Annotated in this window: 56 protein-coding genes (1 of these 56 running past the window's edge); 44 read left to right on the top strand and 12 right to left on the bottom strand. The window is 46.0% G+C overall.

Annotated elements, in window-relative coordinates; all coding sequences use genetic code 11:
- The 6 genes from OSQ85_RS10740 to OSQ85_RS10715 form a co-directional block, all read left to right on the top strand.
- On the top strand, positions 1 to 380 hold the end of the coding sequence (locus OSQ85_RS10740; protein WP_265823008.1) for an ABC transporter substrate-binding protein. The gene continues 766 nt to the left of window position 1, outside the view; the window shows 380 of its 1146 coding nt (coding positions 767-1146); the start codon falls outside the window, past its left edge; its stop codon occupies positions 378 to 380.
- Positions 380 to 1162, top strand: coding sequence for an ABC transporter ATP-binding protein (locus tag OSQ85_RS10735; RefSeq protein ID WP_265823006.1), 783 nt, complete (start codon positions 380 to 382; stop codon positions 1160 to 1162). The genes OSQ85_RS10740 and OSQ85_RS10735 overlap by 1 nt, the downstream gene beginning before the upstream one ends.
- Positions 1150 to 2286: a phenylacetate--CoA ligase family protein gene (locus OSQ85_RS10730; protein WP_265823005.1), complete on the top strand. Its 1137-nt coding sequence runs from the start codon at positions 1150 to 1152 to the stop codon at positions 2284 to 2286. The genes OSQ85_RS10735 and OSQ85_RS10730 overlap by 13 nt, the downstream gene beginning before the upstream one ends.
- 9 nt (positions 2287 to 2295) lie before the next feature.
- The gene (locus OSQ85_RS10725; protein WP_265823004.1) at positions 2296 to 2973 is read left to right on the top strand and encodes a CBS domain-containing protein; all 678 of its coding nucleotides are present in this window, start codon (positions 2296 to 2298) and stop codon (positions 2971 to 2973) included.
- 253 nt (positions 2974 to 3226) lie between these two features.
- The gene (locus tag OSQ85_RS14085; RefSeq protein ID WP_322874102.1) at positions 3227 to 3805 is read left to right on the top strand and encodes a response regulator transcription factor; all 579 of its coding nucleotides are present in this window, start codon (positions 3227 to 3229) and stop codon (positions 3803 to 3805) included.
- A gap of 274 nt (positions 3806 to 4079) precedes the next feature.
- On the top strand, positions 4080 to 4709 hold the full coding sequence (locus OSQ85_RS10715) for a TetR/AcrR family transcriptional regulator (RefSeq protein WP_265823003.1): 630 nt from the start codon (positions 4080 to 4082) through the stop codon (positions 4707 to 4709).
- Positions 4710 to 4730: 21 nt separating this feature from the next.
- Here the strand turns inward: OSQ85_RS10715 and OSQ85_RS10710 are convergent, their stop codons facing one another.
- Positions 4731 to 6425 carry a thioredoxin domain-containing protein gene (locus tag OSQ85_RS10710; RefSeq protein ID WP_265823002.1) on the bottom strand — a complete coding sequence of 565 codons (1695 nt, stop codon included), beginning with the start codon at positions 6423 to 6425 and terminating at the stop codon, positions 4731 to 4733.
- Between the two features lie 156 nt (positions 6426 to 6581).
- Positions 6582 to 8855, bottom strand: coding sequence for an NADP-dependent malic enzyme (locus OSQ85_RS14080; RefSeq protein WP_322874101.1), 2274 nt, complete (start codon positions 8853 to 8855; stop codon positions 6582 to 6584).
- 492 nt (positions 8856 to 9347) lie between these two features.
- Here OSQ85_RS14080 and xerA point away from each other — a divergent pair, with 492 nt between their 5' ends.
- The 14 genes from xerA to proC all read left to right on the top strand — a co-directional run bounded on the left by xerA (position 9348) and on the right by proC (position 25219).
- Entirely contained in the window at positions 9348 to 10265 is a 918-nt protein-coding gene (xerA, locus tag OSQ85_RS10695; RefSeq protein ID WP_322874100.1) for a site-specific tyrosine recombinase/integron integrase, read from the top strand.
- A gap of 241 nt (positions 10266 to 10506) precedes the next feature.
- Positions 10507 to 13158 (top strand): CBS domain-containing protein, encoded by a 2652-nt coding sequence (locus OSQ85_RS10690; protein ID WP_265823001.1) that lies wholly within the window; start codon positions 10507 to 10509, stop codon positions 13156 to 13158.
- On the top strand, positions 13155 to 14114 hold the full coding sequence (locus OSQ85_RS10685) for a PhoH family protein (RefSeq protein WP_265823000.1): 960 nt from the start codon (positions 13155 to 13157) through the stop codon (positions 14112 to 14114). Before OSQ85_RS10690 ends, OSQ85_RS10685 begins: the two co-directional genes overlap by 4 nt.
- A 4-nt stretch (positions 14115 to 14118) precedes the next feature.
- Positions 14119 to 14571: an rRNA maturation RNase YbeY gene (gene ybeY, locus OSQ85_RS10680; RefSeq protein ID WP_265822999.1), complete on the top strand. Its 453-nt coding sequence runs from the start codon at positions 14119 to 14121 to the stop codon at positions 14569 to 14571.
- A 223-nt stretch (positions 14572 to 14794) separates the two neighbouring features.
- Positions 14795 to 16090, top strand: a complete 1296-nt coding sequence (locus OSQ85_RS10675; RefSeq protein WP_265822998.1) for a hemolysin family protein — start codon at positions 14795 to 14797, stop codon at positions 16088 to 16090.
- Complete coding sequence (gene era / locus OSQ85_RS10670) at positions 16090 to 16980, top strand: GTPase Era (protein ID WP_265822997.1); 891 nt, start codon at positions 16090 to 16092, stop codon at positions 16978 to 16980. The genes OSQ85_RS10675 and era overlap by 1 nt, the downstream gene beginning before the upstream one ends.
- The gene (mgtE, locus tag OSQ85_RS10665; RefSeq protein ID WP_265822996.1) at positions 16981 to 18342 is read left to right on the top strand and encodes a magnesium transporter; all 1362 of its coding nucleotides are present in this window, start codon (positions 16981 to 16983) and stop codon (positions 18340 to 18342) included.
- Positions 18339 to 19037 (top strand): DNA repair protein RecO, encoded by a 699-nt coding sequence (gene recO, locus OSQ85_RS10660; protein WP_265822995.1) that lies wholly within the window; start codon positions 18339 to 18341, stop codon positions 19035 to 19037. Before mgtE ends, recO begins: the two co-directional genes overlap by 4 nt.
- A gap of 123 nt (positions 19038 to 19160) precedes the next feature.
- On the top strand, positions 19161 to 20156 hold the full coding sequence (gene fbp / locus OSQ85_RS10655) for a class 1 fructose-bisphosphatase (RefSeq protein WP_265822994.1): 996 nt from the start codon (positions 19161 to 19163) through the stop codon (positions 20154 to 20156).
- Positions 20156 to 20986 carry a deoxyribonuclease IV gene (locus OSQ85_RS10650; protein ID WP_265822993.1) on the top strand — a complete coding sequence of 277 codons (831 nt, stop codon included), beginning with the start codon at positions 20156 to 20158 and terminating at the stop codon, positions 20984 to 20986. The genes fbp and OSQ85_RS10650 overlap by 1 nt, the downstream gene beginning before the upstream one ends.
- A gap of 14 nt (positions 20987 to 21000) precedes the next feature.
- A complete protein-coding gene (locus OSQ85_RS10645; RefSeq protein WP_265822992.1) occupies positions 21001 to 22533 on the top strand; it encodes a bifunctional aminoglycoside phosphotransferase/ATP-binding protein in 1533 nt (510 codons plus the stop codon).
- Complete coding sequence (locus tag OSQ85_RS10640) at positions 22523 to 23527, top strand: MBL fold metallo-hydrolase (RefSeq protein WP_265822991.1); 1005 nt, start codon at positions 22523 to 22525, stop codon at positions 23525 to 23527. Before OSQ85_RS10645 ends, OSQ85_RS10640 begins: the two co-directional genes overlap by 11 nt.
- Positions 23524 to 24420: an alpha/beta hydrolase gene (locus tag OSQ85_RS10635; protein ID WP_265822990.1), complete on the top strand. Its 897-nt coding sequence runs from the start codon at positions 23524 to 23526 to the stop codon at positions 24418 to 24420. The genes OSQ85_RS10640 and OSQ85_RS10635 overlap by 4 nt, the downstream gene beginning before the upstream one ends.
- Complete coding sequence (proC, locus tag OSQ85_RS10630; RefSeq protein WP_265822989.1) at positions 24407 to 25219, top strand: pyrroline-5-carboxylate reductase; 813 nt, start codon at positions 24407 to 24409, stop codon at positions 25217 to 25219. Before OSQ85_RS10635 ends, proC begins: the two co-directional genes overlap by 14 nt.
- A gap of 474 nt (positions 25220 to 25693) precedes the next feature.
- Here the strand turns inward: proC and OSQ85_RS10625 are convergent, their stop codons facing one another.
- Complete coding sequence (locus OSQ85_RS10625) at positions 25694 to 25918, bottom strand: DUF2917 domain-containing protein (protein ID WP_265822988.1); 225 nt, start codon at positions 25916 to 25918, stop codon at positions 25694 to 25696.
- 156 nt (positions 25919 to 26074) lie between these two features.
- Here OSQ85_RS10625 and OSQ85_RS10620 point away from each other — a divergent pair, with 156 nt between their 5' ends.
- Positions 26075 to 26995 (top strand): LysR family transcriptional regulator, encoded by a 921-nt coding sequence (locus OSQ85_RS10620; protein WP_265822987.1) that lies wholly within the window; start codon positions 26075 to 26077, stop codon positions 26993 to 26995.
- Between the two features lie 408 nt (positions 26996 to 27403).
- Here the strand turns inward: OSQ85_RS10620 and leuB are convergent, their stop codons facing one another.
- The 6 genes from leuB to OSQ85_RS10590 form a co-directional block, all read right to left on the bottom strand.
- A complete protein-coding gene (gene leuB, locus OSQ85_RS10615; RefSeq protein ID WP_265822986.1) occupies positions 27404 to 28480 on the bottom strand; it encodes a 3-isopropylmalate dehydrogenase in 1077 nt (358 codons plus the stop codon).
- 88 nt (positions 28481 to 28568) lie between these two features.
- On the bottom strand, positions 28569 to 29654 hold the full coding sequence (locus OSQ85_RS10610) for an LptF/LptG family permease (RefSeq protein WP_265822985.1): 1086 nt from the start codon (positions 29652 to 29654) through the stop codon (positions 28569 to 28571).
- Positions 29651 to 30700: an LptF/LptG family permease gene (locus OSQ85_RS10605; RefSeq protein WP_265822984.1), complete on the bottom strand. Its 1050-nt coding sequence runs from the start codon at positions 30698 to 30700 to the stop codon at positions 29651 to 29653. Before OSQ85_RS10605 ends, OSQ85_RS10610 begins: the two co-directional genes overlap by 4 nt.
- An 8-nt stretch (positions 30701 to 30708) precedes the next feature.
- Positions 30709 to 30996 (bottom strand): DUF1820 family protein, encoded by a 288-nt coding sequence (locus OSQ85_RS10600; RefSeq protein WP_265822982.1) that lies wholly within the window; start codon positions 30994 to 30996, stop codon positions 30709 to 30711.
- The gene (locus tag OSQ85_RS10595) at positions 30971 to 31480 is read right to left on the bottom strand and encodes a hypothetical protein (RefSeq protein WP_265822980.1); all 510 of its coding nucleotides are present in this window, start codon (positions 31478 to 31480) and stop codon (positions 30971 to 30973) included. Before OSQ85_RS10595 ends, OSQ85_RS10600 begins: the two co-directional genes overlap by 26 nt.
- On the bottom strand, positions 31449 to 31844 hold the full coding sequence (locus OSQ85_RS10590; RefSeq protein ID WP_265822979.1) for a phage holin family protein: 396 nt from the start codon (positions 31842 to 31844) through the stop codon (positions 31449 to 31451). The genes OSQ85_RS10595 and OSQ85_RS10590 overlap by 32 nt, the downstream gene beginning before the upstream one ends.
- A gap of 67 nt (positions 31845 to 31911) precedes the next feature.
- Here OSQ85_RS10590 and OSQ85_RS10585 point away from each other — a divergent pair, with 67 nt between their 5' ends.
- Together OSQ85_RS10585 and OSQ85_RS10580 are read left to right on the top strand one after the other, a co-directional pair.
- A complete protein-coding gene (locus tag OSQ85_RS10585; protein ID WP_265822978.1) occupies positions 31912 to 32751 on the top strand; it encodes a PHP domain-containing protein in 840 nt (279 codons plus the stop codon).
- A 388-nt stretch (positions 32752 to 33139) separates the two neighbouring features.
- Positions 33140 to 35293: an Lcl C-terminal domain-containing protein gene (locus tag OSQ85_RS10580; protein WP_265822976.1), complete on the top strand. Its 2154-nt coding sequence runs from the start codon at positions 33140 to 33142 to the stop codon at positions 35291 to 35293.
- Positions 35294 to 35358: 65 nt separating this feature from the next.
- On the opposite strand, the gene OSQ85_RS10575 is transcribed toward OSQ85_RS10580, so the two are convergent.
- Positions 35359 to 35976, bottom strand: a complete 618-nt coding sequence (locus OSQ85_RS10575) for an HAD family hydrolase (RefSeq protein WP_265822974.1) — start codon at positions 35974 to 35976, stop codon at positions 35359 to 35361.
- 232 nt (positions 35977 to 36208) lie between these two features.
- Here OSQ85_RS10575 and fliD point away from each other — a divergent pair, with 232 nt between their 5' ends.
- The 4 genes from fliD to OSQ85_RS10555 all read left to right on the top strand — a co-directional run bounded on the left by fliD (position 36209) and on the right by OSQ85_RS10555 (position 40099).
- The gene (fliD, locus tag OSQ85_RS10570) at positions 36209 to 38875 is read left to right on the top strand and encodes a flagellar filament capping protein FliD (RefSeq protein ID WP_265822972.1); all 2667 of its coding nucleotides are present in this window, start codon (positions 36209 to 36211) and stop codon (positions 38873 to 38875) included.
- A gap of 26 nt (positions 38876 to 38901) precedes the next feature.
- Positions 38902 to 39321 (top strand): flagellar export chaperone FliS, encoded by a 420-nt coding sequence (gene fliS / locus OSQ85_RS10565; protein ID WP_265822971.1) that lies wholly within the window; start codon positions 38902 to 38904, stop codon positions 39319 to 39321.
- A gap of 3 nt (positions 39322 to 39324) precedes the next feature.
- The gene (locus OSQ85_RS10560; protein WP_265822970.1) at positions 39325 to 39651 is read left to right on the top strand and encodes a hypothetical protein; all 327 of its coding nucleotides are present in this window, start codon (positions 39325 to 39327) and stop codon (positions 39649 to 39651) included.
- A gap of 109 nt (positions 39652 to 39760) precedes the next feature.
- Positions 39761 to 40099 carry a hypothetical protein gene (locus tag OSQ85_RS10555; protein WP_265822969.1) on the top strand — a complete coding sequence of 113 codons (339 nt, stop codon included), beginning with the start codon at positions 39761 to 39763 and terminating at the stop codon, positions 40097 to 40099.
- Positions 40100 to 40234: 135 nt separating this feature from the next.
- Here OSQ85_RS10555 and OSQ85_RS10550 read toward each other — a convergent pair whose 3' ends face one another.
- The gene (locus OSQ85_RS10550) at positions 40235 to 40519 is read right to left on the bottom strand and encodes an integration host factor subunit beta (RefSeq protein ID WP_128466539.1); all 285 of its coding nucleotides are present in this window, start codon (positions 40517 to 40519) and stop codon (positions 40235 to 40237) included.
- 141 nt (positions 40520 to 40660) lie between these two features.
- Between OSQ85_RS10550 and murJ the strand changes: the two genes are divergently transcribed.
- From murJ to OSQ85_RS10475, 15 genes are all read left to right on the top strand, one after another.
- A complete protein-coding gene (murJ, locus tag OSQ85_RS10545) occupies positions 40661 to 42136 on the top strand; it encodes a murein biosynthesis integral membrane protein MurJ (protein WP_265822966.1) in 1476 nt (491 codons plus the stop codon).
- On the top strand, positions 42133 to 42582 hold the full coding sequence (gene dtd / locus OSQ85_RS10540) for a D-aminoacyl-tRNA deacylase (protein WP_265822965.1): 450 nt from the start codon (positions 42133 to 42135) through the stop codon (positions 42580 to 42582). The genes murJ and dtd overlap by 4 nt, the downstream gene beginning before the upstream one ends.
- A gap of 11 nt (positions 42583 to 42593) precedes the next feature.
- On the top strand, positions 42594 to 43223 hold the full coding sequence (locus tag OSQ85_RS10535) for an MBL fold metallo-hydrolase (RefSeq protein ID WP_265822963.1): 630 nt from the start codon (positions 42594 to 42596) through the stop codon (positions 43221 to 43223).
- A 91-nt stretch (positions 43224 to 43314) separates the two neighbouring features.
- Positions 43315 to 43908, top strand: a complete 594-nt coding sequence (gene tsaB / locus OSQ85_RS10530) for a tRNA (adenosine(37)-N6)-threonylcarbamoyltransferase complex dimerization subunit type 1 TsaB (RefSeq protein WP_265822962.1) — start codon at positions 43315 to 43317, stop codon at positions 43906 to 43908.
- On the top strand, positions 43883 to 44338 hold the full coding sequence (gene rimI, locus OSQ85_RS10525; RefSeq protein ID WP_265822960.1) for a ribosomal protein S18-alanine N-acetyltransferase: 456 nt from the start codon (positions 43883 to 43885) through the stop codon (positions 44336 to 44338). Before tsaB ends, rimI begins: the two co-directional genes overlap by 26 nt.
- Positions 44319 to 44555: a YdcH family protein gene (locus tag OSQ85_RS10520; protein WP_265822959.1), complete on the top strand. Its 237-nt coding sequence runs from the start codon at positions 44319 to 44321 to the stop codon at positions 44553 to 44555. Before rimI ends, OSQ85_RS10520 begins: the two co-directional genes overlap by 20 nt.
- Before the next feature lie 16 nt (positions 44556 to 44571).
- Entirely contained in the window at positions 44572 to 45714 is a 1143-nt protein-coding gene (gene metK, locus OSQ85_RS10515; protein ID WP_265822957.1) for a methionine adenosyltransferase, read from the top strand.
- Positions 45715 to 45803: 89 nt separating this feature from the next.
- Positions 45804 to 47213 carry an adenosylhomocysteinase gene (gene ahcY, locus OSQ85_RS10510; RefSeq protein ID WP_265822955.1) on the top strand — a complete coding sequence of 470 codons (1410 nt, stop codon included), beginning with the start codon at positions 45804 to 45806 and terminating at the stop codon, positions 47211 to 47213.
- A 7-nt stretch (positions 47214 to 47220) separates the two neighbouring features.
- Positions 47221 to 48588, top strand: a complete 1368-nt coding sequence (locus tag OSQ85_RS10505; protein WP_265822954.1) for a dihydrolipoyl dehydrogenase family protein — start codon at positions 47221 to 47223, stop codon at positions 48586 to 48588.
- Positions 48585 to 49307: a lysophospholipid acyltransferase family protein gene (locus OSQ85_RS10500; RefSeq protein WP_265822952.1), complete on the top strand. Its 723-nt coding sequence runs from the start codon at positions 48585 to 48587 to the stop codon at positions 49305 to 49307. Before OSQ85_RS10505 ends, OSQ85_RS10500 begins: the two co-directional genes overlap by 4 nt.
- Positions 49267 to 49770: a 2-amino-4-hydroxy-6-hydroxymethyldihydropteridine diphosphokinase gene (gene folK, locus OSQ85_RS10495; protein WP_265822951.1), complete on the top strand. Its 504-nt coding sequence runs from the start codon at positions 49267 to 49269 to the stop codon at positions 49768 to 49770. The genes OSQ85_RS10500 and folK overlap by 41 nt, the downstream gene beginning before the upstream one ends.
- Complete coding sequence (locus OSQ85_RS10490; protein WP_265822949.1) at positions 49761 to 50456, top strand: cytidylate kinase-like family protein; 696 nt, start codon at positions 49761 to 49763, stop codon at positions 50454 to 50456. Before folK ends, OSQ85_RS10490 begins: the two co-directional genes overlap by 10 nt.
- 113 nt (positions 50457 to 50569) lie before the next feature.
- Positions 50570 to 51823, top strand: a complete 1254-nt coding sequence (gene hisS / locus OSQ85_RS10485) for a histidine--tRNA ligase (protein WP_265822947.1) — start codon at positions 50570 to 50572, stop codon at positions 51821 to 51823.
- Positions 51824 to 51836: 13 nt separating this feature from the next.
- The gene (aspS, locus tag OSQ85_RS10480; protein WP_265822945.1) at positions 51837 to 53630 is read left to right on the top strand and encodes an aspartate--tRNA ligase; all 1794 of its coding nucleotides are present in this window, start codon (positions 51837 to 51839) and stop codon (positions 53628 to 53630) included.
- Between the two features lie 97 nt (positions 53631 to 53727).
- The gene (locus OSQ85_RS10475) at positions 53728 to 54564 is read left to right on the top strand and encodes a LysM peptidoglycan-binding domain-containing protein (RefSeq protein WP_265822944.1); all 837 of its coding nucleotides are present in this window, start codon (positions 53728 to 53730) and stop codon (positions 54562 to 54564) included.
- 63 nt (positions 54565 to 54627) lie between these two features.
- Here OSQ85_RS10475 and OSQ85_RS10470 read toward each other — a convergent pair whose 3' ends face one another.
- Positions 54628 to 55146, bottom strand: a complete 519-nt coding sequence (locus OSQ85_RS10470) for a gamma carbonic anhydrase family protein (RefSeq protein WP_265823058.1) — start codon at positions 55144 to 55146, stop codon at positions 54628 to 54630.
- Between the two features lie 234 nt (positions 55147 to 55380).
- On the opposite strand from OSQ85_RS10470, the gene OSQ85_RS10465 reads away from it, so the two are divergent.
- Both OSQ85_RS10465 and OSQ85_RS10460 read left to right on the top strand, forming a co-directional pair.
- Positions 55381 to 55917: a cupin domain-containing protein gene (locus OSQ85_RS10465; RefSeq protein WP_128466555.1), complete on the top strand. Its 537-nt coding sequence runs from the start codon at positions 55381 to 55383 to the stop codon at positions 55915 to 55917.
- Between the two features lie 766 nt (positions 55918 to 56683).
- On the top strand, positions 56684 to 57535 hold the full coding sequence (locus OSQ85_RS10460; protein ID WP_265822942.1) for a toxin-antitoxin system YwqK family antitoxin: 852 nt from the start codon (positions 56684 to 56686) through the stop codon (positions 57533 to 57535).
- Positions 57536 to 57671 lie beyond the last annotated feature (136 nt).

Genomic DNA, 57671 nt, shown 5'->3' with positions numbered 1-57671 from the left:
AGATGACAGGGGCTGATTCAGAAGGGTTTATCGGCACAAACGCCTTCACTCTCTGGACAGATACAAATGTGGAAGGGATCAAATTCCTTCGCGATCTCAACAAAAAGTATCATCCCAATGTTACATACAGGGATGTTAACTATATCCAGGGATTCTCCTCAATGTATGTGCTGCTCAACGGACTTAAAATGGCAAACGGCAACTACAGCGGCGAAAACATCAAGAAGACTCTGGAAACAATGAAAAATTTCAGCACAATGGGACTTACCGCACCCGTTACGTTTACTCCGCAGAGCCATAAAGGCGTGCGGGCGCTTAAGCTGTATCAGGTTAAAGGCGGGGAGCTTGTGCCGTTTACTGACTATATTTCGGCGGACTGATGCTTAAAATCAACAACATAGAAGTTGTTTACAATGACGTTATCCTTGTATTGAAAGGACTTTCCCTTGAAGTGGAGCAGGGCAGAATAGCCGCCCTGCTCGGCTCTAACGGGGCGGGCAAGACCACCACCCTTAAGGCGGTGAGCGGTCTTCTGCGCCCTGATGACGGCGAAATAACCGATGGGGAAATCTGGTTTGACGGGCAGAGGATCGATAAAAAAGACGCGGCGGATATTGTGAAGTCGGGCATTTTTCAGGTGATGGAGGGCAGGCGGGTTTTCAAAGACCTCACGGTGGAGGAAAACCTCATCGCCGGAGCCTACACCCGGCCGGGAAACACTGTCTCCACTGGGATTGAGCGTGTCTACAACTACTTTCCCCGCCTTAAGGACAGACGGAGCCAGCTTGCGGGCTACATGAGCGGAGGAGAGCAGCAGATGCTCGCCATAGGCAGGGCAATAATGGCAGCGCCTAAGCTTATCCTGATGGATGAGCCTTCTCTCGGTCTTGCCCCGCTTCTGGTTAAGGAGATTTTCAATATCATAACCACCCTGAACAGGGAGGAGGGCACTACCATTCTCCTTGTTGAGCAGAACGCAAACATGGCTCTTTCCGCTGCGCATTACGGCTACATAATGGAAAACGGGCGTGTGGTTCTGGACGGAACAACGGAAGAACTCAAGGCGAATGATGATGTTAAGGAGTTTTACCTCGGTCTTTCGGAAAAGAAAAGCTTCCGTGAGGTAAAACACTACAGGAGAAGAAAGAGATGGCTTTCTTAGGCGATTTTCAGCGTGTTCTGGCATTTATAAGGGAAAACTCCGCCCATCCGCTGGTGCAGGATGCTTTTGTGCGCTCTGAAATATCACCCTCCATTGTTAAAGATTACGAAACCTTTCAGTTTATAAACCCGCTCACAAAACAGAAGCTTTCTGAAATGCACAGCGGAGGTTCACTTCTGCCGCTCATTCTTTCCGGCGGTTATGTCTCCAAAATTTTTACTTCTCCCGGACCCGTGTATAACGTTAAGGGTGAGAGGTTTGAGCATTACAGGTTTTATAAGGCGCTGGAAGCCGCCGGGTTCATGGACGGGGATGTAGCGGTCAATACCTTCTCATACCATGGCAGCCCCGCGGGTGACATGGTGGACGAGGCATGCGAGAAGTGCGGCTGCGCGGTTTATCCTCTCGGCCCCGCGGACAGCGACAAGGGCGCGGAGACGATTCTTGCCGTGGATGCCAACGCGTTTGTGGGAACCAGAACCTATCTTTTCAAATGCCTTGAAAAACTGGCAGGCAGGGGGAGGCTTGAGAAGGCTTTTCTTATGGCGGAGAAGCTTACCGAGGATGACAAGGCAGTGCTCTTTGCAGCATACGGCATAAAGGCTTTTCAGGCTTACGGAACCGCAGAGGCAGGGCTTATTGCCTATGAAACAGCCGGAGCAAGGGGCATGAAGGCGGATACCGAGGCATTGTTCATAGAGATACTGGACGCGGACGGAAAACCGGCGGCAGATGGTGAAACGGGCGAGGTCACGGTTACTTTTATGAGCGGAACCACGCCTTTCATACGCCTTGCCACAGGGGATCTTTCTTTTATCGAAAACGGCCATCTGGCGGGAATTTTCGGCAGAGCGGACTCATCAGTGAAATTCAAAGGCGTTTTCATACATTTCTGGGTGTTCGAAAAACTTTGCTCGGAACAGGGCATTTCAGGCGTACTTGATATTTATAATACCCCGGACGGAGCTGACAGTATGCGGCTGAGCGTTTCCGGAGGCGTTCCGGAGCTGATACACGCTTCTTTTTACAGGTCTTTCGGATTGCGTTTGCCTGAAATCGAAGTTGATGATACTATTTCAGAAACCCTTGTGCGGGATACCAGAAAACAGCTTAAACTCAGGTAGGTGTTCTTTATGTTCGTTAAAAACTGGATGAGAAGAGAAGTTATTACTATTTCCCAGGACGAGACAATCCTCGATGCCAAACATGTTATGAAAGAGAACGGCATCAGGCGCCTTCCCGTAGTGGAGAACAATAAGCTTGTCGGTATCATAACCGAAAAGGATATAAAAGAGTACTCGCCGTCCAGAGCAAGCTCTCTTGATGTTTACGAACTTAAGCGGCTTCTTGCCAAAACGTTGGTAAAGGATGCGATGAACGTGAACGTTATTACGGTACATCCCGAAACTCCCATCGAAAAAGCTGCACTTATTCTCCGTGACAAACGTTTCGGCGGTCTGCCTGTTATAAACGATGCAGGTGAGCTCGCAGGTATCATCACTGCCATTGATCTCTTTGATATATTTGTTGAATCCATGGGCTTCTCCCACCAGAGCACAAGGATTGCAATAGTTCTGGAAGACAGAAAAGGAGCACTGGCTGAAATGACAAAGATTATCGACAGTCACGGGCTGAATATTGTCAGTCTGGCTACTTTCTTCCTCAAGAACACGGAAGGGGGAACTCGTGATGTTGTGATCAGGGTTAACGGTGAACAGAGTAAAATTGATGCTGCAGTCAGAGACCTTCGCTCAGCGGACTTTAATCTGGCAAGCGTGATCGAAATGAACGATATAATGAATGATGTTTAAATTTTAAGTTAACTCCTTTTTCTCCGGACAGCGAATCCATTTGCCGGATGAAAAGCATTTTATTTCACATAGCGAGAATCTTTGTCTTTTCTTTTCAGGCTCTTACGCCTGCTGCCATCCCCATGCGCTAAAACTGACGCTGTTTTGCCTGTTTTTTAACAAATTATGTTAAAATACAGTTTTTTGAGGATTTACACATATCTTGAATACATCTATCTTTTAAGCAGAAAAGCATTTTATGTTTTGGTGGGGTATGAAAAATTTTATAATATTCAGTGCCAATACCGTCTATAGGGAAACTATTGCGGCTATGGCAGTTGATTTAGGCTTAAATTGCCTTGCATCTGAGTCGATTAGCACAAAGGTGCAGATTTCAATTAAGGAAATAACCCCTGAAATTGTGATTATTGATATTTTTTCCAGAGGAACGACAGATGATTTTGTCGCAATGGTCAAAGAAACATTTTTAACTGCCAGATTTATTTTCATAGTCTCAGAGGATAACCCGCTTCTGAGCTATTTTGTTCAGAAATACAATGTCAGCGACCTTCTTTTTATTGAGGATGATACCGAAAGAACACGCAATAATCTGGAAAGAATACTGAGAACAAAAAATAACGGAGGTGCTTCCTGTAACACCGGAAACCTGACACTGAGAGAATGCGAGGTATTAAAGCTGATAGCCGCAGGAAAAACCAGCAGGGAAATTGCAGAGGAACTGTTCATCAGCAAAAACACAGTGGACACCCACAGAAATAAAATGCTTCAGAAATTAAATTTATCCAACTCCGCCTCTCTTGTGACGTATGCCTGCAAGTCAGGACTTTTATAATATTTATTAAATAGATACATATAACTGAACTGTTTTCATGTGCGCCGGAGTTCGCAGAAGACTGCAGTTTTATTTTGAACCTTACAGTTGCGCCCAATGTTAAGAAATGTAAAAAGAAATCTATTGAGATCAATTTCACCTTGCCTGAGTTTTGGTTTTTTGCCATATTAAAAATACATAAAACTTGGTATAAAATTGCTTGCTTCCCGCCATTTTACTTGTTTTTCACGTAAGTCCGAAAAGTTATTATGCATTTGAGGGGGAACTCTATATTATGGCTAGAAAAAAGAAGGACACTAAACTAAAAATTCTTGAGCTCAGCGCGGCTCTGTTTGCAGACAAAGGGAAAGATGCAGTGGGGATACGCGAAATAGCCGAGAAATCAGGCGTTTCGCTGAATACCGTTATGTATCACTTCTCATCAAAGGAAAATCTCCACCACGAAACAATCAAACATCTTCTTTCAAACGGAATAAACTTCGGTGAAATTTTCAGAAAGCATTGTGAAAATATGACGGAAGGCAGCTACGGGCAGGTTTTCAGCGATATTATTTCCGAAATATTTTCCGAAGGAGTTAAGCCGAAACACGCAACATATATAAACATGATCTCGAAGGTTATTTTCAGCAGAGATAAAACACAGCTTTCTTTTTTGCTGGAGAGCTTCCGCGAAGCTGAGCTTCATTTCACTGAGTTTTTTGAAAAAGCGGGAGTGGATGTCGAAGAAAAAGAGTTATCTTTTCTTATGAGTGTCTTCTGGACGCAGCTTTTGTATTGTGCCGGTGCGAAGAAACTCTCAGAGCTTGATTCGGTTAATGAAAACACTCCCGGATATGCAGCGGAAGCTACAGCGGATATTTTTATGCAGAGGCTGGGGGTAAGACAGACTTCCGGCGTGCGCTGAAAACACACGCCGGATATATGTTTATTCGGTAAACGCTCCAAGCACTGTTGAATGTGCTGTGGGATATTTCACTGCCCTGTCAGCAAGGAAGTTTTCCATTTCACTGAGCAGGTTAAGCCCCAGCTTTTCTTTATTATGAAGCACAAGCTCCGCAATGAGACCCACGGCGGAAGGCATTGAATCATCAAAAGTTTCGAGTACCTTTCCCGCTCTGTCCAGATGAAGAAGCCCGTCATAGGTAAACTCATCCAAAGCCTGTTCCAGAATAGACTTGGCTTTCAGCAGAAATCCTTTTTCAGAAGTGATGTCAAAAAATTTCAGATACATGTCTGCTGTGAAGGCATAGTCCTCAAGGGTTGCATAATTGAAAATATCCCCAGAGTAATTGATTCTGTTAAGATGTGTTCCGTCAATGAGGAAATGCTCAAGCTTGCCGAGGAGCATTTTAGCCTGCTCAAAGTAATATTCATCTCCGGCTGTTTCGCTGTATTCCAGCAGTGCCTTGCAGAATAGGGCGTTCTGGGAGAGGATGACCTTGTTGTCCTTCGCCGGTTTTTCTTTATAGGCAGCGCCTGTTTTCAGCTTATCGACAAACGGCTGCACGGCGATTCTGCTTTCATAGTCCGCCTTGGCGAAAGCCGCAACACCCTCATAGGGGAAGATGTGCTCAAACATCTTCTTTTTGTCCTCATCGCTCAGAAGCACCATGTCGCGGTTGAATATTTTATGGTAAAACCCTTCTGAAAGCTTGCCTTTTGCATCAAGACTGTCAGCATCCATGGAGGAGATAAGTCCGTACTCCGTATTAAACTCATCCAGTATGAAGTCTATGGCTTTTCCGGCTGTATGCAGGTACAGCATGTTATCTGTCCTGTCAAACATGCGGATGAGAAAAATCGTATTAAGTGCATTATCATACAGCATTTTTTCAAAGTGCGGCGTGCGCCACTCCTTATCCACAGTGTATCTGAAAAAGCCGCCGTGTATATGGTCGCATATTCCGCCGGAGCAAAGCATATCCGCCGTTTTTGTGAGAAATTTGCCGACTCTTTCTTTTTCGAAACGCTTCATCAGATAAAGAAGGGAGGGGATCTGCGGAAACCGGGCTCCCGCGCCGAAGCCTCCGTTTTCCATGTCCATAATACGGTAGAATTCGTTGTCAAATGCGCTTAAGGGCGTTGATTCAAAATGCTCGAAATCAAACTTAACTTCCCTGAACTCATCCAGAAAACTGAGGAAGTTTTTTGCAGTCTGCCTCACATGGGCGCGGTCTGTGCGGTAAAGATCACCTATTTTCTCAAGTATCTCCTTAAATGCGGGCAGTCCGTGACCGGGCTCCTTCGGGTAGTAGGTTCCGCCGTAGAATGGGGTTCCGTCAGGGAGAAGGAAGCAGTTAAGCGGCCAGCCGCCGTTAACCCCGGTGGACTGGAGATAAAACTGGTAACGCTTGTCAACGTCGGGGTATTCTTCTCTGTCGACCTTAACGGGGATGAAATATTTATTTATGACTTCTGCGGTCGCCGTGTCCTCAAATGATTCCTTCTCCATAACATGACACCAGTGACAGGCGGAGTAGCCGATGCTGACCATTATGGGTTTATCCTGCTCCTGAGCCAGCTTGAGAGTCGCATCGCTCCAAGGCTGCCATGCAACCGGGTTGTCTTTATGTTGAAGGAGGTAGAGGCTTCGTTCGTTTTTGAGAATATTTTCAAGCAATGTAATCACCTTTTGATATGATATTCAGTAATAAAACATAAGAATATGCGAAATTCAAGATAATTAAGCGAAGCGGCTGATAATGCTGTTTTGTTGCTGCGGAATTAAAAAAGGGAGCCGGCGGGCTCCCTTTTTTACTAATGGGTGAGGCAGGAATTATTTTGATTTTTCAATGCAGTCAACAACTGCAATAGCGGCCAGATTTACTATGTCTGTAACGTCCACTCCTCTCTGGAGAACGTGTACAGAGTGTTTGAAGCCCTGAAGGATCGGGCCTATGGCTATACCGCTTCCGAGTCTCCACAGAAGCTTGTATGCGCTGTTGCCGGCTTCAAGGTTGGGGAAAACAAGCACGTTCGCATCCCCTTTGATTTTAGAGAAGGGGAAGGCCTCTCTGGCGATGGGCGGATAAACCGCTGTATCTGCCTGCATGTCCCCGTCTATTATGAGTTTCGGGTCGATTTCGTTAACAAGCTTGATCGCTTTTTCCACTTTTATGGTTCTTTCCATACGGACAGAGCCGAAGTTGGAGAAGGAAAGCATAGCCACTCTGGGTTCAATCTGGAACTTTCTCAGTGTGTCTGCTGACTGAAGAGCGATCTGCGCGAGCTGCTCCGCCGTGGGGTCAATATTCACGGTGGTGTCAGCGCAGAGAACCATTCTGTCTTTAAACAGCATGAAGTAAGAACCGGATGGGGATGTATATCCCTTTTCCAGAGGCATAATTTCAAGCAGAGGCTTCACTGCGTCAGGATAGTTTCTGGAATATCCGTTAACAAGGCAGTCTGCATCGCCGTTTTTAACCATCATAGCCGCAAAGTAGTCAGTGATTTTGTGCATGCGTCTGGTGGCTTCCGCGAGGGTAGTGCCTTTTCTGCCGCGCAGTTCAAAAAGCTGTGCCGCGTATGAATCAATCTTGTCAGAGCATCTGGGGTCAATAATTTCGATGCCATGAAGATCAACATTAAGTTCCGCGGCAAGCTTTTTAATCCTCTCAACATCTCCGAGCAGGATAGGCTGGGCGATTCCTTCCAGTACGATTCTGTTAGCGGCTCTTATTATTTTTTCATATTCGCCTTCGGGGAATACAAGCTTTTTCGGGCTCTGTCTGGCAACTGAGATAGCCTGACGTGTGAACTCCTTAGCGAATGAAAGTCTTGACTCAAGCTGGTCTTTGTATACTTCAAAGTCTTTTATGGGCAGTTTTGCAACGCCTGTTTCCATAGCTGCTTTGGCAACTGCAGGGGCAACCCATGTCAGAACTCTGGGGTCGAAGGGTTTGGGGATGATGTAATCCTTGCCGAATTCTATTTTTTCAACGCCGTATGCCTTGCATACGCTTTCGGGCACATCTTCCCTTGTGAGTTTTTTCAGTGCGTAAACGGCTGCCAGCTTCATTTCCTCATTTATGGCGGAAGCTCTCACATCGAGGGCACCTCTGAAAATGAAGGGGAAGCCGAGAACGTTGTTAACCTGATTGGGGTAGTCTGAGCGGCCTGTGGCGACAACAGCGTCACCTCTGACCTCTTCAACCTCTTCGGGTGTGATTTCGGGATCAGGGTTTGCCATGGCCATGATGATGGGCTTTCTCGCCATGGTTTTAACCATAGATTTGGAAAGGGCTCCCTTAGCGGAAAGTCCAAGGAAAACATCAGAGCCGTCAACAGCTTCATCAAGGGTGCGTTTATCGGTAACAAGGGCGAATTCTTCTTTATATTTGTTCATGCCCTCTTTTCTGCCGCTATAGACAACACCTTTGGTATCGCACATGAAGATGTTCTCTTTTTTCGCGCCGACAAGAAGCATAAGCTTGCCGATTGCTATGCCTGCTGCTCCCGCGCCGTTGATTACCGTGACAACTTCATCTATCTTTTTGTCCACGAGCTCAAGAGCGTTCAGAAGAGCGGCTATGCAGATGATCGCTGTTCCGTGCTGATCGTCGTGGAAAACGGGTATGCCGAGTTTCTTTTTAACTTCTTCTTCTATATAGAAGCAGTCGGGCGCTTTGATGTCCTCAAGGTTGATCCCGCCGAAAGTGGGCTCAAGGAGTTCACAAGCTTTTATTACATCATCGGGGTTTTCGGAGTTGATTTCAATATCGAAAACATCAACATCTGCAAATCTTTTGAAAAGAACGCCTTTTCCTTCCATAACAGGTTTGCCTGCTGCTGCACCGATGTTTCCGAGGCCGAGCACCGCAGTACCGTTTGAAAGAACCGCCACTAGGTTCCCTTTGGATGTATAGTCGTAAACGGCTTCGGGATTTTTTTCAATTACACGGCAGGGTTCAGCGACGCCGGGCGTGTACGCGAGGGAAAGGTCTCTCTGCGTGAAGCAGGGTTTAGTGGGAACAACCTCGATTTTACCGGGGCGGCTGCCCTTATGGTATTCGAGAGCTTCCTCCAATGTGACTTTTTCGTTTTTGCTCATTTAGCTCCTCCTGACTTATCTGGGATAATATTAATTTTGTGTTTATGCATAGTCAACAATAATTTTATAATTACAATCATATGCTCATTTGGTTTCTTTAATGCGGAGCAGATGATTAATTTTAAGTTTAATAGATAAAAACTATACTTATGATTTTAATATTAAGAACGCAGTTTGACAACAAATATTTCACCACATGAAATATATATAGGGTAATTGATATGCTATAGATAATTTCGATTAATAAAATCTTTAATTATAAATATATTAATCTCTATAATGTTTGTTTTGCCCATAATGATATTATGTTAAATTTTTATCCGTCAGGTCATATGAATGATGATTTGGTATTTTTTGATAATTGCGCATATGTCCGTTTTATGGTGAACGGATCGGTGCGGCGGGTTAAACCATGGGGAGTAAGTTAACAATGAAATTTTTTTTATTTTGATCCCTGCCGCCGGAAAGCCTCATTGCTCCTTTGGGTTTGATGTGGTAAAAGTATTTATGGAGAAAGATAAGCATATCAAGGCTTTTGAGTCATTTCTGAAATACGAGTACTCCGCAAGCGCAAACACTGTGGAAGCATATGTCCATGATGTAAAAGATTTTCATCAGTTTGCAGCAGGGAGGGATGACCCTTATTCCCTGAAAGAGGTCATAGGTTTTATGACTGAACTGAGGATAAGGGGTAACTCTGTGGAAACGCTTTTGAGGCGGCTTTCGGGGCTCAGTGCTTTTTTTGACTTTCTCATTAAGGAGCGCGAGCTTCAGGTTAATCCGGTGACTTTGGTCACAAAACCTAAGAAGTGGGAAAAGCTGCCGGCTTTTCTGGATTTTGACGAGGTTGATGAGCTTTTGAAAGCTCCCGATGCTTCGACTCATTTGGGCTTCCGGGATCAGGTGATGCTTGAGACCATGTATTCATCCGGGATACGGGTGAGCGAGCTTGTGAGTATAAAACTGAACGATATAGATATGAAAAGGGGCATTTTCAAGGTAACTGGAAAGGGGAGCAAACAGCGCCTTGTTCCGTTTTATGAAAGCCTCAGGGAAAAGATGGAAAGCTATCTGGCTGTTCGTAAGGAATATTTTGTGAAGGAGTCCGACAACGGCTTTCTGTTCCTCAGCCGCACGGGAAATAAGCTGGACAGGGAATATTTCTGGATGATCGTGAAAAAATACTGCGAAAAAGCGGGCATCACCAAGCATGTTTCACCCCACACCCTGCGCCATTCCTTTGCCACGCATATGCTTACCAACGGTGCAGACCTCCGCACCATACAGCTTTTCCTCGGCCACTCCGACCTAAGCACCACCGAAATATACACTCATGTAACAACAGACAAGGCCAGGAATATCATGAATGAATGCCATCCGAGATTTTCCCGAAACAGAGGCAAACAATGACACCGTCTGTTGTTGCATACGCTCCCATGGAAGGGAAATTTCGGATAATAAGACCAGAGATTCTTCGCTCTGCTCAGAATGACGTTTCAGAGCGTCATCCTGAATCCCGAAGGGATGAAGGATCTCAAAGTCGATCAGGTGCTTTCACGATACCGTCTGTTGTTGCATACGCTCCCATGGATGGTACATTTCGGATAATAAAGACAGATGAAGGATCTCAAAGTCGAACAGGTGCTGCTGCATGAAACCCCTTAAAGATATAAAAAAAGCGGTGATAACCCACAAAACACCTGATTTTGACGCTCTGGCCAGTGCCTGCGCTGCATGCGCTCTGCACGGGTGCGATGCCGTTTTCACTGTGACCTCCTTTGAGGGGAACGTTGAGGACTATTTCAACGAAGAGGATGTGACGCTCCCTGTCATACGCCTGAAAGAGAAGGATTTTGATGAGATCGGCCGCTTTGATCTCCTTGTGATTACAGACTGTAAGCTTAAAGAAAGAACTGCGCCTTTGCAGTGGATGCTGGACAGGGCGGATAATATAATCCTCTATGATCATCACCCTTCCCACGGGCGTGATATAGAAGCCCGCGAGACCCATATAGACGAAACAGGCTCAACCGTGACCATAATCATCCGCAGAATGAAACAGACAGGTTTCAGGCCGGATAAGACACTGGCAACACTCATGATCCTCGGCCTGTATGAAGATACGGGACTCCTCTCATTCTCCAGCACCACACAGGAGGATATGACGGCGGCGGCTTTTCTTCTGGATTGCGGTGCTGAACTGGAGATGGTGAGCGAGTACGTGAAGCGTGATATGAGCAAGGAGCAGATATTCGTGATGAACGAACTGCTTGTGAATATGAATGTTTTTCATATTCAGGGCGCATCTGTCGGGCTTTCCTACGCAACAACCGACCGCTACATAGGGGAAATAGCCGTGATTGCCCACCGCATTATGGATATGGAGAGTATGGACGCTCTGTTCATTGCTGTCCGTGCGGGAGAGCGGATAGTGCTTGTTGGGCGGAGCAGGGCGGACGAGATAGACTGCTCGGTTGTGATGGAGCGTTTCGGCGGCGGCGGACACCCCAGTGCGGCAAGCGCAATAGTGAAGAAAATGACCCTCACCGAATGCGTTGATTTGCTCAAAATAGTTATAAGCGAAAACATACATCCTGTCCGTCTGGCGAAGGATATTATGACATATCCCGTAAAAACCGTTCCCATAACGGGGACGTTTGAGATGGCGATGGATCTCTTCATGAAATACAACCTGAACATGATGCCTGTTGTGGATAACGGCGGCATACCAGTGGGGCTTATTTCCAGACGGGACATTCTTCAGGGTATAAAGCACGGGCTTAAAAGCGAGCCTGTGCGCTCGCTCATGCAGATTGAGTTCCGGTCTGTTGAGCCTGATGTGCCTTACTATCTGGCGGAGGAGATGATGCTCTCCATGAACCAGAAGATGCTGCCCGTTGTGAGGGACGGCAGACTGGAGGGGGTAATAACCCGCACGGATCTGCTGCGCCTTATGCATGAGGAGATAACAAAACTGCCCAGACACTACCAGACCAAGCAGCCGCAGAAGCTGAAAAATATAAGCTCTCTTGTGAAAAACTGTCTGCCGGACAGAGTTAACAGAATACTGGCGGACATCGGCCGTCTGGCGGAGCAGATGGGGCTGAACGCCTATCTTGTGGGCGGTGTGGTGCGTGATATTCTCATGCAGAACACGAATATGGATATAGATATTGTTGTGGAGGGGGATGCCCCGGCTCTTGCCAAGCGTTTTGCCGCCATGAAAAAGGCTAAGGTCTCGGAACATTTCAAGTTCAAAACTGCGGTGGTGATATTCAAAGACGGTTTCCGTGTTGATTTCGCCACATCCAGAACGGAATACTACACAAATCCCGCCTCTGCTCCTGAGGTTGAGAATGCGTCAATACGAAACGACCTCTACAGGCGTGATTTCAGCATAAATGCCATGGCCATGAAGCTCACGGGGGACGATTTCGGCCTTTTGCTGGATTTCTTTGGCGGTCAGAAAGATATAGTTGATAAAAAGATAAGGGTTCTGCACAGTCTGAGCTTTGTGGATGATCCTTCCAGATGTCTGCGGGGGGTGCGCTTTGCCGTGCGCTACGGCTTTGCCATAGGCCCGCACACCGAAAAACTGCTCAAGCACGCCGTATCCCTCAAACTGCTGGAAAGAGTTGTCGGGCAGAGGATGTACCTTGAACTGAAGTATATTTTATCAGAAGACAGTTTTGTGGAAGCTCTGCTGATGATGAAAAAATACGATATGCTGAAATTTTTTCATGATAATATGGCGATTGATGATTTCAAGCTGGACAGATTCGCTGTTCTGAAGAAAATTAACGGATGGTACTCGTTTCAGTTTGAGGATAAGCTTGAACTCTGGATAAGCCGTTTCTGCATTCTGTTTGCCGACTTAAGCAGGCCGGAGATGAAACGCCTTGCCTCAAGGTTTGAGATCACCGGCAGGCTTTATGATGAGCTTGCGGAAGCTTTCTATAAGTTTAAGCATGCTGTCTGGCAGGTGAAGCGCCTGAAAGACGTGAAGGCATCAGCCATAACAGATATTTTCGACGGCATGAAAACCGAGGCTGTAACGGCTGCTGTGGCTGTTCTGGGGCAGGAGTATGAATGGCTGCTCAAGGAATATCTCACTGTTTACAGGTTTGTTGCGCCCTCTGTGGACGGAAACGACCTTAAGGCGATGGGCATACCCCCTTCGGGAGTTTACGGAGAAATTTTGAAAGAGATAAAGCGGGCAAAGCTCGATCATGAAATATCCTCAAAAGAGGAAGAACTTACCCTTGCGAAAAAAATTGCCGGGGAAAGGGGTATAAAATTTTGAGCAGAGAATATTCAGAAATAATAAGCATTCACCATCCGCTGATCCCTGTGATACTGGGCAGCGGCGATCAGCACCTCCGTGCTCTTAAGTCCGCATTTAATGTGAATATAGCGGTGATGGGGGACGAATTTACCATCAAAGGGGACAAGGCGGATGTTTTAAAGGCTGTGCGCCTGATAGACCACCTGCGTGAAATGGCCATGAAAGGGGAACTGACCGAAGCAGGGGTCAATGATGCCCTGCGGATGATGGATGACGATCAGGAGATTGATGTAAGCGGCGTATTGCTTGATTCCGTGAAGGTTGCGGGCAGAACAAGGAATGTTTCGCCTAAATCACCCCGTCAGAAGGAATATCTGCAGGCGATAAAGGACAAGGATCTCGTTTTCGGCATAGGCCCCGCGGGAACCGGAAAAACTTATCTTGCCATGGCTATGGGTGTGCACCTGTTTCTGAAAAAGAAGGTTGCGCGCATAATCCTCACCCGTCCTGCGGTTGAGGCGGGGGAGAACCTCGGCTTTCTTCCCGGTGATATAGCTGATAAAATCAATCCCTATCTCCGTCCGCTGTATGATGCGCTTTACAGTATGATGAACATTGAACAGGTGGCGGCGCTGGTGGAGAAGAATATCATAGAGGTAGCACCGCTGGCTTTCATGCGCGGGCGAACGCTGAATGATTCCTTCATAATTCTGGATGAGGCGCAGAACACCACCAGCGAGCAGATGAAGATGTTCCTCACCCGTCTGGGGTTCCGCTCAAAGGCAGTGGTTACGGGAGATATAACGCAGATTGACCTGCCTTCCTCCAAGAAATCAGGCCTTATTCTGGTGCGGGAGATTCTGAAAGGGATAAATGATATAGGCTTTGTGGAATTCAGCCAGAAGGATGTGGTCAGACATTCCTTGGTACAGAAAATTATTCAGGCTTATGAAGTGTTTGAGGAGAAAAAATAAAGTGATGGCGGATGTTCTTCTTACTGATAAAACAGACAGCGGCTTTGACGTTGAGTTTCTGAAAAAAATCTCCCTTGAGGTATTTGCTTTCGCTGAGGCGGCTTTTGAGGATGCGGAAATTTCCGTTCTCATTACGGATGATGCGGAGATCCGCTCACTGAACGCCGCCTACAGGCAGAAGGATTATGCCACTGATGTGCTTTCTTTCCCGATGGCTGAGTATCCGCTGGATGACGGCGGAATGCTGGGGGATATTGTCATCTCCATTGATACCGCAAAGAGGCAGGCGCAGGAAAATGAAATAGAGCTTGCAAGGGAGTTTGCTTTTCTGTATATTCACGGCCTTCTTCATCTTCTGGGGTTTGACCATGAAACATCCGAAGAGGACGAGAAAGAAATGTTTGATATGCAAGAGGAAATTCTGCGTAAGCTTATTGGGGACGGTCTTGTTCCCTAAAACCTGTCAAATTATGGAAAAGTCGCTGTTTCCGCACGTTTTAGTGTGGAAGAGCAGTTTTTTTTGTGCTAATATCCGCTCATGAAAAAGAAACCTCCTTCCGAACCTTACCCGATTTCTGCGTCTTCCTTGAAGGGAAACGCCAGTTCTGCTTACTTTTACGGACATACTGCGCCCTTTTCTGCGGCGTATTTACTCATATTCTCATCAGAGGTGAATTGTTTTGGAAACTGACAGTATACTGTTTCAGTCGGTCTCAATATTCGTTTGTCTTTTGTTTTCAGGTTTTTTCTCAGGCAGCGAAACTGCCCTGACCTCGCTCAGCGAGATGAAGGTCAGGCACATGATAGAAGAAAATCCTAAAGCTAAAATCCTTGAACTTTGGCTTTATCACCCAAACAAGGTTCTCAACACCATCCTCATCGGCAATAATGTTGTTAACATTCTGGGTTCTGTTCTGGCGGCTGATATGGCCAGACGGATATTCGGTGATGCGCAGATTGCCGCAGTAACCGGAATTATGACCTTGATGGTTCTCATATTCGGTGAAATTACTCCTAAAACCTTTGCCAAGCACAATGCGGAAGCGATGGCTATTGCCCTTATGCGCATTCTGAAACTGTTTTATACAGTTCTATTTCCTGCTACATATGTAATGAACAAGTTTGTTGTGGCGATGATTAAACTTTCCGGCGGCAAGCTGGATAAAAAGCCGCAGATCACGGAAGAGGAGCTTGAGTTCATCATCAACGTGGGCGAAAAGGAAGGAGTGCTGGAGAACGGACAGAAGGAGATGCTCCAGAACATATTCGAACTGGGTGACATGAGCATTAAAGAGATTATGGTTCCCAGAAGAGATATAATAGCAGTGAATGTTAATGAAGGCTTTGACAGTATAATGGATAAGGTTGTGGAAAACGAATTTTCACGTCTTCCTGTTTATGAGGAAACCATAGATAAAATCATAGGCATACTGAACGCTAAGGATCTGCTTGTGTTCACCAGAGAGGACATATCGAAGTTTGACCTCCGCAGCATGCTCCGTGCGCCTTACTTTATCCCCGGTACGAAAAAGATAGATACCATGCTCACCGAGTTCCAGAAAACACGTAACCACATGGCAATAGTGCTTGATGAATACGGCGGCGTGGCGGGGCTTCTCACCCTTGAAAACGTACTTGAGGAGATAGTGGGCGATATATACGATGAATATGATGAGGACGAGCAGGCGGATATTGAGGTTGAGCAGACGGATACGGATACTTACGTTCTGGATGCGATGATGGATATTGACGATTTCTGCGAAGAGTTCGATATTGAAAAGACGGAAGAGATGGAAAAATATGAAACTCTCGCCGGGCTTGTGTACGACCTTGCGGGCAAAGTGCCTGAACAGGGTGATTCATACATCTTCGGCGGCCGGACTCTCACTGTGCTTGAGATAGAAGACCGTAAAATATGCAAAATAGAAATGAAAAAGATACAGGATAATCCTGTGGCAGATGACGTGGAGGTCTGATGTCCGAAACATATAAATCAGGGTTTGTTTCCATTCTGGGCAGACCCAATGTGGGTAAATCCACACTGATTAACAGCCTAATAGGCGAGAAGATAGCAATAGTTTCAAACAAACCCCAGACAACCAGAACAAACATTCAGGGGATAAAAACAGGTGACGACTACCAGATAGTTTTCATAGACACGCCCGGCTATCACAAGGCGAAGGACACCCTTAACAGGCTTATGGTGCAGCAGGCGGCTGATTCCATTGATATGGCGGATATTCTCTTCCTCATGGTTCAGGCGGATGAGCATATGGGGCCTGAGTTTAAAAACCTTGTGAAAATCCTTGAGGCTTCAAAGGCGAAGAAGTTTCTTGTTATCAATAAGCTTGATATATTCAAAAAGGAAAAGGCCTTTCTGCTGGCTGAAAAACTGTTCCCCCTGCTTGACTTTGCGGAGGTTGTACCCATAAGCGCACGCACAGGGAAAAATGTTGATCTGCTTCTTGAGCTTGCTGTGAAGCATCTGCCGGAAGGCATGCCGATGTTCGACAGTGAGGAGATAACGACAGTCCCCGAAAAAATGCTTATTGCAGAGTATGTAAGGGAGCAGGTGTTCGAGCAGCTTCAGGATGAGCTCCCCTACCGCATAGTGGTGGAAACAGAATCCGTGGAGGACACGGAGGACGGACGCATGGAGATAAGCGCGTCCATCATTGTTGACCGCGAAAGCCACAAGGGGATGGTGATCGGAAAGCAGGGCGCACGCCTTAAAGAGATTGGAACGAAAGCAAGAATAAATCTGGAGAAGTTTTTCGGAGTCAAAATTCATCTTGCATTATGGGTTAAGATTCGTAATGATTGGGCAGACAAGAATGAATTTTTGAGAATACAAGGACTCCGGTAGATGCTCACTCCAAGATTAAAGGTTTCACTAGAAAGCGTCAAAAAACTTATCAGAAGAAACGCAAGGGTCGCACTTGAGAAAACGCTCTCCAAGCTGCACCCTGCGGATATTGCCGTAATATACAATAACCTCAATGATATAGACAGTAAAAAACTTCTCAGCCACATTAAGGATGAGAAGCTCATGGCGGAAATCATCGTTGAAATGAACGAAGCCGATGTCATAACCGTTATCTCCGATCAGAAACCCGAAAAAATCGCCCGGATAGTTGAACACATGGAAAGTGATGACGCGGCTGATGTGGTGCGTCTTCTTCCTGACGAGATCTCAAACTCGGTTCTCAGTCTCATTGGTGACAGCGATCAGATAAGCGAAGTGGAACAGCTCCTTAATTACGAAGAATATACGGCTGGTTCAATCATGAACACCAGCTACTTCTCCCTTAACGAGGAGACAACGGTCAAAGAGGCTACCAAGTCACTCCACGGGGCAAAAAATGTGGACATGGTTTTCTATCTCTATGTTACGGATGATGAAAACAGGCTTGTGGGTGTTATCTCCCTCCGTCAGCTCATTCTGAATGCTCCGGAAAAAAAGCTGTATGAGATAATGACCACGGACGTGATACACGTAACCACGCATGAGGATCAGGAGGATGTGGCCAAAGTTGTTGAAAAATATGACCTTCTCGCTGTTCCTGTTGTGGATGAGTTTAATGTCCTTGTGGGTATCATCACTGTTGACGACGTAATCGACATCATTCGTGAGGAAGCTACGGAAGACTTTTATATGATGGTCGGTTCATCCGATGATGAGCTTCTTTTTGCCAACAACTCAGTAAAAATCGCCAAGGTCAGGCTGCCGTGGCTTATCGTAACCTTTGTGGGTTCCATAGTCGCCAGTATAGTCCTGACCTTTTTCCAAGGGCACGCAAAGGATTTTGCTCTGCTTGTTCCGTTTGTACCTATCATCATGGCCATGGCAGGCAATGCAGGCAGCCAGTCAGCCACAATCCTCATACGCGGCGTTGCGCTGGGCAAAATATCCCCTACGGATATTATCCCTATAATGCTGAAAGAGATGCGCGTGGGCATGATAATGGGTATAACGATCGGCATTCTTCTCGCCTTCATCGCTCCTTTATGGTCGGGTTCCCCCGCCATTGGGCTTGTGGTGGGCACAGCCATGTTTTTTGCCATGACACTGGCAACCTTTTCAGGCACGTTTGTTCCGGCAACGCTTATACGCTTTAATTTTGACCCAGCTGTTGCCTCAAGCCCGTTCATAAGCATGCTGAATGACATACTTGGGCTTTCAATTTACTTTTCGGTATCAGCGGTTCTTCTTAACTATTTCGGATGAGCAGGCATTTAACAGACGCCATAATTTATAAACTTCACAGGTATTCAGACTCCTCCGCCGTTGCGCGGGCTTTCACTGCGGACTTCGGCAAAATCAAACTGTTTGTTCCCAAGGCATTCAGCAAAAAGGGCGGGCTGCTCACCTGTTTTCCCGGTGTGCTGGACTTTCAGATGAAGGAAAGTTCCGATCTCTTCCGATTTTACTCATTCACCCAGAAGCCTGAGTTCCACAGATTCATAAACAGCCACGAGATAATGATCCGCCTGCACTTCATATTCGAGGTGATGGACGCTCTCTATGAGGAGCGGGAGAAAGACGGATACCTTATGCGCCTTATTATGAAAATTGATGACACTAACTTCCGGAAGGCAACCGCATTCACCGTGAGGCATATGTTTGAGAAAAACGGCGTACTGCCGGATTTTAGTGTATGCACCAACTGCGGGGCAGAGGAATGTACGGACGGCTTTGTTCCGGGCGGTGAGTTTTTCTGCTCAAACTGCCGTGGGGCAGGGGTCAGAGCGGGCGGAACTGTTATGCTTTTTATGAAGAGCGCTCTCAGCAGCGAAATGATGAAAAACCTGATAGTAAACAGGGAAAATGAAACTGAGATTATTTCATTTTTTGCTGATTTCTATAAATCTCTTTACGGAAAAGAACTTAAGAGTATCGCAACCTTGAAAATGCTTATTTAAGCTGCCTAAAGGCTTTACAAATCTTTGTGAATTTTTTACTATCGCAAAAAGCTATACGACTTAGACAGAGTCGGACTGATATACGCGGATTACTTCGGTAAATTAAGGTCAGGAGATGTTAACATGCAGAAGGGGTTGACCAATCTCAACAGATACCTGCTTGAGGAGCAGAGAAAATATCCTCACGCCACGGGTGATTTTACAACTATCATAGAACAGATTGCCTTTGCTTCCAAAATAATTTCAAGGGAAGTAAATAAAGCAGGGATTGTGAACATCCTCGGAAAAGCCCAGTCCGTCAATGTTCACGGTGAAGACCAGCAGAAGCTTGATGTTTATTCCAATGAGAAAATGATCAGCGCTATGGAACACTTAGGCAAGCTCTGTGCCATGGGTTCGGAGGAATGCGAGGACATAGTCCCCATCCCTGACAGATACCCCAAAGGCAAGTATGTTGTTGTTTTCGACCCGCTGGACGGTTCCAGCAATATTGATGTAAATATAAGCATAGGAACCATCTTCGGTGTTTACAGAGCAGTTACGGAAGGGAACAAAGGCACTGTGGAGGACTTTCTCCAGCCGGGAAGAAACCTTGTTGCAGCGGGTTATGTTATCTACGGTTCAAGTACCATGCTTGTTTATTCCGCAGGAAACGGTGTAAGCGGCTTCACACTTGACCCCAGCGTCGGTGAGTTCCTGCTCAGCCACGAAAACATCCGTATACCTGAAAAGGGGAAAATATACAGCTTCAACGAAGCCAACTTTGAGAAATGGACACCTGAAATCCAGAGATATGTCAGAGATCTGCGCACCAAAAGCGACAGAACGTACACCGGACGCTACATAGGCTCACTCGTGGCTGATTTCCACCGCAACCTGCTGAAAGGCGGCGTTTTTGCCTACCCCGGCGATACCAGCAACCCCAAGGGCAAGCTCAGGCTGCTTTACGAAGCCGCACCCCTTGCATACATAGTTGAGAAAGCAGGCGGAGCGGCCATTGACGGAATAAACGACATTCTCGACATCAAGCCCGAAGGGATCCACCAGAGAACACCGCTCATCATCGGTTCCAAACATGAGGTTGAGCTCTACCGCAAATACATGAAAGGTGAGGCTTAATGCGCGTTGGCGCGCACCAGTCCATATCAGGCGGAATATATAAAAGCATTGAAAGAGCCTTGCATGACGAATGCGAGGCTCTTCAGGTTTTTGTGAGAAACGCCAGCAGATGGGAATCAAAACCTCTCTGCGAAAAAGAAGCAGAAAAATTCAGGGAAAAGGCGGAGGTTTTCGGCTTTTCCAATATTTGCGCCCACGCCTCATACCTTATCAATCTCGCCGCCTCCGGTGAGGAAGTTTACCTTAAATCACTGAAAGCCTGCGCAGATGAGCTGTCCAGATGCGAAACTCTCGGTATTCCGTATTATGTCATCCACCCCGGCTCCTTCACAGGCTCAACCCTTGAGGAGGGGATAGGGCGCATAGCCGCTTCCTTAGACATGATTTATGAAAAGCATGGTTTCAGCGTGATGACGCTCCTTGAAACGACAGCCGGGCAGGGCTCTTCCATCGGCTGTGCTTTTGAGCATATGGAGGGGATAATAAATCTTGCATCCTGCGGTGAAAAAATAGGTTTATGCCTTGACTCATGCCATATGTTCAGCGCAGGATATGATATAGCGGGTGATTATGATTCGGTTTTCGGCTCTCTTTTTGAGAAATTCGGCGATAAAATAAAAGTGTTTCACCTCAACGATGCCAAAAAGCCTCTGGGAAGCAGAGTTGACAGACATGCAATGATAGGCAGTGGCGAAATAGGCGAAGAATTTTTCAGAAAGGCAGTCAATGACCGCAGGTTACGGGATGCACTGGGCATTCTGGAAACACCTGTCGGCAAAGCAGACACATACGCGGGCGAGGTCAGCCTGCTTAAGTCATTCAGAACATAAAGGAGCAGCAAAATATGGAAGCGCCTATAGTCATGATAATGAAGGATCTCCTCAAGCCGGAAAAGGTTGTGGAGACACATATATCCTATGTTTTTCTTACAGGTGACAAGGTTTACAAGGTCAAAAAGAATGTAAATTTCGGGTTTCTTGATTTCTCAAGGCTTAAGCTGCGCAAGCAGTACTGCCTTCTGGAAAAGGAGCTGAACGGCCGCTTCTGCGAAGGGATTTACGGCGATGTGCTCAAGGTTGCCCGCAAGGATAAATCATTCGAAATAACAGCATACGAAAACACTCAGAACACTCTGGAGTATGTTGTGACAATGAAGCGCATACCGGAGGAGAACTTCCTTTCCCACAGGGTTAAGGAAGGGCTGATAACAGAAGATGATATGCGCGTAACGGGCAGGCACATTGCTGAACTTTTCTCATCCATCAAAACTGACGAAGCTTCCGCAGAGGAGAACGGCGGAGCATCCGTTGTGCGCTTTAACTGCATGGAGAACTTCTCCCAGACTGAAGGCTTTGCAGGAAGATTCATTGATAAAGTGTTCTACGATTTCATAAAAAACAAAACTCTCGCATTTCTTGATAATCATCAGGAAATCTTCGCCTCAAGGGTGAAGGGCGGCTTTGTCGTGAACGGTCACGGGGATCTCCGTGCAGAGCATGTATTCTTTGACGGCGATAAGGTCGGCCTCATTGACTGCATAGAGTTCAATAAACGCTTCCGCTACAATGACGCTGTGTCTGAGGCGGCTTTCATATGCATGGAACTGGACGAACTCGGCAGAACCGATCTTTCTGACGCTCTGGCAGAGGGTTTCTTTGAAAAGTACAGTGATGAAAACAGCGTGAAACTATTTAACTTTTATAAATGCTACAGGGCGTTTGTGCGTGCTAAAGTAACCTGCTTTCTTCTCGCCCAGAAGGGTGAGGAGTGGGAAGGCTTTGCCGGAGTGAAAAAGAGTGTGGACAGGCTTATTGACCTCGCCGCCTCATACGCACTTAACATGGATAAGGCTAAGACACTGATGTTTTACGGATATATGGGCTGCGGCAAATCAAAAAACGCCAAGGTGTTTGCGGATAAATTTGCCGCCGCAAGCTTCAATACGGATGTGGAGCGCAAGCTTCTCAGCGGACTTGAACCTACGGAAAGCCGGAAAGTTGCCATGGGAACAGGTATTTACTCCCATGAAAAATCAGTAGAGGTTTATGCCCACTTAGGCAGAAAGGCCGCCGAAAAAGCGAAGACAGGGCGCATGACCGTTCTGGACGGGACTTTTTCCGATTCCGCCTTTGTTCAGGCTGCGGAAGAGGGAGCCCCGTTCCATAAAAAAATCCGTTTCACAGCGGAAGATTCCGTTATTCTTGAACGCTTTAAAGAACGTGCCAAAAAAACAGCCGTGACAGACGGCAGAGAGGAAATATATTTTCAGCACAAGGATAAATTTGTTGACGCAGGGGCGGATCTCTCTGTTGAAACAACCGGAAGCGTTGAGGACAACGCAAGACGTATTATGGAGTTTCTGATTGATGAAAAATAACTTTTCCGTGGTGCAGGTTAATTCGCCTTTTGAAGACACGGCGTTTTTTGTCCGCAGCATATATAAAAAGAATGCGTTTCTTCTGGACTGCGGAAAGCTGGGCTCACTGACAAATCAGGAAGTGCTCAGTATTTACGATATATTCATAAGCCACACACATATAGACCATTTTTACGGGTTCGACCGGATACTCCGCGGTTCGCTCATGGCGGAGAAAACAATCCGCATATTCGGCCCTCCGGGGATAATAAAAAATGTGCGCGGCAAGCTGGATTCATATACATGGAACCTGATTAAGAGCTACGCCATCAACTTCGAGGTTATAGAACTCAGTGAAACAAGGCTCCACAAACGGGCTATGTTTATGGCAGAAAACGGCTTCGAGGGTATTTATTCCGAGATACTTCATGATGACATAGACTTAGGCGAAGGCTTCACCTTCGATTTTGCCTTCTTTAAGCACAGGGTGACCTCTGTGGGCTACCGTATAAAGGAGAAGCCGCTCATTTCGGCGGACGGCGGACTCATGGAGCAGTCGGGCTTCCGCCCCGGAAAGTGGGTCGGCCAGCTTAAAAAAATGATTGAGGACGGATGCAGTCCCGCTGAAACCCTTGAGGTTCAGACTCAGGACGGAACAGCGGTTTTTTCCCTTGCAGAGCTTGAGGCAAGATTTATAACGAAGCATTATCCGCAGGATATAACCTTCATCACGGATATTGCGCCCAGCTACTCCAACTACCTGAAAGCCATTGAATTTGCAAAAGGTACAAAATCTCTTCTGATAGAAGGGGTTTTTATGAAGGAAGATGTCCTCCATGCCATAGACAAGCAGCACCTGACACTGGATCTGGCAAAGACCATTTACTCCCGTTCCGGCGCTGAAAAGGTGCGCTTTTTCCATTTCGCACCCAGATATGACAGGGACAGAGGTCCTTTCCTGAAAAGACTTTACGATGGTTTTGACGGAGAGATACTGGAGGTTGAAACAAGATGAAACTCCTCATTGTTATTGCTGTCTGTCTTGCTGCTGTCGGGCTTTTTTTCATGGGCAGGTCAAAGCTTATAACCCTCAGGCCGTTTGTGAATCTCAAAGGGGTTCAGGATTATGAGCTTGAGGTGATGGACTATAAACGCGCCGAATCTGAAATAGTGAAGGAAAATGAGAACTACCCTAAGCTGTATAAAGGCGGCAGGACGGGTGTTCTGCTTATACACGGCTTTACCGGAGCGCCTTATGAGCTTCTGCCTCTGGCGGAATACCTGCATAAGGAAGGTTTCACGGTTTATCTTGCAAGGGTCGCCGGGCATGGGTCAGACCCGGCCAATCTCAATCAGCTCACCTATGAGGACTGGTATGAATCCGTTAAATACGGCTACTTCCTGCTTAAGAATAACTGTGATAAGGTGATTGTCGCAGGTCAGAGCATGGGCGGACTCATTGCTGTGAACACTGTGGTTAACTGCGGGGCGGACGGGCTTGTGCTCCTTGCGCCCTGTATAAGGATAAAGAATCCGCTTTCGGCCTTTGTGCCTTATGTGAAATATTTTAAGAAGTACGATAAAAAGAATATTGAGGCGGACGAGCAGAAATTCTTCTATAATAAATATCCTATGGAAGGGGTGCACCAGCTTATAATGTTCACCGAATACACAGCACCCCTTGCAGAGAAGATAAAAGTGCCTGTTTTGATGTTTCAGCATCTGGGCGACAAGGTAGTCCGAGCCGAGGCATCGGAAGAGTTTTTCGGGCGGATTAGCAGTCAGGATAAGAAGGCTGTGTATTTTGAGAATGATGACAGCGGCTACCATGCCCTGTGCGGTGAAAAAAATCCGCACAGAGATGTAATGTTCGCTGAGATTAAGGAGTGGATAGATGTCATTAAGTAACAGAAAGATCGGGTTTATCGGGGCAGGAAACATGGCGTTTGCATTGATGAAAGGGCTTGTGAACTCCGGTCTTGTACCACCTGAAAACATTATGGCATCTGACCCGGAACCATCGAGATTTGAAGATTTAAGCAAATCGCTGAATATCACCATCACCACCGATAATATAGCGGTCGCGAAAAAGAGCGATATTATAATGATCTGCGTAAAACCGCAGGTAGCTAAGTACGTTATGGATGAGATAAGCCAGTTCCTCAAGGAAAAGCTGCTTATTTCCATTGCGGCCGGTGTGAAAACCGAGTTTTTCGAGCATTACCTCAGCGGGCTTCGGGTCATAAGGGTTATGTCCAATACCCCCGCACTTGTGGGAGAAGGTTCCTCAGCTATCTGCGCCGGGAAATATGCCGGAAAGCCGGAACTTGAGATCGCGGACAAGCTTTTCTGCTCTGTGGGCAAGGTGGCTGTGATAGAGGAAAAATATATGGACGCTGTGACGGGTCTCTCCGGTAGCGGCCCTGCTTATGTTTTCAAGTTTATAGAGGCTCTTTCCGATGCGGGCGTGAAGCTAGGGTTAAGCCGCGAAACTTCCCGTATGCTTGCTGCGCAGACTGTTTACGGTTCCGCTAAGCTTGTACTGGAAACAGGGGAACATCCCATGGCACTTAAGGATATGGTTACATCCCCCGGCGGAACAACCATTGTGGGCGTCCACATGCTTGAAAAAGGCGGCTTCTCCGCCGCTGTCATTGACGCTGTTGAGGAAGCGACTAAGCGTTCGGAAGAGCTTGGGAAGAAATAGACCTGCGATTCCATGACGGAATCGCGCCGTGCGTAGCGAAGCCGTGTTTACCACGGCGCGAGCGTGTATCCAAAATTTCCATGGATGGTAAATTTTGGATTATCAAAACAGAAGAAGCGACTAAGCGTTCAGAGGAACTGGGAAAGAAATAGAAAAAAATCATAGAACTTTCACAACGTATTCAATGTCACTCTGAACCGTAGGTGAAGAGTCTCAACAGCTTGATGGAAGGGATTTGGCCGTGAAATAATATTGAGAGATTCTTCGGCTAAAGCCTCAGAATGACGCACTGCTGTGTCACTGCGAGGAGTTCAAGCGACGAAGCAGTCTCCGAATATACCTAGAGATTGCTTCACCCGTGTTTACCGCATAAAAAAAGCGGGGAGTCTTCAGCATCTCCCCGCTTCTATTGTTATTTCAGGGGTAAACCTGAAACAGGAGCCGTAATTAAGGAACAGGTCTGAATCTGTTCCGTCAGTTTATTTCCATAGAGAACATAGATTCCGCGCCGCCCTGAATAACCAGGCTGTGCAGGGGGAGCAGGCTTACTTTTTCGCCGCTTTTCACAACAATATCACCTTCCCTGGTTCCGGTTATCCACAGCTTTCCCTGCTCACAGATAAGGCTGGCCTTTTTAATGCCGTTAAGTGATACAAGCTTGTCCTTTCCCAAAGACATTCTAAGGCTTTTTCCTTTCATGGCGCACTACTCCCTAAAGCGTTCATTATAACAGAATATACGTTATCCAAACTTATTGACCGGTAACTTCTGATGTGCTTAAATATCACTGAAAAACAGATAAAACAAATATTGCTTTTCAATCACAGCGTTCGAAAAAACAGAACGGAGACTGATATGGAGCTTTACCAGCTGAAATCCTTTGCCGTTATCGCGGAAATGAAAAACCTCACTAAAGCCGCCGGAAGCCTTAATATAAGCCAGTCTGCGCTCAGTACTCAGATTAAAAGTCTTGAGGACGAGCTGGGGCTTGAACTCTTTACGCGCAACTCCAGAGGGATGGAACTGAACGATAAGGGGAGAGTGCTTCTCACCCATGCTCAGGAAATTCTTAAAGCGGCTGATGAAATGAAACGCAAAGCGAACATGCTGGGCGATACGGTTATTGGCGATGTTACTGTCGGCATAAACACTGAACCCGCCTTCCTGCGGGTGAGTGAGATCTCAAGGCTTATCGCTCTGGAATATCCTGAACTGAATGTGATCCTAATGGCCTGTCAGAGTGTAGACACGGAGGATATGCTGAAACGCAGAATGCTGGATGCAAGTTTCTTCTATCATCACCCCATAAGCAGCGAAATAGAATATGAGGTTCTGGAGGATGCGGAAATCTGCATAGCCGGAACGGCTGATTTTCTCGAAGGGAAGAGTTCATGGCAGGAAATAGCCGGAACACCATGGGTTTGGGCTGGTTACGGATGCCCGTTTTATATAGCTGTCCTCTCCAAGTTTGAGGCTCTGGGGCTTAAAATCAAACAGGCGATCAACTGCGAGGATGAATACGTGATAAGGGAGCTTGTGCTTGACGGTCACGGACTGGGGATGCTTCGTCTGGAAAGAGCCAGACAGCTTGAAAAAGAGGGCAGGCTTGTTATCTGGAAGGACGGCATAGTCCCTGTAAAACTGTGCCTCGGCTGGCTGAAAGGGCGCAGTGACGACCCGGAGGTTAATGTGGTGAGAAACGCAGTGAGAAAGATTTTTCAGCATAACATGGAGCCTTCCGTGGGTGCTCACGGTGCAATGTGGAGCCTGACCTGAGAAGATGTTAATAGATTATACTTTTATTAAATAAAATATGAATCTGTCCTACCCGTTCGGGTAGTTGTGCGTCATATGTTTCAAAGTGTATATTGACTTTGCCCGTAATAGCTTGGAAAGTTTCTGTTTTCTTCGGTACGAAGTGCCCCGCAGAGGGGTTATTGCAATAATGACGCTTCGAAAAGAAGAATTACGAAAACTGTGCCGGCTGCCGCTCCCTGCTTGTCCGGTAAGGGAGCGGTAATCGTCATTCTTAATATCGCCGGACGCACATCCTGTCGTCCGGCTGAACCGCTCGCGCCGCAATGAATGCGGCTTTCCAGCAAGCCTTGGTACAGAAACCGCCGAAATCAAAGCGGCGGTTTTGCTCTGCACGGCGCACTCCCATCCGTGGGAGTGTTTACGCTGTTATATCCTGCTTACTATCAAGTCACCAATTTCATCGGTGTTGACGAGTTTTTGTCCCTGACCGTCGATGTAGATGTCGCGGGTTCTTATGCCTTCTGAGAGGAGGGTTTCGATAGCTTTTTCTATGTTGCTTGCAGCATCGTCCATTTTGAAGCTGTAGCGGAGCATCAGCGCCGCTGACATAATCTGTGCTATGGGGTTTGCTATGTTCTGTCCGGCTATGTCCGGGGCTGTGCCGCCGATGGGTTCATAAAGTCCGAATCCGTCCTCATTAAGTGAGGCGGAAGGAAGCATACCAAGAGATCCTGTGAGCATTGCCGCTTCATCGCTGAGAATATCGCCGAACATGTTTTCTGTAACGATAACGTCAAACTGTGAGGGGTAGCGCACGAGCTGCATTGCGGCATTGTCCACATACATATGAGCAAGCTCCACATCGGAATACTCCTCTTTGTGAAGCCTTGTGACTGTTTCTCTCCAGAGCACGCTTGTCATGAGAACATTCGCCTTATCCACACTTGTCACCTTCTTCCCGCGCATTCTGGCGGCTTCAAAAGCCTGTCTTGCTATGCGCTCTACCTCAGGCACTGTATAAAGCATGGTGTCTCTGGCGCTCTGTCTGTCTTCGCTTATTTCCTTCGGCTGACCGAAATAGATTCCGCCGGTGAGCTCACGGAAGAAAACAATGTCCAGACCGTCGGGGATGAGTGAGTTTTTAAGTGAGCTTGAATCTATAAGCGCTTTGAAAATTTTCACCGGGCGAAGGTTGGCAAAGAGACCGAAGTGCTTTCTCAGAGGGAGAAGAGCGCCTCTCTCCGGCTGCTGAGCAGGGGGAAGGTTCTCCCATTTAGGGCCGCCCACTGAACCGAAGAGGATAGCCTCCGATGCTTCGCAGAGCTTCAGTGTTGATTCGGGCAGGGGGGTTCCGTGGTTATCTATGGCTATTCCGCCTACATCGGCGAAGCTGAACTCAAATTTTGTATTATATTTTTCTGAAATTTTTCCGAGAACTTTGATGGCCTGTTTCATTACCTCCGGACCTATGCCGTCGCCGGGCAATACCGCAATTTTATGCATGCCTGTTCCTCCTCAATGATTATTGAATGTTCAAAATACATGATTGGTCAGGTAAAGTCAAAATAAATATACTTTGGCGAGGTTTAACTTAAGAGGCGGTTTCCCTGCGGTAAACAAGGAATATCGCAACAGCAAGAAACAGCACATTCGGAATTATGCTGACCGTCAGGGGCGACATAACGCCTGTTTTGCCCAGTGACTGGAAGGAGCTTACTGACAGCCAGTATGCCACAGCCAGAGCCAGTGCGTTCACAGCGCTGAGGATGTATGAGGAGTGTCTGCTGAAATTCACGCAGACGGGAAAAACGAGAAACATGATGATCACAGCGCTTACCGCGTGACCATAGCTTTTGAACACCATAAGTTCGTAAGCAGCGGCATTAAGCTTCTGCTTTTTCAGCACCTTTATAATCTTGGAAAGCTCTCCCAGAGAGAGAAACTTAGGCTTGTTTACAGGGAGATCTGCAAGATCTGAGAACAGGCGGGATTCGACTGTATTGTTGTCAAAAACATGGATGAGCTCAGGTCTCGGTTTTATATCGTAAACTTTAATATCCGTGAGTTCCCATTTGTCGCCCCTTGGCCTTGCATCCTTTATGCTTGTCACTCTGTCTATCTCAAAGGAGTCATCCATCCTGTAGAATGTCACATCAAAAAACTCACGGTTGATGGGGTCAACAAGCTCCATATGCACGAAGCCTTCTTCACCGTCCTTCATCCAGACATCGGTGAGCTTGCCCTTGGTTACGTATGGCTGTCTGTCAAACTGCTCGGTTTCGTATTTCTTTCTGGTGTTTTCCACCCACGGGTTAATCCTGTCCGCCATGAACATGAGTATGCCGAAAACAACAACACCTATCCCCAGCATAGGGAACAGCAGGTCGCGCAGTCTTCCGCCGAGGCTTACATAGGCCAGAAGTTCGTTGCTGCGTATCATCATGATTATCGTGGCCATTGTGGTTATGGCAAGCGCCATAGGCATTGATTCGTATATGGCGCTGGGAAGCTCTATTGATTCAAAAATAAGAAGCGAGATGAACGATATATTATGCTTTGCCATCAGTTTTGTATGCATGGAAGTATTGGCCACGATGTTCAGGATCACCACAAAGAACAGGATAAAAAATGCCAGTTTCAGAAACTGTTTTATGAAATATACATGGAATTTTTTCATTTCAGCACCCTGTAGGCCATGAACATTGTAACGAAAGTGAAGAATATATTAGCTATCCACGGAGCAAAAAAACCGTCAATTACCCCTGCGCGGGCAAGGTTCAGCGATGTGAAGAATATCATATAGTAAAAAAGAGTAAGCCCCAGAGAAAGCGGTATGCCTATGGAGCGTCCTGAACGGTGGAAGAATATGCCCAGCGACATGCCGAGAATACCCATAAGGAGCCCGGCAACAGGAAGCGCAAGGCGTTTTGAAAACTCAAACCTGTAGTTGACGTGCTCACCGAAGCTCTCCGCCAGTTCTGTCATGGTCATGAAATATTCATCCCTTTTGCTGAACTTATCCTTAAGCTCAAAAGGGAGGTTCATAGCCATGCTTCCGAAGCGTACCACAGTTCTTTCCTCACCCGCGGTTTCCGCCACAACGCGCCCGTTTGAGAAGTTCATAACAAGGGCGGATTCCTCTGACGGCACAATGGCTCCTGTCTCTGCGGTTATGATTGTGCCTGTGTTTTTATCTATCACCACGATTTTTCCGAACTCGTTGTCATCCGGTCTTTTATCGGCGTAAAACAGGAGTCCGGGTATTTCATCGTACATTTCGTTTTCTTTCATATCCTTCACGGATATGCTCTTTGCTATTTTAGTAAGGTTGTTTATGGCAAGACTGCTCCCCAAAGGCATAAGATAAACGCTCATAACAAGGGCAAAAAGAAAGGCGCCCACGCCGACAGCCGCAGCCGGTTTGAGGAAGAATCTGCCGCCTGCTCCTGCGGCTTTCATTACAGTTATTTCCGAATCGGAGGACATTCTGCCGAATCCGACCATGCTCGCCATGAGTGCGGATGTGGGGATGGTTATCATGAGAAATGAGGGGAGGTAGTATATGACAGTCTGCGTTATCAGCAGGCCGGGTACATTTTTGGTAAAAAACAGATCTGCAAGGTTGATGAGTTTTTCAAGTAAAAGAAAAACAACAAAGAGAGCGTTGCCGAATATGAAAAGCGGCACTATCTCTCTGATTATGTATCTTTGCAGAGTGTTCATATATGCTTTCAGTCCTGCTTTTCGTACAGGCGTATGACAGGGGTCTCTTTTTCCAGAATCACTTCGTCTATCCTGATTATGGAGTTTAGCGGCAGAAAGGTGCGCTCAACATTCTTAAATTCTTTTTTTATTTTGTCATCCTGCGGGTTGAGAATAATGTCGGAGGAGTCCATAAAGACTATATCCGTCACCTCTATGAGCCCCAGAAAGGAGGAAGGGTTCACTTTTGATGCGTGGATGGTGAGGTTTTCCTTGGCGGCGTTTATGAAGTCAATCCTGAAAAGTTTTTTTTTCATCTTTGGTTATTATCCTCAAGCGGGGTTTTCCGTTTTCAATTTCCAGAGAAACATCAATATCAGCATATCCCTGTGATTTCAACTCATTTATTTTCGCATTCAGAGCGGAAAGAACCTTTTGTTTATCATAGTTTGCAGGCAGTTCCTCAAGCTTTTTGATAAACTTTTCGCTGTAGTTTTTCACTTCCCTCTCATCGTCATGAAAGGCGGGAGCTTTTATAAAGCCGTCCCTTATGCCTAAATCCCGCTGGATTTTCTGACGGAGCGAAAGGAAGCGGGCTGTAAGATTGTTGAACCTGAAACGCATAGTTGTATTGGTGATTGGCTTACGGTTGTAGCTCTGGACTATATTGTTTATTTCCCGCTCAACAGCGGCAGGCGGAAGCTTGATAGTTCCCCGTATAAACTGCTCATACTCAAACTTCATCTTGGTGATGAGCTTTTCAAGCCTTTCAATATCTTCCCTGACCGTTTTCGGATCCATTCCTGCTTATCCTCTGTCTGCGTGCCAGTCCGTCCAGCACCATATTAACCAAGCTTATCATAACCGCAGCACCGAGAGCAGGCAAAAATCCTTCGGCCACTATATCCTTAACAATTACTGAGGTGATTTTGACATACACGGCATTGAAAATAATATATGCCAGCCCCAGACTGAAAACCTGAAGGGGCAGGGTGAGGATAACCATGAGCGGACGTATGAAAATATGCAGAAATGTAAGCACGATGGAAGCGCTTATGAGGCTGAGCATATCCCCTGTCGCAAATCCGGGAATTGTTTTGCCAGCCACCCAGAAAGCTACCAGATTTGCAAAAATTCGGTATATAATGAAACTGTTTATATTCATGCTAAAACTATATTGCTTAAACCGGAACAAAACAAGATAATTATTATAGGAATAAAGGTGAAAATATATGATAGATCTCCACTGCCATTCAGTTTTTTCTGACGGAACCAAAATGCCCGCCGAGCTGGTGCGTATGGCAGATTCAAAACGGATAAGGCATCTGGCGCTCACCGATCATGACACAGTTGCCGGACTGCCGGATTTTTTTGCTGCAAAAGGCAATACCGAAAGGATAGCAGGAACAGAGATCAGCATTGAGTTCTCACCCGGAACCATGCATGTGGTGGGGCTTTTCATAGATTACAAAAATCCCGGACTCACATCAAAACTTAATGAGCTTCTCATTGCCAGAAAGGAGCGGAATGACAGCATGCTCAAAGAGGTGGGCAGACTTGTGGGCAGAGATGTTACTGAGGAAGAGGTGAGCACTTCAAACCTGGGCGAACTCGGCAGGCCGCACATTGCCAAGTTTCTGATAAGAGAGGGTATTGTTGCGGATATGGAAGAGGCATTCGACAAATATCTGGGCAAAGGCAAACCTGTTTACCGGGAGAGAAAAAGGTTCAGCTTTGAGGAAAGCGCGGGGATGATACACTCTGCGGGCGGAATAACTATTCTGGCTCACCCCTTCAGCATGAGGTTGGAGAAGGATGCTTATCTGCCTTACATCAAAGGGATGATGGATAAGGGGCTTGATGCTGTCGAAACTTACTGCTCATACCACTCGGAAGAAGACACTTTATTTTTTAATGATTTAGCCAAAAAACTCAGCCTGCCTGTCTCCGCAGGAAGCGATTACCACGGCGAAAACAAAACAAACGTCAAGCTGGGCAAATGGAACTGCCGTCTGCCTAATCCTGAAAATGTTCTCTATGCTTTAAAAAAGAAGGCAGAACAGTATAGGTGACAACTCCATGGATGGAGTTGCGCCGTGCGGAGCGAAGCCGCTTTTTAAGCGGCGCGAGCGTGTATCCAAAATCCGGCAGGATGCGCGGATTTTGGATTGTTATGACAGAACTGCCGTCTGCCTAATCCTGAAAATGTTCTCTATGCTTTAAAAAAGAAAGCAGAGCAGTATAGGTGACTTTTCTGGCAGTTTGGTAAGCTGCTCCTTATTCGTCCTGAAATTTCCTGAATGTAAATATTAAATATTAGAAAAAAAGCAAACATTACTCCTATTTGATGCAGATGAATCATTTTATTTATATTTTATATGCTCTTACACTGACATTTATTTGCAGTTTGAGCAGTATAAATGCTAATATTTATTTATTAAATATCAACAGGGAGGAAACATGCGAAAGTTAATTGTTTTAGTCATGCTTATCAGCGGGTTGCTGATGGGCTGCGATTCCAGGATCTTTGAGGGCAGAAGCGGTAAGGGAGAACCGGATGCAGAAAACCCTTACAAAGGCTTCTATACCGGGGTGTACTCAAGCCCGTCTGTTTCCGGTGCATGGAGCATCACTGTAGACGGAGACGGAGATATAACGGGCATAGCTGAGGATGCGTATAACTCATATGAATCATTCAGTCTGATCGGCAGTGTGAATGAAGACGGCAGTGCTGTTGTTATCGGCAACTCTTTTGTATCAAAACTCAGAGCGGCGGGAATCATCAGCTTCACATTTGATGACCTCGGCGCAGACTCAATAACGGGCACATGGAGCAAGGACGGCGGAACTTCAACAGGTTCGTTCAGCGGTGTTCTGCTTTATCAGGGTACGCCTCCTGTTAACACATCTCCGCAGATTTCCGGCACACCGATCATAGAAATTACTGCCGGAAATTTATATGACTTTACCCCCATCTCTTTTGATGCAGATGATGATACGGTAACATTTACCATACTCAATAAGCCTCTCTGGGCTGATTTCAACAGTGAAACCGGAGCACTGACAGGCACTCCAGCTTCCGGCGATGTCGGGGTTTATGATGAAATTGTGATAACTGCCGTGGACGGCAGAGGCGGTTACGACCACCTCGATATGTTCAGTATAACAGTTAACGCTGCCAACTCTGCTCCTGAGATTTCAGGAACTCCGCAGACAGCTATAACTGCTTTTTCAGCTTACAGTTTTACGCCCGGCGCGAATGATACGGACAATGACCCTCTCACATTCAGCATAACAAATAAGCCTGACTGGGCAACATTCAGCACGTCAACAGGCGCTCTTACCGGAACGCCTGATAATAGTGATGCGGCTGTTTACAGCGGCATCGTTATCAGCGTATCAGACGGGAACGGCGGTTCAGCTTCACTTCCGGCATTCAGTATTACCGTGGCTTATCTGAACTCTGCTCCGACAATAGATGGCACACCGAACGGTTCAACAGTTTTCGGACAGGCTTATTCGTTTATTCCAAATGCTGCGGATGCTGATAATGATCCCCTGACATTCAGCATAACGAACAAGCCTGACTGGGCAACTTTCAATACATCCACAGGCGCTCTTACAGGTACTCCGACTCTGGGGAATGCAGGGGGGTATGATAATATAACTATAAGCGTATCTGACGGTACTGCCGACTCGGTTGAACTTGCCGAGTTCGGGATCAAGGTTCTGGGCGGCGTAGTGAAGACCGGATCGACGGGTTCATTTGGTTTTGATGATGCCTATTATGAAAATATAGGTTATGGAATTACCAGAAATTTCTCAGACGATTTAATATTCGGCTATATTGTAGATAATAATTATGGTCTGAGATGGCTGAATGAATTAAATAATAATACCTACACTCATGCTGATGCTGTAAGCTATTGTGCGACTAAAACGGTCGGAGGATTCACATGGCGGTTACCTTCCATAAAAGAGCTCCATACTATTGTTAACTACAATAACAGCCCTGCTGTTGAAAGTAATTTTATGAACGTTACTCCGCATTCTTACTGGTCATCAACATCCATTGACGCAGACTCTAATAATTTTCTATATGTAAACTTCTTAAGAGGGGAAACATACGAAAATTCGTCAGATCAGCTCTGGAAGGCGGTATGTGTAAGCGGTGGCAGTGTTCCAGGCAGTGACTTTGTAAAAAGTGAGGACGGTGCCGTTATAACCGATACAGTTACTCAGCTTGTGTGGGAAAACAGAACAGTATCCAATATTGTGGTTTCCTGGGATATAGCTCTTTCCTATTGCGAGAACCTTGATCATGGCGGTTATACTGACTGGAGGCTTCCGAATATTAACGAACTCCAGACACTTTACGATCATACGCAGCACTCTCCGTCAGCAAATGATGTATTTGATACTTTCGATGCTCAGGCAGAATACTACTCCGGTGCTCCGTTTGGATACTACTATTGGTCATCCACCTCTGTACCCGGTGATTCCTCTGCTGCTCTGTTTGGAGGTTTCACCAACGGCGTGACCGAGTATGAATTAAAAATGTTGCTCTACAATACTATATGCGTAAGAGGCGGCTATAAGGTTTCTGTTCCTTGACAACTGAAAGAAATTATTAGTAATATTGAGTTAATTTAATGGCGGGGGTTTATGCTCCCGCCTTTTTACTTTATATGTTCAAAAACTTCCATGTGGTTGTCTATCCTTGTGCTTTCATGGAGACTGTTTCCGAATGAAATAAACGGAACATTAGCTCCTTTTGCCGCCTTGTAATCGGCCTCGGAATCTCCAAGGAAAAGCATATTGCTCTTGGGTGAGGCAAAGTGTTCTGCTATTTTGTTCAGCCCCTCAGGATGGGGTTTGGGGCGTACGACATCAAAACTGCAAACCAGTCTGTCAAAGTAGTCATACATTTTGAAGTGCTTGAGAAGCGGATCTATGGAAACGCCTCGGTTAGTACATACCGCCATTTTGTGCCCGTCTGATTTCAGTTTTTCCAGTGCTTCGAAAATTCCTGCTGCGGGTATCATTTTATCCAGAAACATGCGGAAGTTGAGCTTGGTGGCAAACTCCATTATCTCGTTAAACTTCTTTTCATCCTTGCAGAAGTGGCTGATTATCTCGCTGTTGGTGCTCATCATCGCCAGTTCAAAGGTTTTCGGATCGTCCCAGTCGGGCATGCCGAGATCGAACTTCTCGAATACATAGTCATAATAGGCTTTTACAGCCCTTGAGCTGTCAAAAAGAACGCCGTCACAGTCATACACAATAATTTTTTTCATAACCGGAAGTTAATATATTCCGTCATGAATATCAAGGTGCATGATTTTCCTTAAAGAAAAAATTACCCTGCCCGAACAGGAAAAAAGTGCTCATTTAGTGTGGTCTTGAGGGTTTTTCATATGGCTTGGTGTTTGCTAATGCAATGTATGGCGTGCTGTGCCCTCAGTCAGTTCTTCTAAAGAAAAGGGTGCAAAGTGCCGATAATATGATCACATCGGAGGAGTTGCAGTTATGGGCGCAATAAAGATGAGCGGTGTTATTTCAGGCATGGACACCAATGCGATAGTCGAACAGCTTGTCGCGCAGAGTCAGATTCCGATTACCAATCTCCAGAATAAATACGACCTCAAACAGCTTGAGAAGGATGTTTATCAGAATATAAGCGACAGGCTTAGCACTATGAACAGCAACCTTCTTACCCTAAGGCTTGAATCCACATATAAAACCAAAACCACTGAAAGCTCCAATACCGCAGTTCTTTCTGCTAAGGCCACAACCGAGGCGGCAAAGGGTTCTTATTCGGTTATTGTCAAACAGACTGCGAAAAACTCATCTTGGGTCAGCTCCTATACCAGACAGAGGCTGACCACAAAAGGTGCGGGGATTACAGGCTCTACAGGTATGCCGTCAGATTATCTCGAAGGCAAACATACGGTAACCGTCACTAACGAAGGCTCTTACTACATGGCTGTGAACAGCTTTAAACCTAATGAGTGGGGAAGTTTCAAGAAGCAAAGCGGAATGGCTATAGACTCCGCAGTTGTTTCATCAGACGGAACAGTACAGAATGCGCTTAGCGGTTCTCTGACTTTTAAGATGACAGACAGTGAGGGGACACAGAACCTTTCCGCTAATGTTGATGTGGCTGCCGGATATAATATCAATGAAGCTGCGAGAGATATTGAAACCACCCTTAATGATAATATAAATTCAGCAAAGGGAACTGCGGGTGTTCAGTATGTGGCTGTAAGGGCTGATTATGATAAGGATGCGGATGAGTGGCGCATGTCCGTCTATACTCCGTCAACTATTACCGGCGTCAGTGTAACCCCGACAGACAGCGGTTTGGGTTCGACATTGGGTTTTGATGCTGACGGTTATGACTCCACAGAATCGGTAACAACAATAACCTCATACTTCATAGGCTCCAACCTTACCACCCTCGGTCAGAAACTTAACAGCACATCAAGCGGCCTGATAAGCGGTGTAACTCTCACCGGTACAGGGCTTACGGAGGGCACTTTTGAAATAACTCAGGATGCTTCGCTTCTGGTGGCTTCCGAATCTTACTCCACTGTCACAGGGGCGACCGGGTTTTACTCAACCCCGTCTTCCGCGCTCACTCAGAACCTCTCTGCCGTTGGTGCGACTACTGCCGCAAACGGTTACTTCACCATAAACGATACACGTATTTATATTGACGACTATTCAAAACTCACGGTTAACGACCTTCTGGCTAAAATAAACTCATCCGGCGCCGGAGTGACCGCCTCATATGACCAGGCAGCAAATAATATTGTGCTTACAAGCAATACGTCAGGGTCAGCATCCATAACTGTGGGAGATACCTCAGACACCAGCAATATGCTGTCTGTTCTTAAACTTACAGCAAATCAGGGAGCAGTTAAATCCAGCGGCTCAAGCAGCGGCAGCATATCCACCACAAGTGCCCTCAGCTCCGCAGGTCTGTCCTCAACACCTTCAAGCGGTACTTTCACCATAAACGGAGTATCGATTTATGTTGATGTCTCCACGGATTCTCTGAATGACGTAATTAAAAAGGTTAATGTTTCCGGCGCAGGCGTGACTATGGTTTACGACAGTGTGAGAGATAAAATAACTGTGACCGGAACCGGAACAGAGCAGATAACCTTCGGTTCGCCAAACGATACCAGCAGTTTTCTTTCCTCTGTGAATCTCAGCCGGAATATAACAACTGCTCAATCACTCGGTTCAGCGGGCAGAAACTCTATAGTTGAGGTGAACGGTGTCACCTATGTTCGTGAGAGCAACGAGGTCAGCGATATTATCGCAGGTGTGACCCTTGACCTACGCTCTGCAAGTGAAACTCCGGTTACTATAAGCATTTCATCTGACACCACAAAAGCAACCGAGGCTTTGGCAGGTTTCATAAAAACATATAACGAACTTATGACAGTTCTCAATGCTCCTGCGCTGGATAAGGATCAGAAAAAATATCTTACCGCTCTCACTGATGAGGATAAGACGAGTATGTCTGATGATGAGATTGCAGAGTATCAGGCAAAATACGAAGAATACAATACATACAGCATGATCCGTAAAAGCTCTGAACTCAGAAATCTCAGACAGAGTTTGCGAACAACTCTCTTCACAGATATTCAGGGGCTGAGCGGTTCGGTATCAAACCTTTTGCAGCTTGGGATTGATATAGCAGGCGACGGGGATCTAACCATAGAAAAACTAGGCCTCCTTGTGACCGACTCCACTGATTACGATGAGATTCTTGCGGCTTTGCAGTCAAATGAAAAGCTCCAGTCGATGCTTACTGATAATGCGGATGATGTCTATGAATTTTTTTCTGCTAATAAAATCATCGGAAATGACGATAGTAAAAAAGAAGATGATGACGGCAATCCGATTAACGAGAGTAACGATATAAAAGGTTGGACAAGGATTTATGCTTCACTGATAACCCGTTATACAAATTATGACGGCATGATCCAGAAAAAAATTGTTTCCCAGGGAACTCTGGACAATGAAATGTTAAAGATTGCTGAGCAGATAGAAAGATACCAGCTGAGGGCAGAACAGCAGCTTGAAAGATACTGGGCACAGTTCACGGCGATGGAAAAAGCAATTGCCGATGCACAGGCTCTCGGAAACTCGCTCAGTTCGCTTACCAGCAGTTCATCATAAAATATCTTAAAAAAGGAGTTGATCTGGTGACAAAACCGTATCAAAATTATATCAGACAGGAAGTTGAGGGAGCCACTAAAGGAAAGCTGGTGCTTTTGCTGTATGACGGTGCAGTAAAGTTTATGCGTATTGCTGTTCTGGCGATAGAAGAGGGAAAAATTCCCGAAGCGCATAACAATATTATGAAAGCCCAGAATATCATTTATGAACTCATGTCCTCCCTCAATATGGACGCCGGAGAAATTTCCCAGAACCTTCTCAGGCTTTATGACTTCATGATCTGGTCACTTATCGAGGCCAACAAGAGCAAGGATAAAACCAAGGTGGAGTCTGCTATATCCATCATGACCGAGCTCAGGGAAGCATGGAAGGGTGTTGTTGAGCAGGAAGAAAGAGGCGGCTCATCAGTTGAGGCGGCTCCTAAATCAATAAATTTTGCAGGGTGATGTGTGATCAACGCAGATAACAGCATTGTCAACTTGCGTGAAAGACTTCTGGAAGCGGATAAGAGAAGAACCCAGTCCGTACAGGACGGGAAATCCTCATCCGTTTCCTCAGTTTCAGCCTCACTGGGGCAGCAGAGCAGTATTGCGGATATAATTGAGATCCGTAATGAAAATAAGCTCGCCGCAGTCGGACCTGTCCGCACGGAAGAGGAAGCACGCAGTATAATAACAATGCTTAAAAGCAAATTTACAACCGAAGGCGGGGAATCGATCAATGCCCACAGGAAGGCAAATGCCGAAACTGTTATGGGCTTTTATCCTTTTGAGTAAATCCTCCCTTCCGACTCATATTGCAGACCTTTATCTGCGTCCTGTTTCCACATCTTAGCGAATTGTTTTGTCTACCAATTATTTCCCCGGTATTAAAGTGTGATTTTGTATGAAAAACAGTCTTGAAATTATAAGCTCCCAGGTAACAGAGCTTGCCGACAGAATAATATCCTCAGAAATCAATGAAGATTATATGCAGCTTATAGAACGCTATAACAGCAATTTCAGCCAGTTTATCCAGATTGTCAGCGCTATGCCTGAAAATGAAAGAACCGGAAACAGTGTAATCGGCATGGTTGAGGAAAAACACAAAGAGCTTGAAAGAAAATTTGAGAAGGACAGGACTGGTCTGCGTGATGCTATCATAAACCTTAATTCAAGCATGAGTGTAAAACAGAAATATTACAGCAAGAATATAACGCGTATAGGGATGGACAGAAAAGGCTGATTAACTAATCTCCCCGAAGACATTTTTGTGTCTGGCGGCAGAAAAAAAGCAAATACAACCAAAACACAGGCGGTTTTCACCGCCTGCGGGATTATTCAGAACAAAAAGCTTGAGAAGAGTTTAAAGAGAGCTTTCTCAGTTCATCTTGATGAGAAGTTCTTTAATCTCCTTGCCGGGTTTGAAGTAGGGAACCTTTTTGGAAGGCACGTCCACTTTGTCTCCGGTTTTGGGGTTTCTTCCCATTTTGGAATTCTTCTCTCTGATTTTGAAACTTCCGAAGCCTCTTATTTCCACCTTGTCGTCGTTGCGCAGAGCATCTTTAATGGATGAAAACACGCCGTTGACGATAAATTCAACCTGCTTTTTTGTAAGGTTAGTGTTCTCAGCAGAGATGATTTCGATAAGCTCAGACTTTGTCATTTGCAACCTCCCCTTATTAGGGTGTCTTGATGGAATTTTTTAATTTACAATATTATATCCAATGCCTTATAAAGTGTAAAGTCTAATTGGGCAAATATTTATGCAATTTTTTCAATTAACTGTATTGTACAGGCGGATTTTGTGTCGGTTTTCTTTAAAAGCGTGATGAAGTCATCCTTCGGGATATTTACCAGCCGCATCTTCGGACTTATCAGAGATATAGCCGTGGCGGCTTTTTTCGGCGCAAATGCCGTTACAGATGCCTTCTTTGTGGCGTATGCCATTCCTAATCTTTTCAGGGCTTTTTTTGCAGAAGGTGCGCTGACCTCGGCGTTTATTCCTTTCCTGAGTGACAACTTAGCCGCTGATAAAAGAAAAGCGTTTTCATACGTAACCAGTATGATGGTTGTTCTTTTCGTGCTGGTAACTTCAATTGTCGTGCTCATTTCCCTTTTTCCCAAGCAGATAATTTTCCTTTTTATGCCGGGTTATCACGGCTCTGCGGATATTATAGCCACAGCGGGTGATATGCTGCGTCTGGTTATGCCTTATCTTGTATTCATAACTCTTTGCGGGCTCTTTACAGGTTACCTTTACCTTCATAATTCATATTACGTGCCTTATTCATCCACAGCCCTTCTTAATATAGCGATGATAGCCGGAGCTTACGCCGGGTATAAGCTGGGCGGCAATATAATGTGGCTCTGTTACGGCGTTATTCTGGGCGGTGCTTTGCAGCTTCTGTATATATTTGTATATGCGGTGATGAAGGGCTTCCGTTTCAGGTGGGACGGAATGCATCCGGATGTGAGAAAAACCTTCCGTCTGCTTATCCCTTCCCTTGCCGGGCTGGGAATCAACCAGCTTTACTTTACACTGGGGAGAATTATTGCCTCTTTTCTGGCAGCAGGCAGTATTTCATATCTTTACTATGCCGACAGGATCTTTCAGCTACCCCTTGGAGTGTTTTCCATAGCTGTAGGGGCGGTTTCTCTCACAGAAATAAGCAAGGCTAATACGGCGGGCAACTTCGCCTACCGCAATACGCTCATAGACAAAGCCTTTGTTGCTATTTTCGTAATAATTATGCCCGCAACTCTGGGGCTGGTGCTTCTGGCGGATGAGATAACGGCGTTGATATACGCCCGCAATCAGTTTACGGGAGTGGATGTGTACAATACGGCTCAGGCGCTTGTGATGTTCAGTGTGGGGATGATCTTTTTCTCATATGTCGGGCTTCTGGCAAAAGTATTTTTCTCCGAGAAGGATATGCGCACACCTGTCAAGGGCGCTTTTCTTGGTCTTTGTGTTTATGCTGTGTCAAACCTGGTGCTTATAAAACCCTTCGGTCATGCCGGAATAGCTCTGGCATCAGGGGTTTCCGCTGCGGTCAATTCCTTTTACCTGTACTCCAGACTAAGAGATTACAGGTTTAATTTCAGAGGCAATGCGGTTCTTCTCTGCAAAATTATTTTTGCATGTTTTGTCATGGGTGTGTGCGCTGTGGGCTTATCAGCGGCGGGTATACATCTGCTGATTAATATCACTGCTGCCGCTCTGCTTTATTTTGCTGCACTGAAAATAACAGGCGTAAATATAAGAAAGGTACTCAGATGAAGCTCTGCATACAGAGAGTCAGTTCCGCCTTTGTCCGTGTGGAGGGCAAAACGGCTGCGGAAATAGGGAAGGGGCTTCTGATTCTTTTCGGCGCAGAAAAGGGGGATCAGGATGAGTTTATCAGCTTTCTGGCAAAAAAAGCCTGCGCCCTGCGGATATTTGAAGATGAAAAAGGGAAGATGAGCCTTTCTGTTAAGGATATTGGCGGAAGTGTTATAGTGGTGAGTCAGTTTACTCTGGCGGCAGACTGCCGCAAGGGGCTGAGACCTGATTTCGGAAACGCCATGGAACCGGGACTTGCCGAGAAATATTATGAAAAATTTGCTGCTCTCTGCCGTGATGAACTCGGCAAAGATAATGTCGGGACAGGTGTTTTTCGTGCCGAGATGGAAGTGGGGCTTGTAAATGACGGTCCTGTGACTATAATTTTAGAGAAGAGAATATAGGAAGGTGATAAATGAAGCTTGATCATATTGTGGTGAGACCTCTTTTTGTAAACTGCTTTTTCCTTTCAGATGATGAGGGCAGACTGATTATTTTCGATCCCGGCGGAGACGCGGATCTTATAATAGATAAAATCGAGAGCGAGAACCTTACTCCTGTGATGATTATGAACACCCACGGCCACTTTGACCATATAGGCGCAGTGAGCGAGCTTAAGGAAAAATACAACATTCCTTTTTATATACATAAGGATGACGAATTTCTCCTCGGCCAGTCAAAAAGCCACGCTGCTTTATTCGGCGCTGAACCTGCACCTGTTCCCTCAGCAGACAGATACGTGAAGGACGGCGATGTCATAGAGTTCGGCGGCGGCAAAATAACTGTGCTGCATACACCCGGACACACACCGGGCGGTGTATGCTACTTTATTGAGCCGATCAACGCTGTTATCACAGGAGACACTCTTTTCTGCGAAGGAGTAGGGCGCTCTGACTTCCCTTACGGAGATCACAATCAGCTTGTTGAAGGGATAGCATATAAACTGCTTACTCTGGCTGACGGCGTGACTGTTCATCCCGGTCACGAGGAATTCAGCACTGTCGGCTGGGAAAAAAAGAACAATCCGTACCTGAAAAGACTTTAAAACGGACTGAGGATAACCGCTTTGCTTTAAAAAAGATATGACACCCCGCGGTTATTGACTTCCGTATTAAATATGATAGTATGCTCTAATAATGAACACATTAATAGTTGACACTTCCGGTGACATGCTTTTTGCCTCGCTAGGTACTTCCGGCGGGGCTGTTTTGGCTGAGACCGGAGTTAAGATGAAATCAAACATTAACGAGAATCTTCTTAAAACCGTTGACTTCCTTCTGGAATCTTCGGGAACTTCTCTCAGTGAAATTGAAAATTATTACACAATAACTGGACCCGGTTCTTTCACGGGCATAAGGATAGGCGTTTCGACTATGCTTGGGCTTGCTTCCTCAATGGGGAAAAAACTTCAGGGAATTTCATCACTCGATGCTTATGCTCTTGTCTGCGGAGAGGAGCGGATAGAGGTTTGGGCAAAGCTGAGATTAAAAAGTTTTGTCAGAAAGAGCTATGACTTCAAAAATATGGTATTTTCTGATTATGAGACCATTAAGCTGGATGATGAAAGCTCCCTTGCCCACATTGTAAACCGCGAACAGAAAAGCAGCTTTAACCTGACACATGCAGTCAGAAATACCCATTTTGTTAAATTCGGATGCGGCTATGAGCCTCTGTACTTCAGAAAATCCGAAGCGGAAATAAACTTTGATCAGAGACGTGCTTGCGGGTGATATTGAATCCGTAACAGAAATAGAAAGAGCATCATTTAAAAAACCGTGGTCAAAGGAAGACTTTGAGGCGGAAATAGACAGACATCGCAGTATCTTCAAGCTCCTTGAGGATGAAGGGGAAATCTGCGGTTATTTCGTTGTTTATACGGTTCTGGATGAATCAGAGCTGGCAAATATTGCCGTTTCACCGAAACACAGAGGCAAAGGCTGCGGAAGGCTGCTCCTCGCTGAGGCGATTAAGGCAGCAAAGAAAGCATCCGTTATGTTTCTTGAGGTTGCGGTGGATAATTTTTCTGCCGTAGGTTTGTATGAATCTTTCGGGTTTGAAAAAGTCGGCTATATAAAGGACTATTACGGTCAGGGCAGTGACGCGTACATTATGAAGCTCAGCATTATTGACGAGGTGAGAGATGTTGAAAAGCAATACTGAACTTATTGAGAGCATTAAAAACGACAGCCCGGAGTTCAGAGATCTTTTTAATGAGCACATAAGACTGGAGCAGGATCTTGAGGCTCTGCTCAGTTTGAAATATTATCCGCCTGAAGTGGAAGCTAAGATAAAAGAGATCAAAAAGCAGAAGCTTGTCGGAAAGGACAAAATGGAGAGAATCGCCACCGAATATGAGAAGCGCTTCTCCTCAAACTAAAAAATTGAGGGTAATGATGGATCAAAAGAAATATGTGTTTACTTCCGAATCAGTCACGGAAGGACACCCTGATAAGATTGCAGACCAGATTTCCGATGCCATTCTTGATGCCATGCTCACTGACGACCCCATGAGCAGGGTCGCCTGCGAAACTATGGTGACGACAGGACTTGTTATAGTTGCCGGAGAGGTTACCACCAGAACCTATGTGGACATACCCGGCGTGGTGAGAGAAACAATAAAAGAAATAGGCTATACCAGAGCGAAATACGGCTTTGACTATGAAACCTGCGGAGTTATCTCAACCATAGACAAACAGTCACCCGATATTGCAATGGGCGTTGACACAGGCGGCGCAGGAGATCAGGGGCTTATGTTCGGTTTCGCGTGCGATGAAACCGAGGAGCTCATGCCTCTGCCCATCATGCTTGCCCACAAACTTACCATGCAGCTTTCGAAAGTGCGCAAAAACGAAGTTCTCCCCTACCTCAGACCGGACGGAAAATCTCAGGTTACAATAGAATACGACGGCTATAAACCTGTGAGAGTTGACACGGTTGTCATTTCCTCTCAGCACTCAAACGAGATAAAGCTGAAAGACCTGAGAGAGGATATAATAGAAAAAGTCATCAGGCCTGTTATCCCTGCGGATCTCCTTGATGAGGAACACATAAAATATCACATCAACCCAACCGGCAGGTTCGTTATAGGCGGCCCCATGGGCGACTGCGGTCTTACGGGAAGGAAAATCATTGTTGATACATACGGCGGTGCGGGAAGGCACGGCGGCGGTGCGTTCAGCGGTAAAGACCCGTCCAAGGTGGACAGAAGCGCGGCTTATGCTGCCAGATGGGTTGCAAAAAACATAGTTGCGGGCGGATTCGCCAAAAGATGCGAGATTCAGCTTGCATATGCAATCGGTGTTGCGGAGCCAGTTTCCGTGAATGTAAACACTTTCGGCACTTCATCAGTACCTGAATCCGAAATAGAAAGAGCAGTGAAAGAGGTCTTTGACCTCACCCCCAAAGGGATCATGGAAGCTCTTGATTTAAGAAAACCCATTTTCAGGAAGACTGCCGCTTACGGTCACTTCGGCAGAAACGAATTCTCCTGGGAAAAAACCAACAAAGTTGACGAACTTAAGAAAATCATAGGCTGATACATTAATTCCGGGCTTTCCTGAGCGGGTTGCCCGGATTTTTCTTTTTTACGGCATTTTTTCCGCCGTTTCTGTAATAAGAGGTAAAAATGAGTTTTAACGACTATAAAATAAGGGATATTTCCCTCGCCGAGTTCGGAAGGAAAGAGATTCAGATCGCCGAACACGAAATGCCCGGCCTTATGGCTGTGAGAGAAAAATACGCATTATCCAAGCCCCTCAAAGGTGTAAGAATAATGGGCTCACTGCATATGACAGTGCAGACCGCTGTTCTGATAGAAACCCTCGCTGCTCTCGGTGCGGATGTTCGCTGGTGCAGCTGCAACATTTTCTCCACTCAGGATCATGCGGCGGCGGCCATTGCAGCAGCAGGAATCCCTGTTTTTGCATGGAAGGGAGAAACCCTTGAGGAATACTGGTGGTGCACTGATCAGGCGCTGAAATTCCCCGGCGGAAAAGGACCGGAACTTATAGTTGATGACGGCGGCGATGCCACTCTTATGATTCATCTCGGTTACAGAGGGGAAAAAGATCCTTCTCTGTTTGATAAGCAGGTAAATACAGAGGACGAAAAACAGCTTTTCGGCCTTCTTAAGAAGATATACACAGAGGACAGCACCCGCTGGGCAAGAACCGTTGCCGAATGGAAAGGCGTTTCCGAAGAAACCACCACAGGGGTTCACAGGCTCTATCAGATGCTTGAAAAAGGTGAACTTCTTGTTCCTGCGATCAATGTTAATGACTCTGTTACAAAATCCAAATTCGATAACCTTTACGGCTGCCGTGAGTCCCTCATTGACGGAATCAAACGCGCCACTGATGTCATGATAGCCGGTAAAGTGGCTGTTGTATGCGGCTACGGCGATGTGGGCAAGGGTTCCGCACAGTCTCTCAGAGGGCAGGGCGCCAGAGTCATCATCACCGAGATTGACCCCATATGTGCGCTTCAGGCGGCTATGGAAGGCTACGAGGTTACAACTGTTGAGGCCACCCTCGGCAGGGCGGATATATATGTCACCACAACAGGAAACAAGGACATAATCCGCATTGAGCACATGGAGAAAATGAAGGATCAGGCAATAATCTGCAATATCGGTCACTTTGACAACGAGATTCAGGTTGAAAAGCTTGAAAAATACAACGGTATCAAGAGATTAAACATAAAACCTCAGGTAGATAAATACACCTTCCCTGACGGACACGAGATATTCCTCCTTGCGGAAGGCAGGCTGGTTAACCTCGGCTGCGCCATGGGGCATCCCTCATTCGTTATGTCAAACTCTTTTGCAAACCAGACCCTAGCCCAGCTTGATCTCTGGGAGAACAGGGAAAAATATCAGCCGGGCGTTTACATGCTTCCGAAAGTCCTTGACGAGGAAGTGGCGAGGCTGCACCTTGAAAAGATCGGCGTGAAGCTCACCAGGCTCACAAAAGAACAGGCGGACTACATAGGTGTCCCTGTGGAAGGCCCCTATAAGCCGGATCATTACAGGTATTAGGAACAGTATGGAAACAGCCAAGCATGTTCTGATACTGGGCGCAGGCCCTGCCGGACTCAATGCCGCTAAACTCCTTGCCACGGAAGGTTTTAAGATAACCATAGTGGATAAGGAGATAGGCGGAAACTACTGCCGCTCCGGCAGTGTTATTTCAAACTCGCTCCTGTATCAGAGCAGAATTTTTGCAAACTGCTCAGAGAAGCTCCAGTCCCTCGTCAGCGGGGATGAGTGTTCGTCTGTCAGTTTTGATTTCAAAAAATCAAGAAAACTCACCGAACAGGCAATGACAAGAATCCGCAAGGCTCTGACGGAGGATATTGAGGATCTTAATATCAACTTTGTCTACGGCTTCGGTAAATTCGCATCGGAAAACTCAGTTTCCGTAACCAGTGTGGACGGTAATGTGGAAATCAAGTTTGATTACTGCATAATCGCCACCGGCTCCTCGGACATAAATCCCGGACTCAGCTCATCTGTCAAGCTTCTCACAGTTTCCAGTATAAGTGAGCTTGAGAAGGTTCCGTCCAAGATAACCATTCTCGGCGGCGGCTTTGTGGGCTGCGAGTTTGCCACTATTTTCAGAAGGCTCGGTTCTGTTGTTACTATCATAGAGGCAAAAGATGAAATCCTCCGTGACATGGATCAGCAAATTGTTAAGAAGCTGGAAGAAAAATTTAAGAAAAACGGAATTGAAGTCCTGAAAAATACTAAGGTTGAAAAAGCCGAGAAGGTCGGAAACAAGTATATTCTTTTCCTTTCCAGCGGGGTTAAGCTCGAAACGGAAGAGGTTTTCGTTGCTGTGGGCAGAAAGGCCAGTATATGCGGGCTTGATCTCGAAAAAGCCGGAATAAAGCTTGAATCCGGCGGCAATCTTAAGCTTACAAAGAAGATGCGCACCACAAACCAGAATGTTTATGCAGTAGGCGATGCTTCCGGCGGCAATATGCTGGTAAGCTGGGCTTACACCACCTCAGAGATAGCTGCGGATGCGATAATAGGCAATAAAACCGCCAAGCCGTGGGAAACCATGCCGAAGGTGCTTTACCTTGATCCTGAGCTTGCAAAAGTAGGTTTTACCGAAGATGAGCTTAAGGATTATGACGGTGAATACGCCTGCATTAAATACAATATATCAGACCTTGAGAAAACCCTGATCAGCGGTGCTCAGAAGGGTTATATGAAAGTGGTTTATGACAAGGAAACCAGAAAAATCCTCGGCTGCCACGTGATAGGTGACGGAGCAGGGCAGATATGCTCCATGTTCTCACTGCTTATCCAGTCGGGGATTACAATAGACAAGATATCCGACTATGTTTTCAATCACCCCACCTATGCGGAAGTGCTTAATGACATCGCAAGCAAGGTGAAGCAGTGATCGTTCTCTACAGTCTGATATTCTGGATATATCTTGCGCTGCTTACCACAGTGCTTGTTATTCTCGGCATCCCCTCGGTATTTTTCGCAAAACAGCCTTACAAGCTTATGAGCCGCATCTGGGCTCAAATGCTCCTTCTTTACCTTGGCATCAGGGTGAAGACGGAAGGTCTGGAGAACCTTGATAAAAACACTCACTATGTTTTCATGGGCAACCACCTGAGCTATGCGGATATATTTGTTCTGCTCAATATTTTTTCAGACAGGCTGTTTCTCTTCATGGCCAAAAAGGAGCTTTTCAAGATTCCCTTCTTCGGGTTTGCTCTCAAAAAAATCGGGATGATCCCTATTGAGAGAGGAGACCACAAAGACGGGCTGAAAAGCCTTCTCAGCGCTGCGAAAAAGATAAGTGAGGGGTATTCCGTTCTGCTTTTTCCCGAAGGAACACGCTCCTCCGACGGCAGACTCGGAGACTTCAAGCGCGGTGCATTTGTACTGGCGGGAAGGACAGGAAATAAAATTGCTCCCTTTATTATAAAAGGAACCTCAGATGCTGTTCCGAAGCATGGTTTCAGGGTTTTTCCCTTTAAAACCGTTCACATTAAGTTTCTTAAGCCTATGGATTCCGGCAGCATGAAGGATAAGGAGCTTATGGAACATGTTCGCGGAGTAATGCTGAATGAACTCGGTCAAAAGGATCATACTGGCTCTGGGGAGTAATATGGGCGACAGGGAGCGGAACTTTGCCGATGCCCTGACAGCCTTATCCTCTCAGCTTGAAATAGATAAAGTATCCGCTGTTTACTCCACCGCATCCCTGCTCAGGGACGAACAGGCGGATTACTGTAATATCTGCTGCTCCGCATCAACTTTTCTGAGCGCAGAGGAGCTTCTTGCCTTTATCAAGGAAACAGAAAAGCAACTCGGCAGACAGCAGACCGCCCGCTGGCAGAGCAGACTCATAGACATTGATATAATTGATTATTCCGGTGAGGTTTATGAGTCGGAAGGGCTTGTTATTCCGCACAGGGAAATGGCTGTCCGAAGCTTTGTTCTTTACCCTCTGCGGGATGTTGATGAAAACTATGTGCACCCTGTGAGCGGAAGAGGGATTAACGAACTCATTGCAGCTTTGCAGGATGATCTGGATATTAGAAGAACCGGAGATTTGACATGGCGGTAATAACTATTTCAAGGCAGTTCGGCTGCGGCGGTGAATTTGTTGCGGAACAGGTGGCGGAGAAGCTTGGTTTTAAGCTTTTTCACAAGGAGCTTATCAAATACATCGCGATTCTGACGGACACTGACGAAGCCAAAGTCGTCAAGTTCGATGAGGAATCACACTCAAGCTTCCGCTCTGTTATGTCTAACTATTTTGACGCGGATCTTTTTTCAAACGTTTTCAAGGATGAAAAGATAAATAAGGTTCAGGATATGGTGAAGAATGATGAAACTCTTTCTTTTTTCGACACTTACGCAGATCAGGAACCTGTTTTCGACAGCAAGAAGTTCAGCTCCATGGTTGAGCTTATAATCAAGAACCTCGCCACAGATACCAACTGCGTGATAATGGGGCGGGGGAGCCAATGCATCCTTGAGAGCGAGCCGAACTGCTTTCATATAAGGCTTACCGCACCGCTTGAGGATAGGATTCAGTGGCTCAGAGACAATGAAAAGCTTGATGAAACCAAAGCCGAAGAGAAGATAAAAGCTATAGAAAAACGTAAGAAAAGCTATATAAAACATTACTATGGAAAGGATATTGACGATCCTGCCATTTACCACGCAGTTTTCAGCCTGAACAGGTTTTCAACTGAACAGATGTCAGACATGATCGTTGCATGCGCAAGGTCTTTTCTTAAGTTCTGATTATTGTTCTAAAACCATCCGCAGAAGGGCGGAAAGCCTTTACTGTCAAGCTTAAAATCATTGACTGTCCGCATTATTTGGAATATATCTGTTATTCTTACGCGGAGGTTGTTTTGTTCAGCAGGGTCAAAGGATTCAGAGACATATACGGCGAAGAAGCCGTGTACTGGGAAAGAATAGAGAGAATTTTCAAGGAAACGTTCCATACCTTTAATTTCAGGGAATTCATTCTCCCTGTACTTGAACGCGCGGATGTTTTTCATCGCGGCATAGGCGATACCACGGACATAGTTGAGAAGGAAATGTTCGCCTTCAAAGACAGGGACGACACAATGGTGGCGCTCCGTCCGGAAGGCACAGCTTCCCTTGTGCGTGCTTATGTGGAGAACAAGCTTTACAACCCCACTTCGGTCAGAAAATACTATTACATAGGCCCCATGTTCAGAAGAGAACGCCCGCAGAAAGGCCGTTTCCGCCAGTTTTATCAGGCCGGAGTCGAGGTTTTCGGCGCGGACGGAGCAGCTATAGACGCGGAAGTGATCTACCTGCTCAGAACCCTTGCGGACAAGGCCGGAATAGGCGACATGGTGACGATGGAGATCAACTCTATTGGCTGCCCTGAGTGCAGACCCGCATATTACGAAACCCTTGTGGCTTATTTTGAACAGCATAAGGACGGTCTTTGCGAGGACTGCAAACGCAGACTCGGCAAGAACCCCATGCGTATTCTGGACTGTAAGGTGGAATCCTGCAGGGCGATCACTAAAGATGCCCCGGTTATGCTGGACTATCTCTGCGGGAAATGTGAAATTCATTTCTCAGATGTAAAAAAGTACCTCACAGCCTTCGGCGTGGAGTATAATGTAAATAAGATGATGGTTCGCGGGCTTGATTACTATGTCCGTACAGCCTTTGAGATGGTGACAAACCATCTGGGTGCGCAGAACGCAGTGGGTGCGGGCGGCAGGTACGACGGCCTGATAAAGCTCCTCGGCGGGCCGGAAATTCCGGGAATAGGTTTTGCCCTCGGTATAGACAGGCTTGTGGCGCTTGCCATGCAGAAGGATAATATAAAGGATAAAGGGGCGGATGTTTTCATCATCGCCTTTAAAGATATTTCGGACGTTAAGTGTGCGGAACTGGTAAAGAATTTCAGGGAAAGGTCGATTATAGCTGAGATTGATTACGCTTTCCGCGCCATGAAAAAACAGATTAAATCGGCTGATTCATCCGGCGCACGCTTCACCCTCATTCTGGGGGATGAAGAGATGAACAGGGGCGAGGCTTCCGTGAAAAACATGGAAACCGGCGAGCAGACCTCTGTTAAGCTTGATGCGGTCGTCGATTATATTCAAAATAAACTTTAGGCAGGAGGACCACTTGGTTTCAAACCTTGGCGACTGGAGACGGACGCACGATTGTAATGCTCTCAGAGCGTCAGATATAGGGAAAAAGGTTACCCTCATGGGGTGGGTTCAGAGAAGAAGAGACCACGGCGGCGTTATATTTGTGGATCTCAGAGACAGAGAAGGGATTACCCAGATCGTTATGAGCCCTGAACTCAGCAAAGATGTTCATGAGAAAGCGGAAAACCTCAGAAGCGAATTTGTTGTGGCTATCAAAGGCGAAGTCGCGGCAAGACCTGAAGGTTCTCTCAATGAAAAACTCCCCACAGGCGAAGTGGAAGTGAATGTTGAGGAGCTTAAAATTCTCAACACATCCATAGTTCCGCCCTTCATGCTTGATGAATACAGCAATGTCAGCGAGGACATCAGGCTGAAATACCGTTATCTTGACCTGAGAAGGCCTGAGCTGAAAAGCAACCTTATCACAAGACATAAACTGACAAAAACAATGAGAGAATTCCTTTACTCCAAAGGATTCATAGATGTTGAAACGCCCTTCCTTACCAAAAGCACACCCGAAGGCGCGAGAGACTACCTTGTACCCAGCAGGGTGAACCCCGGAAAATGCTACGCTCTGCCTCAGTCTCCCCAGATGTTTAAACAGCTTCTGATGATAGCCGGCTTCGAGCGTTATTTTCAGGTTGTAAGATGCTTCCGTGACGAAGATCTCAGAGCGGACAGGCAACCGGAATTTACTCAGCTTGACATTGAAATGTCTTTCATCGACTCAAACGACCTCATGAACATCATGGAAGAGCTTTTCATAACCATTTTTGACAAGGTTATGGGTATTAAGCTTGAGAAAGGCTTCCCCACCATGAGCTACGATGAGGCTATGGAAAAATACGGCCACGATGCACCCGATACACGCTTTGAGCTTTACCTTAAAACTATCAACGACCTTGTTAAAGGCTGCGGGTTCAAGGTGTTCAATGAAGCTGTGGAGAAAAACGGCTGCGTAAAAGCGGTTAACGCTGTGGGCGCTGGCAAGGCTTTCTCCAGAAAAGATATTGACGACCTTACCGACTTCGTGGTTTCCCTCGGCGCGGGCGGTCTGGCATATATCAAAGTTAACGAGGACGGACTCCAATCCCCCATAGTTAAATTCCTCGGCGATGATGTAGCCGCTGCGATAGTTAAGGAAATGAACGGTAAACCCGGCGATATTATTTTCTTCGGCGCGGGCGACAAATACACTGTCAACCTCTACCTCTCCAAGCTTAGGCTTAAAGTGGGTGCTATGCTCGGCCTAATCGACAGAGATAAATACTCTTTCGTATGGGTTCTTGACTTCCCGCTGCTTGAGTGGGATGCGGAGAACAAACGCTGGGGTGCTATGCACCACCCGTTTACTTCGCCTCTTGATGCTGATGTACCCCTGTTTGATACAGATCCGGGACAGATGCGCGCCAAAGCCTATGACCTTGTTCTTAACGGTTCTGAGATCGGCGGCGGAAGTATCAGGATTCACAGAAGCGACATTCAGGATAAAATGTTTGCGACCCTCGGCCTTACGGAAGAGGAAAGGGCATATAAGTTCGGCTTTTTCATCGATGCGCTTAAATACGGCACTCCGCCCCACGGCGGTATTGCCTTCGGTGTGGACAGGATAGCCACTATCCTCACTAAATCCACATCCATCAGGGATGTAATAGCTTTCCCCAAAACGCAGAAAGCTACGTGCCTTATGAGCGATGCTCCGAGTTTCATTGATGATAAACAGCTTAAAGAACTTTATATGAAATTTGAAGTTGCAGAGAACAAATAGAACTTTTAACTGTCATTGGTTTGACAGACCTTTGGGCTTGTGTTAGCCTTGAAAGGTATTATCTTAATAGATAATTAAGAAAAAGGGAGGATTCCGTATGAAGACCTACAAACTTCTGCTCCTGGTTGTGGTGCTTTCTGCTTTCGCTCTTGCCGGATGCAGCAAACCCCCCGTACAGGAACTTGATCAGGCCAAGATGGCCATGCAGGCAGCTAAGGACAGCGGAGCCGAGAAGTGTCAGCTTCCCGAGTATCTTGAAGCTAAAGCTAAGCTTGAAGCCGCTCAGAAAAAAATGGACGAAGCTGAAAAAGGCGGCAAAAAAGGCGAGCTTTATGAATCTGCGAAGGCAGATCTTCTTGCAGCTATAGCTGATTTCGAAAAAGCTAAAGCAACTGCAGATGCTTACAAAGCTACCGATGCTAAAGTGCAGGCTGAACTTACCGCTCTCAAAGCTAATATCGACAGATATAAAGAGAACGGTGAAAAATATGACCTTCCGTCATACAAAGCCGCTGTTGATAAGTATAAGAAAGCCAAAGAACTTGCAGAAAAATGCAAAGGCGAGGAAGCTCTCGCTCTTATAGCTCAGGCAAATGATGACCTCAAAAAAGTTGAGGAAGAATATGCCGCTGCAAAAGCAGCAGAAATGGCTGCATCTCAGGCTGCAATGAAAACCGAATCAACTGCTGTTGCTTCTGAAAAGTACACAGTTGTGAGAGGCGACAACCTTTGGAACATCTCAAAAGCCAAGTACATGAACCCCTTTATGTGGCCGATAATCTACTGGGCTAACGAAGCAGCTATCAAAGACCCCGACCTCATTTTCCCCGGTCAGGTATTTGACATACTGAAAGACGTTCCCGCCGCTGATAAAGCCAAGGCTGAAAAGTTCTCTCGCAACAGAGGCCCCTGGTCACTTTTCGACGGTAAATAAGAGTTTTTTGAATCCTTAAAATAAAAAAAGCCGTACTCTTTGGGTACGGCTTTTTTGTTGCCATTATTTAGACATCTCTCTTTCAATGTAGACATCCTTATACATAACATATCTGTCGGCGTAATCCCGTATGCTTTGAATCTCCGCATCCGAAAGCTTTTTGACCGCCTTAGCGGGGCTGCCCATTATGAGTGAACCGGGTTCGTATGTTTTGTTGGGAGGCACAAGGCTTCCGGCAGCCACTATGCTGTTTTCGCCTATGACGGAATTGTCAAGAATGACCGACCCGATACCTACCAGTACATTGTTTTCTATGGTACATCCATGAAGTGTTACGCTGTGGCCTATTGTTACATAATCTTTCAGGATTGCAGGGTATTTATCTTTTGTTACGTGGATTACGCTTCCGTCCTGAACGTTGGTGCATTTTCCTATTTCAATTCTTTCCACGTCCCCCCTCAGAACCACATTGTACCATATGCTGGAATCATCCCCCAGAGTGACATCGCCCACAACAACTGCATTTTCTGCTATAAAAACTTTTTTACCCCTTGTTGTGCCTTTATTTAGTCTGGCAATCATTTTGTCCACTGCGTAACCTCCTGAATTATTATGAGAATATGCTGTTTCGCCTGTTCAGTTAATATAACACTGCGCACAAAAGAGCGCATCTGTTAAATACGCTCTCAGCGTAAATATCTTATTGTAATGAATAATTTTATAGAAACGCTGTTAACAAATAACTTGACATAAACTTCTCTGTTTAATATATAATAGAAATAGGGATAATTATTAAATCAGATTCAGGGGTTATTAATGGGATACGGAACCAAGCTGAGAGACATCAGAAAACGACTGGGGCTTACGCTGGAGGACATTTCACAGAAGACCGGGTTTACCAAAAGTTTCATAAGCCAGATTGAAAACGGGAAAAACTCACCCTCTATCGCTTCTCTTAAGAAAATCTGTTACGCACTGGGCACTACCATCAGCGAGCTTTTCGAAGATGAGCGCAATATTGTAAACACCTTTTCCAACGAGGATTACAACGTACTTAAAAACAAAAGTATAACAATGACTTTTCCCGCCTCCAAGGTTGTTAACAGAAAACTTGAGCCGATAATAATTGAGCTTGAGCCTTACTCCGAAACCGGAACAGACAGCTACCACCACGTTGGCGAGGAGTTTGGCTTTGTCCTTGAGGGTGAAATAGTTGTGGTTATCGGAACAGAAGAATATAAAATTAAACAGGGCGAATCCATATATTTCAGCTCTAATCTCCCTCATAGAATACGCAACAGAACGGATAAACCGGCAAAAGCCTTCTGGGTGGATACGCCGCCGTCGTTCTGACAATCACAAATTCCCCATCCATGGGAATTTGTGATACACGCTCGCGGGCGGTTTAACCGCCCTTCGCTGCGCACGGCGTCGGCACTTCCTGTGCCTCTTAGAAAAATGCTGTCAGTTTCACATACACGTTCGCGCCGCATTAAATGCGGCTTCACTTCGCACGGCGCGCTCCCATCCTTGGGAGCGTTTAAACTTAGCCTTTGCATGGGAGTTTGTGATACACGCTCGCGGGCGGTTCCATCCATGGATCTGTCAGACTAATGACATGCATGGTAACAGGCTTATTCATATCTATAAAATCCCCCTCAATCCCCCTTTATTAAAGGGGGAAGTTATTACTGTCAAATATGGAACTCCCTCCTTTTACAAAGGAGGGCTGGGGAGGATTTATGCAAAATATGTACTTTTTTACTTTGAAAAGGACTTTCTCAATAAACTGGCGCTCCCTTCTCTGCGAGCGTTTGCGTCATTGCGAACCATGAAATGGTGAAGCAATCTCTCAATATATTCAGAGACTGCTTTGCCGCTGCGCTCCTCGCAGTGACACAAAAATGCTTTCGGTGAAGCATCTCAAAAACCACATAATCTGATTATCACTTTCAAATTTTCTTGCACATCAGGTTAAGTCTGTTATCATAAAATTAATCGGTGAATCGAAACTCCTCAGAAGTTCTTATTTTCAAATAAGTTCCCGCAAAATACTCTGTAAATCCTGAATAATCAGTGTCTTGAACATTTTTTCGTTTTGCAGAATTAAGGAGAATTTATGAGACTCATAGCTGTATTTTTTACATTTTTCCTGATTGCATTATCTTCTTACGCGGATGTTAAGTGTGATGGAAAATCGGTAATAAAGCGCAACGGTTTGATAATGTATGAAAATGGTGAGGTTGCGTCAGGGCAATGCACAGCATCTAAAAGCAATGGAGAATACACAGAGTTTGAGCTTCAAAACGGCATGATTGAAGGCTGGTTTCGAATTTATAATTCTGATAAAACAAGACTTTATGAGGCTCAGTTTATAAATAATTCTCCTAATGGAAAAATTGCTTCCTTCTATAACAACGGAACTCTTAAGCTTGAAGGAAATTATGCACACGGTAAAGTTGACGGCTACACGAAAGCTTATTATCCCAACGGAAAAACCGAGTATGAGGTAATGTATAAAAATAACCGGGAAATCGGTTTAGCTACAAAGTACTATGATAATGGAAATATTGAATATGAATTAAATTTTGATGACGGGATAGTCAATGGAATGCGGCGGGAGTACCACAGAGACGGCAGTTTCATGAGCGAGGTAATGTTTGTGAACGGCTTGGCGGATGGGAAAAGAAAAATCTATTTTCCTGACGGCGCCTTAGGTCATGATGTTTTCTATATAAAAGGCAAGGTCGATGGTGTGGTGAAAAGTTATTTTAATAACGGTCAGCAGGCGTTTGAAATAATTTATAACAACAGCGAGCCTGTTTCCGGCGTATGTTTTGATAAAACAAGGAAAGTCCGCCTCACTCAGGAGGAGCTTAAGGACTGGCAGAATGTAAAATGCTGGGATTCTGAGATGGTTACTTTTGAGTTACGGCATGAAATGCCTTTAGTCAGGCTGGAGTTCAGATAAAGCTCGGTGGCATGGCTCACGTTTCCGCGTTCTTCACTACGCACGGTGCGCTCCCATCTATGGGAGCGTTTGCGTCATTGCTGTATATGTTAGCTAATTCGAGGACAGAATTTATTTACTAGTTTATAAATAGTAA

The organism is Geovibrio ferrireducens (assembly GCF_026226615.1).
GTDB lineage: Bacteria > Chrysiogenota > Deferribacteres > Deferribacterales > Geovibrionaceae > Geovibrio > Geovibrio ferrireducens.
Note: the sequence above shows the minus strand (reverse complement) of the source record. Positions and strands in the feature narration are given on the sequence as shown.

Coding starts and splice junctions, on each gene's coding strand:
- OSQ85_RS10735 (WP_265823006.1), top strand. CDS start 380: ATGCTTAAAATCAACAACATAGAAGTTGTTTACAATGACGTTATCCTT.
- OSQ85_RS10730 (WP_265823005.1), top strand. CDS start 1,150: ATGGCTTTCTTAGGCGATTTTCAGCGTGTTCTGGCATTTATAAGGGAA.
- OSQ85_RS10725 (WP_265823004.1), top strand. CDS start 2,296: ATGTTCGTTAAAAACTGGATGAGAAGAGAAGTTATTACTATTTCCCAG.
- OSQ85_RS14085 (WP_322874102.1), top strand. CDS start 3,227: ATGAAAAATTTTATAATATTCAGTGCCAATACCGTCTATAGGGAAACT.
- OSQ85_RS10715 (WP_265823003.1), top strand. CDS start 4,080: ATGGCTAGAAAAAAGAAGGACACTAAACTAAAAATTCTTGAGCTCAGC.
- OSQ85_RS14080 (WP_322874101.1), bottom strand. CDS start 8,855: ATGAGCAAAAACGAAAAAGTCACATTGGAGGAAGCTCTCGAATACCAT.
- OSQ85_RS10690 (WP_265823001.1), top strand. CDS start 10,507: ATGAAACCCCTTAAAGATATAAAAAAAGCGGTGATAACCCACAAAACA.
- ybeY (WP_265822999.1), top strand. CDS start 14,119: ATGGCGGATGTTCTTCTTACTGATAAAACAGACAGCGGCTTTGACGTT.
- era (WP_265822997.1), top strand. CDS start 16,090: ATGTCCGAAACATATAAATCAGGGTTTGTTTCCATTCTGGGCAGACCC.
- mgtE (WP_265822996.1), top strand. CDS start 16,981: ATGCTCACTCCAAGATTAAAGGTTTCACTAGAAAGCGTCAAAAAACTT.
- recO (WP_265822995.1), top strand. CDS start 18,339: ATGAGCAGGCATTTAACAGACGCCATAATTTATAAACTTCACAGGTAT.
- fbp (WP_265822994.1), top strand. CDS start 19,161: ATGCAGAAGGGGTTGACCAATCTCAACAGATACCTGCTTGAGGAGCAG.
- OSQ85_RS10650 (WP_265822993.1), top strand. CDS start 20,156: ATGCGCGTTGGCGCGCACCAGTCCATATCAGGCGGAATATATAAAAGC.
- OSQ85_RS10645 (WP_265822992.1), top strand. CDS start 21,001: ATGGAAGCGCCTATAGTCATGATAATGAAGGATCTCCTCAAGCCGGAA.
- OSQ85_RS10640 (WP_265822991.1), top strand. CDS start 22,523: ATGAAAAATAACTTTTCCGTGGTGCAGGTTAATTCGCCTTTTGAAGAC.
- OSQ85_RS10635 (WP_265822990.1), top strand. CDS start 23,524: ATGAAACTCCTCATTGTTATTGCTGTCTGTCTTGCTGCTGTCGGGCTT.
- proC (WP_265822989.1), top strand. CDS start 24,407: ATGTCATTAAGTAACAGAAAGATCGGGTTTATCGGGGCAGGAAACATG.
- OSQ85_RS10625 (WP_265822988.1), bottom strand. CDS start 25,918: ATGAAAGGAAAAAGCCTTAGAATGTCTTTGGGAAAGGACAAGCTTGTA.
- OSQ85_RS10620 (WP_265822987.1), top strand. CDS start 26,075: ATGGAGCTTTACCAGCTGAAATCCTTTGCCGTTATCGCGGAAATGAAA.
- leuB (WP_265822986.1), bottom strand. CDS start 28,480: ATGCATAAAATTGCGGTATTGCCCGGCGACGGCATAGGTCCGGAGGTA.
- OSQ85_RS10610 (WP_265822985.1), bottom strand. CDS start 29,654: ATGAAAAAATTCCATGTATATTTCATAAAACAGTTTCTGAAACTGGCA.
- OSQ85_RS10605 (WP_265822984.1), bottom strand. CDS start 30,700: ATGAACACTCTGCAAAGATACATAATCAGAGAGATAGTGCCGCTTTTC.
- OSQ85_RS10600 (WP_265822982.1), bottom strand. CDS start 30,996: ATGAAAAAAAAACTTTTCAGGATTGACTTCATAAACGCCGCCAAGGAA.
- OSQ85_RS10595 (WP_265822980.1), bottom strand. CDS start 31,480: ATGGATCCGAAAACGGTCAGGGAAGATATTGAAAGGCTTGAAAAGCTC.
- OSQ85_RS10590 (WP_265822979.1), bottom strand. CDS start 31,844: ATGAATATAAACAGTTTCATTATATACCGAATTTTTGCAAATCTGGTA.
- OSQ85_RS10585 (WP_265822978.1), top strand. CDS start 31,912: ATGATAGATCTCCACTGCCATTCAGTTTTTTCTGACGGAACCAAAATG.
- OSQ85_RS10580 (WP_265822976.1), top strand. CDS start 33,140: ATGCGAAAGTTAATTGTTTTAGTCATGCTTATCAGCGGGTTGCTGATG.
- OSQ85_RS10575 (WP_265822974.1), bottom strand. CDS start 35,976: ATGAAAAAAATTATTGTGTATGACTGTGACGGCGTTCTTTTTGACAGC.
- fliD (WP_265822972.1), top strand. CDS start 36,209: ATGGGCGCAATAAAGATGAGCGGTGTTATTTCAGGCATGGACACCAAT.
- OSQ85_RS10555 (WP_265822969.1), top strand. CDS start 39,761: ATGAAAAACAGTCTTGAAATTATAAGCTCCCAGGTAACAGAGCTTGCC.
- OSQ85_RS10550 (WP_128466539.1), bottom strand. CDS start 40,519: ATGACAAAGTCTGAGCTTATCGAAATCATCTCTGCTGAGAACACTAAC.
- dtd (WP_265822965.1), top strand. CDS start 42,133: ATGAAGCTCTGCATACAGAGAGTCAGTTCCGCCTTTGTCCGTGTGGAG.
- OSQ85_RS10535 (WP_265822963.1), top strand. CDS start 42,594: ATGAAGCTTGATCATATTGTGGTGAGACCTCTTTTTGTAAACTGCTTT.
- tsaB (WP_265822962.1), top strand. CDS start 43,315: ATGAACACATTAATAGTTGACACTTCCGGTGACATGCTTTTTGCCTCG.
- OSQ85_RS10520 (WP_265822959.1), top strand. CDS start 44,319: ATGTTGAAAAGCAATACTGAACTTATTGAGAGCATTAAAAACGACAGC.
- metK (WP_265822957.1), top strand. CDS start 44,572: ATGGATCAAAAGAAATATGTGTTTACTTCCGAATCAGTCACGGAAGGA.
- ahcY (WP_265822955.1), top strand. CDS start 45,804: ATGAGTTTTAACGACTATAAAATAAGGGATATTTCCCTCGCCGAGTTC.
- OSQ85_RS10505 (WP_265822954.1), top strand. CDS start 47,221: ATGGAAACAGCCAAGCATGTTCTGATACTGGGCGCAGGCCCTGCCGGA.
- folK (WP_265822951.1), top strand. CDS start 49,267: ATGAACTCGGTCAAAAGGATCATACTGGCTCTGGGGAGTAATATGGGC.
- OSQ85_RS10490 (WP_265822949.1), top strand. CDS start 49,761: ATGGCGGTAATAACTATTTCAAGGCAGTTCGGCTGCGGCGGTGAATTT.
- OSQ85_RS10475 (WP_265822944.1), top strand. CDS start 53,728: ATGAAGACCTACAAACTTCTGCTCCTGGTTGTGGTGCTTTCTGCTTTC.
- OSQ85_RS10470 (WP_265823058.1), bottom strand. CDS start 55,146: ATGATTGCCAGACTAAATAAAGGCACAACAAGGGGTAAAAAAGTTTTT.
- OSQ85_RS10465 (WP_128466555.1), top strand. CDS start 55,381: ATGGGATACGGAACCAAGCTGAGAGACATCAGAAAACGACTGGGGCTT.
- OSQ85_RS10460 (WP_265822942.1), top strand. CDS start 56,684: ATGAGACTCATAGCTGTATTTTTTACATTTTTCCTGATTGCATTATCT.